This window comes from Acinetobacter towneri DSM 14962 = CIP 107472 (assembly GCF_000368785.1).
GTDB classification, from domain to species: Bacteria; Pseudomonadota; Gammaproteobacteria; order Pseudomonadales; family Moraxellaceae; genus Acinetobacter; species Acinetobacter towneri.
In genome coordinates this window covers 1-57,671 of sequence record NZ_KB849689.1, presented here as the reverse complement: position 1 = coordinate 57,671, position 57,671 = coordinate 1, and the positions used below count along the sequence as shown (strand labels likewise).

Annotated in this window: 42 protein-coding genes, 7 tRNA genes and 5 pseudogenes (1 of these 54 running past the window's edge); 25 read left to right on the top strand and 29 right to left on the bottom strand. The window is 41.1% G+C overall.

All coding sequences use genetic code 11. From position 1 onward, the window contains the following. From purL to F947_RS14590, 4 genes are all read right to left on the bottom strand, one after another. Nucleotides 1–1,658 carry the 5' end (the start) of a phosphoribosylformylglycinamidine synthase gene (gene purL, locus F947_RS04590; protein ID WP_004972737.1) on the bottom strand. The gene continues 2,179 nt to the left of window position 1, outside the view, so only the first 1,658 of its 3,837 coding nucleotides appear in the window; its start codon is at nt 1,656–1,658; its stop codon lies off the left edge, out of view. Between the two features lie 331 nt (nt 1,659–1,989). Beyond that, entirely contained in the window at nt 1,990–2,757 is a 768-nt protein-coding gene (locus tag F947_RS04585) for an OmpA family protein (RefSeq protein WP_004972736.1), read from the bottom strand. 2 nt (nt 2,758–2,759) lie between these two features. After that, on the bottom strand, nt 2,760–3,719 hold the full coding sequence (tagF, locus tag F947_RS04580; RefSeq protein WP_004972733.1) for a type VI secretion system-associated protein TagF: 960 nt from the start codon (nt 3,717–3,719) through the stop codon (nt 2,760–2,762). 37 nt (nt 3,720–3,756) lie between these two features. Then, the gene (locus F947_RS14590; protein WP_154648275.1) at nt 3,757–3,903 is read right to left on the bottom strand and encodes a hypothetical protein; all 147 of its coding nucleotides are present in this window, start codon (nt 3,901–3,903) and stop codon (nt 3,757–3,759) included. Between the two features lie 129 nt (nt 3,904–4,032). On the opposite strand from F947_RS14590, the gene F947_RS14465 reads away from it, so the two are divergent. Continuing rightward, nucleotides 4,033–5,123, top strand: a protein-coding gene (locus F947_RS14465; protein ID WP_099046178.1) for an IS4-like element ISAba33 family transposase whose coding sequence is annotated in 2 segments (ribosomal slippage) — nt 4,033–4,573 and nt 4,573–5,123 — 1,092 coding nt in all. Because the reading frame shifts where the segments join, the coding sequence is not laid out codon by codon here. Here the strand turns inward: F947_RS14465 and tssM are convergent. From tssM to F947_RS04530, 9 genes and pseudogenes are all read right to left on the bottom strand, one after another. Continuing rightward, nucleotides 5,018–8,770: a type VI secretion system membrane subunit TssM gene (gene tssM, locus F947_RS04570; protein WP_004972727.1), complete on the bottom strand. Its 3,753-nt coding sequence runs from the start codon at nt 8,768–8,770 to the stop codon at nt 5,018–5,020. The genes F947_RS14465 and tssM overlap by 106 nt on opposite strands. Nucleotides 8,771–8,795: 25 nt before the next feature. Next, nucleotides 8,796–10,223 (bottom strand): hypothetical protein, encoded by a 1,428-nt coding sequence (locus F947_RS04565; RefSeq protein WP_004972725.1) that lies wholly within the window; start codon nt 10,221–10,223, stop codon nt 8,796–8,798. Next, nucleotides 10,217–11,218 carry a type VI secretion system baseplate subunit TssG gene (tssG, locus tag F947_RS04560; protein ID WP_004972723.1) on the bottom strand — a complete coding sequence of 334 codons (1,002 nt, stop codon included), beginning with the start codon at nt 11,216–11,218 and terminating at the stop codon, nt 10,217–10,219. Before tssG ends, F947_RS04565 begins: the two co-directional genes overlap by 7 nt. After that, on the bottom strand, nt 11,182–12,990 hold the full coding sequence (gene tssF / locus F947_RS04555) for a type VI secretion system baseplate subunit TssF (RefSeq protein WP_004972719.1): 1,809 nt from the start codon (nt 12,988–12,990) through the stop codon (nt 11,182–11,184). The genes tssG and tssF overlap by 37 nt, the downstream gene beginning before the upstream one ends. A 12-nt stretch (nt 12,991–13,002) precedes the next feature. After that, nucleotides 13,003–13,479, bottom strand: coding sequence for a type VI secretion system baseplate subunit TssE (gene tssE / locus F947_RS04550; RefSeq protein ID WP_004972715.1), 477 nt, complete (start codon nt 13,477–13,479; stop codon nt 13,003–13,005). Between the two features lie 81 nt (nt 13,480–13,560). Next, nucleotides 13,561–14,064 (bottom strand): Hcp family type VI secretion system effector, encoded by a 504-nt coding sequence (locus F947_RS04545; protein WP_004972712.1) that lies wholly within the window; start codon nt 14,062–14,064, stop codon nt 13,561–13,563. 45 nt (nt 14,065–14,109) lie between these two features. Continuing rightward, nucleotides 14,110–15,590: pseudogene (tssC, locus tag F947_RS04540) on the bottom strand (type VI secretion system contractile sheath large subunit). After that, on the bottom strand, nt 15,583–16,086 hold the full coding sequence (tssB, locus tag F947_RS04535; protein ID WP_004972705.1) for a type VI secretion system contractile sheath small subunit: 504 nt from the start codon (nt 16,084–16,086) through the stop codon (nt 15,583–15,585). Before tssB ends, tssC begins: the two are co-directional and overlap by 8 nt. A gap of 15 nt (nt 16,087–16,101) precedes the next feature. Beyond that, complete coding sequence (locus F947_RS04530; RefSeq protein ID WP_004972704.1) at nt 16,102–16,767, bottom strand: hypothetical protein; 666 nt, start codon at nt 16,765–16,767, stop codon at nt 16,102–16,104. Between the two features lie 439 nt (nt 16,768–17,206). On the opposite strand from F947_RS04530, the pseudogene F947_RS14965 reads away from it, so the two are divergent. Next, a pseudogene (locus tag F947_RS14965) lies at nt 17,207–17,672 on the top strand (type VI secretion system ATPase TssH); the annotation flags it as partial. Nucleotides 17,673–17,737: 65 nt separating this feature from the next. After that, a pseudogene (locus F947_RS14960) lies at nt 17,738–18,370 on the top strand (AAA family ATPase); the annotation flags it as partial. Nucleotides 18,371–18,377: 7 nt separating this feature from the next. Here F947_RS14960 and F947_RS04520 read toward each other — a convergent pair. Then, nucleotides 18,378–19,256, bottom strand: coding sequence for an IS982-like element ISAba4 family transposase (locus F947_RS04520; RefSeq protein ID WP_004972700.1), 879 nt, complete (start codon nt 19,254–19,256; stop codon nt 18,378–18,380). Nucleotides 19,257–19,349: 93 nt separating this feature from the next. Between F947_RS04520 and F947_RS04515 the strand changes: the two are divergent. The 6 genes and pseudogenes from F947_RS04515 to F947_RS04490 form a co-directional block, all read left to right on the top strand. Further along, nucleotides 19,350–20,855: pseudogene (locus F947_RS04515) on the top strand (AAA family ATPase); the annotation flags it as partial. A 28-nt stretch (nt 20,856–20,883) separates the two neighbouring features. Then, nucleotides 20,884–21,975: a type VI secretion system protein TssA gene (gene tssA / locus F947_RS04510; protein WP_004972696.1), complete on the top strand. Its 1,092-nt coding sequence runs from the start codon at nt 20,884–20,886 to the stop codon at nt 21,973–21,975. A gap of 10 nt (nt 21,976–21,985) precedes the next feature. Next, nucleotides 21,986–23,350, top strand: a complete 1,365-nt coding sequence (gene tssK / locus F947_RS04505; protein WP_004972694.1) for a type VI secretion system baseplate subunit TssK — start codon at nt 21,986–21,988, stop codon at nt 23,348–23,350. Nucleotides 23,351–23,360: 10 nt separating this feature from the next. Beyond that, on the top strand, nt 23,361–24,161 hold the full coding sequence (gene icmH / locus F947_RS04500) for a type IVB secretion system protein IcmH/DotU (RefSeq protein ID WP_004972692.1): 801 nt from the start codon (nt 23,361–23,363) through the stop codon (nt 24,159–24,161). A gap of 10 nt (nt 24,162–24,171) precedes the next feature. Then, a complete protein-coding gene (locus F947_RS04495; protein WP_004972690.1) occupies nt 24,172–24,738 on the top strand; it encodes a hypothetical protein in 567 nt (188 codons plus the stop codon). 3 nt (nt 24,739–24,741) lie between these two features. Continuing rightward, a complete protein-coding gene (locus F947_RS04490) occupies nt 24,742–25,692 on the top strand; it encodes a M15 family metallopeptidase (RefSeq protein WP_004972687.1) in 951 nt (316 codons plus the stop codon). A gap of 142 nt (nt 25,693–25,834) precedes the next feature. On the opposite strand, the gene F947_RS04485 is transcribed toward F947_RS04490, so the two are convergent. Continuing rightward, a tRNA-Ser gene (locus F947_RS04485) sits at nt 25,835–25,924 on the bottom strand. A 129-nt stretch (nt 25,925–26,053) separates the two neighbouring features. Next, complete coding sequence (locus tag F947_RS04480; protein WP_004972684.1) at nt 26,054–28,087, bottom strand: NADPH-dependent 2,4-dienoyl-CoA reductase; 2,034 nt, start codon at nt 28,085–28,087, stop codon at nt 26,054–26,056. A 611-nt stretch (nt 28,088–28,698) separates the two neighbouring features. Between F947_RS04480 and argG the strand changes: the two genes are divergently transcribed. Next, nucleotides 28,699–30,042, top strand: coding sequence for an argininosuccinate synthase (gene argG, locus F947_RS04475; RefSeq protein ID WP_004972682.1), 1,344 nt, complete (start codon nt 28,699–28,701; stop codon nt 30,040–30,042). A 116-nt stretch (nt 30,043–30,158) separates the two neighbouring features. Here argG and F947_RS04470 read toward each other — a convergent pair whose 3' ends face one another. Further along, nucleotides 30,159–31,418, bottom strand: coding sequence for a GGDEF domain-containing protein (locus tag F947_RS04470; protein WP_004972680.1), 1,260 nt, complete (start codon nt 31,416–31,418; stop codon nt 30,159–30,161). A gap of 197 nt (nt 31,419–31,615) precedes the next feature. On the opposite strand from F947_RS04470, the gene pyrC reads away from it, so the two are divergent. From pyrC to F947_RS04425, 10 genes are all read left to right on the top strand, one after another. Next, nucleotides 31,616–32,650, top strand: coding sequence for a dihydroorotase (gene pyrC, locus F947_RS04465; protein WP_004972678.1), 1,035 nt, complete (start codon nt 31,616–31,618; stop codon nt 32,648–32,650). Next, nucleotides 32,635–33,297 carry a ribonuclease T gene (gene rnt, locus F947_RS04460; protein ID WP_096902181.1) on the top strand — a complete coding sequence of 221 codons (663 nt, stop codon included), beginning with the start codon at nt 32,635–32,637 and terminating at the stop codon, nt 33,295–33,297. Before pyrC ends, rnt begins: the two co-directional genes overlap by 16 nt. Nucleotides 33,298–33,512: 215 nt before the next feature. Beyond that, the gene (locus tag F947_RS14690) at nt 33,513–33,671 is read left to right on the top strand and encodes a hypothetical protein (RefSeq protein WP_004972674.1); all 159 of its coding nucleotides are present in this window, start codon (nt 33,513–33,515) and stop codon (nt 33,669–33,671) included. A gap of 149 nt (nt 33,672–33,820) precedes the next feature. Further along, nucleotides 33,821–33,896 (top strand) — tRNA-Glu (locus tag F947_RS04455). Between the two features lie 110 nt (nt 33,897–34,006). Next, a complete protein-coding gene (locus F947_RS04450) occupies nt 34,007–35,425 on the top strand; it encodes an amino acid permease (protein WP_026438458.1) in 1,419 nt (472 codons plus the stop codon). A gap of 288 nt (nt 35,426–35,713) precedes the next feature. After that, nucleotides 35,714–35,789 (top strand) — tRNA-Glu (locus F947_RS04445). A gap of 25 nt (nt 35,790–35,814) precedes the next feature. Next, nucleotides 35,815–35,890 (top strand) — tRNA-Glu (locus tag F947_RS04440). 25 nt (nt 35,891–35,915) lie between these two features. Then, a tRNA-Glu gene (locus tag F947_RS04435) sits at nt 35,916–35,991 on the top strand. A gap of 25 nt (nt 35,992–36,016) precedes the next feature. Then, nucleotides 36,017–36,092, top strand: a tRNA-Glu gene (locus F947_RS04430). A gap of 55 nt (nt 36,093–36,147) precedes the next feature. Continuing rightward, nucleotides 36,148–36,223, top strand: a tRNA-Glu gene (locus F947_RS04425). A 156-nt stretch (nt 36,224–36,379) separates the two neighbouring features. Here the strand turns inward: F947_RS04425 and F947_RS04420 are convergent. The 6 genes from F947_RS04420 to F947_RS04395 form a co-directional block, all read right to left on the bottom strand. Continuing rightward, on the bottom strand, nt 36,380–37,624 hold the full coding sequence (locus F947_RS04420) for an NADH:flavin oxidoreductase/NADH oxidase family protein (protein WP_004972669.1): 1,245 nt from the start codon (nt 37,622–37,624) through the stop codon (nt 36,380–36,382). A 142-nt stretch (nt 37,625–37,766) separates the two neighbouring features. Continuing rightward, nucleotides 37,767–39,365, bottom strand: coding sequence for an ABC transporter ATP-binding protein (locus tag F947_RS04415; protein ID WP_004972667.1), 1,599 nt, complete (start codon nt 39,363–39,365; stop codon nt 37,767–37,769). Beyond that, nucleotides 39,343–40,353: an ABC transporter permease gene (locus F947_RS04410; RefSeq protein ID WP_004972664.1), complete on the bottom strand. Its 1,011-nt coding sequence runs from the start codon at nt 40,351–40,353 to the stop codon at nt 39,343–39,345. Before F947_RS04410 ends, F947_RS04415 begins: the two co-directional genes overlap by 23 nt. Then, a complete protein-coding gene (locus F947_RS04405; protein ID WP_004972662.1) occupies nt 40,353–41,423 on the bottom strand; it encodes a microcin C ABC transporter permease YejB in 1,071 nt (356 codons plus the stop codon). The genes F947_RS04410 and F947_RS04405 overlap by 1 nt, the downstream gene beginning before the upstream one ends. Nucleotides 41,424–41,487: 64 nt before the next feature. Then, nucleotides 41,488–43,335: an extracellular solute-binding protein gene (locus tag F947_RS04400; RefSeq protein ID WP_004972660.1), complete on the bottom strand. Its 1,848-nt coding sequence runs from the start codon at nt 43,333–43,335 to the stop codon at nt 41,488–41,490. A gap of 66 nt (nt 43,336–43,401) precedes the next feature. Then, nucleotides 43,402–46,671, bottom strand: a complete 3,270-nt coding sequence (locus F947_RS04395) for a lytic transglycosylase (RefSeq protein ID WP_004972658.1) — start codon at nt 46,669–46,671, stop codon at nt 43,402–43,404. A 212-nt stretch (nt 46,672–46,883) separates the two neighbouring features. Between F947_RS04395 and dnaQ the strand changes: the two genes are divergently transcribed. The 3 genes from dnaQ to nudC all read left to right on the top strand — a co-directional run bounded on the left by dnaQ (nt 46,884) and on the right by nudC (nt 50,934). After that, nucleotides 46,884–48,389 carry a DNA polymerase III subunit epsilon gene (gene dnaQ, locus F947_RS04390; RefSeq protein WP_004972656.1) on the top strand — a complete coding sequence of 502 codons (1,506 nt, stop codon included), beginning with the start codon at nt 46,884–46,886 and terminating at the stop codon, nt 48,387–48,389. 128 nt (nt 48,390–48,517) lie between these two features. After that, a complete protein-coding gene (locus tag F947_RS04385) occupies nt 48,518–50,161 on the top strand; it encodes a hypothetical protein (protein ID WP_004972653.1) in 1,644 nt (547 codons plus the stop codon). Then, a complete protein-coding gene (gene nudC, locus F947_RS04380; protein ID WP_004972652.1) occupies nt 50,161–50,934 on the top strand; it encodes an NAD(+) diphosphatase in 774 nt (257 codons plus the stop codon). The genes F947_RS04385 and nudC overlap by 1 nt, the downstream gene beginning before the upstream one ends. A 99-nt stretch (nt 50,935–51,033) precedes the next feature. On the opposite strand, the gene F947_RS04375 is transcribed toward nudC, so the two are convergent. The 3 genes from F947_RS04375 to F947_RS04365 all read right to left on the bottom strand — a co-directional run bounded on the left by F947_RS04375 (nt 51,034) and on the right by F947_RS04365 (nt 53,127). Next, the gene (locus F947_RS04375) at nt 51,034–51,921 is read right to left on the bottom strand and encodes an alpha/beta hydrolase (RefSeq protein ID WP_004972651.1); all 888 of its coding nucleotides are present in this window, start codon (nt 51,919–51,921) and stop codon (nt 51,034–51,036) included. Next, a complete protein-coding gene (locus F947_RS04370; RefSeq protein ID WP_004972649.1) occupies nt 51,911–52,588 on the bottom strand; it encodes a BON domain-containing protein in 678 nt (225 codons plus the stop codon). The genes F947_RS04375 and F947_RS04370 overlap by 11 nt, the downstream gene beginning before the upstream one ends. A 110-nt stretch (nt 52,589–52,698) precedes the next feature. Then, nucleotides 52,699–53,127 (bottom strand): YraN family protein, encoded by a 429-nt coding sequence (locus tag F947_RS04365; protein WP_004972647.1) that lies wholly within the window; start codon nt 53,125–53,127, stop codon nt 52,699–52,701. Between the two features lie 205 nt (nt 53,128–53,332). Between F947_RS04365 and rsmI the strand changes: the two genes are divergently transcribed. Further along, a complete protein-coding gene (gene rsmI, locus F947_RS04360; RefSeq protein WP_004972646.1) occupies nt 53,333–54,175 on the top strand; it encodes a 16S rRNA (cytidine(1402)-2'-O)-methyltransferase in 843 nt (280 codons plus the stop codon). A 191-nt stretch (nt 54,176–54,366) separates the two neighbouring features. Here rsmI and F947_RS04355 read toward each other — a convergent pair whose 3' ends face one another. The 3 genes from F947_RS04355 to ubiH all read right to left on the bottom strand — a co-directional run bounded on the left by F947_RS04355 (nt 54,367) and on the right by ubiH (nt 57,247). Next, the gene (locus F947_RS04355; RefSeq protein WP_004972644.1) at nt 54,367–54,615 is read right to left on the bottom strand and encodes a hypothetical protein; all 249 of its coding nucleotides are present in this window, start codon (nt 54,613–54,615) and stop codon (nt 54,367–54,369) included. 176 nt (nt 54,616–54,791) lie between these two features. Beyond that, nucleotides 54,792–56,042 carry an FAD-dependent monooxygenase gene (locus F947_RS04350; RefSeq protein ID WP_004972641.1) on the bottom strand — a complete coding sequence of 417 codons (1,251 nt, stop codon included), beginning with the start codon at nt 56,040–56,042 and terminating at the stop codon, nt 54,792–54,794. Then, nucleotides 56,039–57,247, bottom strand: a complete 1,209-nt coding sequence (gene ubiH, locus F947_RS04345; RefSeq protein WP_004972639.1) for a 2-octaprenyl-6-methoxyphenyl hydroxylase — start codon at nt 57,245–57,247, stop codon at nt 56,039–56,041. Before ubiH ends, F947_RS04350 begins: the two co-directional genes overlap by 4 nt. Nucleotides 57,248–57,569: 322 nt before the next feature. Between ubiH and F947_RS14460 the strand changes: the two are divergent. Then, a pseudogene (locus F947_RS14460) lies at nt 57,570–57,671 on the top strand (IS982 family transposase); the annotation flags it as partial.

Genomic DNA, 57,671 nt, shown 5'->3' with positions numbered 1-57,671 from the left:
GAACTTGGACGGATGGCCAATACATAACGCTCTTGCGCTTCGTTTGACCAAATTTCCATTGGTGACATGCCTGGTTCTAAAGATGGAATCTTACGCAAATCAAGTACAGCACCTAGTTCGTGATCATTCACCAACTCAGGCATTGCGTTCGAAATACCACCTGCACCCACGTCATGCACTGATACGATTGGGTTAGCATCTTCCAAACGCCAGCATGTATCAATCACTTCTTGGCAACGGCGTTCCATTTCTGGGTTTTCACGTTGTACTGAAGCGAAGTCAAGATTTTCACCCATGGTTCCGCTATCTACAGAAGATGCAGCGCCACCGCCTAAACCGATCAACATCGCAGGGCCGCCTAAAACGATTAATAAATCGCCTGGCTGAATTGGGTCTTTTTCGACATGGTCTGGACGAATGTTGCCGTAACCACCTGCAATCATGATTGGTTTATGGAAGCCTTTTACTTCACCATTCACGTTTTGCTCGAAAGTACGGAAGTAACCATTTAACGCAGGACGACCAAATTCGTTGTTAAACGCTGCACCGCCCAATGGGCCTTCAATCATAATTTGTAATGGCGATGCCATACGTGAAGGCTTGCCATAGTTTTCTTCCCAAGGCTGTTCAAAACCAGGAATATTTAAATTCGATACTGTAAAGCCTGTTAAACCTGCTTTTGGTTTACCACCACGACCTGTCGCGCCTTCATCACGGATTTCACCACCCGAACCTGTCGCAGCACCTGCAAATGGTGCAATTGCAGTTGGGTGGTTGTGCGTTTCCACTTTCATTAGAATGTGGGCAGCTTGGCTCTTATATTTATAAACGTAGTGACCTGTTGCAGCATCTTTTTTCGGATAGAAACGCTGCGTGTCAAAACCAACAATCACCGAAGCGTTGTCTTTATAAGCCGACAATACATCTGTTGGTGATTCTTTATAAGTATTTTTGATCATTTGGAACAATGACAATGGCTGTACTTCGCCATCAATTGTCCATTCAGAACCAAAGATTTTGTGACGGCAGTGCTCAGAGTTGGCTTGTGCAAACATCATCAATTCGATGTCATGCGGATTACGGCCTAACTTGATAAATGCTTCGGTTAAATAATCAATTTCTTCATCAGACAAGGCAAAACCAAACTCACTGTTGGCTTTTACCAATGCCGCTTTGCCATCACCCAAAATATCAATGCTATTTAAAGGTTTTGGTTCAGTTTCAACAAATAACGCTGCAGCATCGTTAATGTGGTTAAACACACTTTCGGTCATGCGGTCATGCAATACTTGTTTTACTTCGTTTGAAACGTCTGTAATACCTTTTAAGGTAAACAAAACACCGCGTTCTAGGCGGTGTACAGGCGTATTACAGTTGGCAAAAATATCGGTTGCTTTTGATGACCAAGGAGAAATTGTGCCCACACGTGGTGTCACTAAAATTTGAACTTCATCACTTGCAGCTTGGCGTAATTCAAAAGATGCACCATCGTTTAAAAGCTGTAAAGCAGATTGCTGTTGTTGCTCGTCGAGCGCTTGGTCAAATAAATAAACCCATTGGCTATCGAAAGATTGAACAGAACTCATTGACGCTAAACGGTTTAAGAGTTGAGTTTTCTTAAAAGATGAATGTGCAGGTGCACCGGCAACGATAAACATGCTGATTTTGGCTCCACGGGCTGATCTTTTGGACCATGCCACAATGTGACTTGAAGAGAGCGCATATTCTACTGTGAAATGCCATAATCAGCTAGATGGAAAATGGTTTTCTTGGCGCGTTTCGGCAGTAAAACTTCCGAATGTTGATTTAAAGCCTCTATTTCAGATCAATGTATTCAAGATTCGTGCTTTAAATTGCACAAAGCACTATCACTGTGGAAATTACTGAATGATTGATGCTGTTTTTATTTTCTATGCCATCTGTTTACACACAGATGCTCTCAAAATCAGGACATGACGCTCAACTTCCGCCTTGCTCAATATCAACTAATCAAAGCACCTCAAATTCAATACGTCGATTTTTCTTACGTCCTTCTAGCGTTGTATTGTCTGCGACAGGCTGATTAGAACCTTGACCTTCGGTGCTTAAATGCGTTGCCGTAATACCTTTATCGACCAAGTAATTTTTGACCACTTCTGCACGTGATTGGCTTAACACTATATTTTTATGCGCGTCGCCCGAACTGTCTGTATGTCCAACAATTTTCACTTTTTTGGTGCCAACTTGCTTCAATGCCACAACCATTTCATCCAGAATTTTTTGACCTGCATCAGTTAAAATCGCACTACCCGATTCAAACTCAATAATCCTGTTTTTGAGCGTAGCATCCAGCATCTTTTGTTCATACTGATTCCCTGAAAGCTGCGTGTTTAAACGATAAGGCTGCTGTACCAAAGCCTGAAAGTTTGCTGTCGTAGCTTGAATTTGATGAGCAGCACTCACCTTTCCTATCAAATCAATTTGAGTCCCTTTCACACGTAACTGCCCTTGCGAAATCTTTTTTAAATCCGCTGTAATCATACGCGAGACTGAGTCATCCCAACCATTCGGTGCAACAACTGCACGGACTTGAATTTTATCTAGTACCTGCGTTTCACCATACACAGCTTGCATTTTCGCCAAAATAGCTTGTTTACTTGCTTCGTTTGGCACTACACCTTCTACCACAATGAGCGCTGCATAAGTCAAATGACTTTGGACTAAAAAACACAAGCCAATAAGTAGATTTACGCGAATACGTTTTTGATTATTTTTCATATTTATTCATCTAAAAAAGTTTGTCTAAACAGCTTTAATGCTTGGTTAAGATTCAACTGTCGCTGACAAAGTAATTGTTCTAATGTTGCAAGACCTGCATTTTGTTCTAAATAGGCATCAATCCAAGTGGCTTGAATTAAAGAAACCCAATGTTCACCCTGCATATTTTGAATAAATAGATCGCGCAGCGTCATGACATCAACCCCCTGAAAATCAATGATCAAAATGGGTGCCTCAGAATGTAGTATCCCCAGCAAAATTTCAGCATGATGCGCGCCTAAAAAGCGTCCGATCATGCCCATCCAAAATGCTGCGATTTCAAAGCAATATCGCGGATGATTCAGCGGTAAAATCATCACTTTGTTTAAACGACGAGTGCCATTTTTGAGGACGGGTTGCAGTAAAAGTCCCAACCCAATCATACTCTGAGCCAAGTCATTGACACTGATTTTCATTAATTGTGCCAATGAATGCGTGCTGTGTTTTTCATAAAAGTCTTGGTATTCTTCTGCACTCAAAAGTTGAACCCTATTCGGCAATTGATTCAACAGTTCAAATGACATATTGGGATCACGGATATTGCTTAAGACCTGATTGCGTTGCAATAAATCAGTCCAAATAGCTTTGTAAAAAAACGGCACAAATAATAACTTTTGACTCGGCTGTTCGACCTCAAACAACTGCCCCAGTAGCATTGGAAATGCCCGCCCCGAGCTATCTTGGCTCGCCTTTAAATTAACAGCTAAAAACATTGGTTCTGCTGGATGGGCAATCAAAAAATCTAAAGCAGGCAAAGTTGCATAACGCTGTTTAAAATCTGCGCTCTGCATGGCATGTTCCAGTGCATTACTAATCCACTGATCGAGCTGCTGAATGAGTTCCGATTGCCCTTTAGACTTTATAAAATCACCACGGGCAGGTATTTTTCCATAATATAAAGGTACGGTTTTTACTGCTTGCATACCCACCACGCCTTTTGCCAAGTGTTATTTCTCTTGATCATTGCGGAACGCCTCCCACTTGTGCAGACATTGTAGTTTTAGACTGCGTAGCCGCTGTTTGTGCGGGACTCATTGCTGTCGTTTGTGCAGCAACCACAAGAAGTGCTTTGGTCGTGGTGACTTGATCGACCAACTGCAACCCCACATAACCACGACTTGAACCAATATTGCCCGAGCTATGTCCGCTAATGAGTCGGAAATTCCTTTGTACACGACAAAAAAAGATAACTCACTGAAATAATGGCATAATACTTGTTTTCTGACGACGAATATGATGACACATTTCAATGAGTTATATCTCATCTTAAACAAATATCTAAAGTGGAACAAGTCACATGTAAAATGTTTTACACTGATTATGCTTGCATTAATTGTAAAACAGACATGTAATCTTTCTTCTGCATCTAAAGCCTTACCCATCAAGTGCTTACCACAATCATTTTATCGACGTATACAACGCTTCTTTGCAGATCAGTATTTCGATTATCGTCAAATTTCTCAGTTAATTTTCAATATATTTTCATTCGATAAAGTCCAATTAACTTTGGATAGAACTAATTGGAAATGGGGAAAACGAGATATCAATATCTTGATGTTGGCCATCGTCTATCGTGGAATAGCGATACCTATTGTTTGGACATTGCTCAATAAACGTGGAAATTCAGATACAAAAGAGCGTATTGCTTTGATTCAACGCTTTATCTCCATTTTTGGTAAAGATCGTATTGTGAATGTGTTTGCAGACAGAGAATTTATCGGTGAGAAATGGTTTACATGGTTAATTGAAAATGACATTAACTTCTGTATACGTGTTAAAAAAACTTTATTGTGACCAATCACTTAGCCAAGAATCATAAAATTAGTGATTTATTTCGTCATCTTCAAGTTGGTCAAACTGAATGTCGTAAACGACGTATTTGGGTTGGTCGAGTGAAACTGTATATTAGTGCGCTACGATTAGAAGATGGAGAACTTTTACTTGTTGTTTCTCCTATGTTTAATGCTTCTGCTATTCGTGATTATGCATTACGCTGGGAAATCGAAACGTTATTTAGTTGTCTCAAAGGACGTGGATTCAATCTTGAAAATACTCGTTTAACAGACCCTAGACGAGTCAAGAAATTGATAGCAGTGCTAGCTATCGGTTTCTGTTGGTGCTATTTAACAGGTGAATGGCAACATGATCAGAAAAAAACGATAAAAATAAAGAAGCATGGACGACTTTCAGTAAGTTTATTTCGCTACGGTTTGGACTATGTTCAAATGGCTATTCTACGTTTGATTGGTTTTGGAAAAAAAGAAGAATTTAAGAAAGTGCTAGCAATTTTAAGAAAGAAAAAGCCTGATAGGACAAGGGGCCTATGAAATTTGTCGTGTACAGAGCGGAAATTCACTTTTAAAGATAAAGATGGTTCCGTTTTACTGACCCAAGTCATTTCAAAGTGACCGTTTTGCTCTTTGCGCTGTGCAGCATCAATTAAACGGTTAATGCCATATTCGCCCGGTGCTTCAAAAATAGTATGCGACTGACCGTTTAAATCGACTGCACTAATACGCACGCCGGGAATTGCGCCTGGATTGGGCCACACAAAGTTGACCCATTGTTGAATTCCATTTTCAAACTGCATTCGCTGACCATCAATATCGATGCTATACGATAAAAATTGTGGGTGCTGTAATGGATAAAATTGGAAATTGGATTGATTTGAAACAGCAGATGTTGCAGGCTGATCTAAACGTCCTGTTGCCATACCATGAATTGGCGCAACATATTGCGGAAATGCCATCACAAACTGAGGATTTAAATTTAAGCCTAAATCTTTCCATGTTTTTGAAGTTAAGACATAACCACGACGAATCAACAACGGATCTAAAGTGTCTTTGACAAAGCCAGCAATACTTCCTGTTTCACCAAAAATTTGTCCCATTTCCTGACTGGTTGCCTGTAAAGTCCCCCCTGAATGAAATGGATATTTCTGACCTAAATGTGTTGCAAACGGTTGATAGGCTTGAATACGCCATAATTTATTAATTTCATCTTGTGTCGGTACAATTAAACTTGCAAAAGATTGAGTTAGCGGTGTCATCAACAGTTTTTGTAATAATTGTTGGTCAGCCTCTTTTAAACCCACCATCATTTTTTCATCGACATATTTTTGCGTTGTATTAAAGACCGAGTTTTGATCATGGATGGTTTTTTTGAACAATGCCATTGCACTTGGTCCAATTTCCCCTGCCGTTTGAAGATCATTTAACTTGCTGCGCACCTGTGCAAGGTTGTTCATATACACATCAAACAGAGATTGATCCTGTAAATCGTCACGTTTACGCAGCAGTTGATAAAACATTTGGTATTCTTGAGAAATCGCACCTTGCGCTTTTAGAGCTGCCTGCGCTGCAGCTTTGTCATTAGATTGACGCAGCACTTTGTCTTTAAACCACGCCATAAATCCTTGTTCAGGCACAGCAAGTTCAGCTTGCACAATTGGATTATCCCAATTGGTTTCCACTGCAATACGTTGCAATAACTTGCGAATTGGCGAGTTTTGCGGCTCTCCCAACAGATCAAGCTGTTTCACTTGCTGATTGAACTGATCTGTTTTTGCATAATGGATGCCATTTAGAAATTTCTTCCATTCACTCACATATTCTTGCTGATACAAGCTCAGCAATTGTTTACGGATTTGTTCAGGACTTCCTGAAAAAGTTAGATCATCCGACTGATGACTATTGAGCACCCAATCTTTGCTGTCCGTTGGCTGATTGGCTACCTGATCAATGGCTTGTTCGACATATTCATTCCACGCCTGCTGCGTAAAAATACCAGGCAAAGCATGACTGCCTAAAACAATGCGACTGTGTTGCTCCCCCACAATTTGACTGACCGTAAGTGCAGGAAAACGTACTGCTGCACGCATTTTTATTTCGTTATATACCCGATCTCGTGCAGGCATTCCCTGAATGACCGACAACAGCACTTGACGAGTTTGATCGACCATTTGTGCATCGCTTTCCAGTACAGGAAAATCGTCCTGATGAGCGAGTGTCATGGCATAAGACAGGATTTTTTCTGCCTGCTGAATCATGTCCGTACGTGGCATTTCTCCACGATGAGCATCCAACCAAGTGCGCCAAAAACGTGAAATCTGATCACTTAAATGACTGCTCTCCCGATATTCAGGATTCGTCAGCATTAAATAAGCCTTTAACGCATTATAAGCATCTTGCGGATTTTGCACGGAAGGCTCTAAATATGGTTGAGTTTTCGCAACTTGCTGCGTTTTTGCATGTATATGATGCGCTTTGAGTGTTGCCGCATCTTGTTGGACACGCTGTAAGTATTGCGCGATATTTTGCTGGGTTGGCAACAATACAATCTGCTGAACGCCTTTTAGATATTCAACTTTGAGCTGTTCGCGTAACTTCTTGCCCTGATATAAGCCAAAACTGAACTTAAGTGGACGTTGTTCGGAAAATCCATCCAACTGTTGCAGTCGCGCTTGTAAAATTAATAAGCTTTCCAATTGCGTGGATAAAACCTGCCCAGAAGTTTTTTCCAAACGTACAACTTGATCTAAATCTGCCTGAACATCGGCAATGAGTTGTTGATTATGGCGATATGACCATACCCAAACACTGAGCAACAATCCAACACCAAGCAATGCAGCAGTAAATGCCATATAACGCTGACGTTTTTTCGCAGGATTAATATGTTGTTTCACCAAATGCTGATCTCGCAAAATCACATTGGAAAACAGACCTTGTAAAAAATAGCCATGATTTGGGGCAATCGAACTTTTTTCTTCGTCCTGAAAAGGACTTGCAATCTGCTGCAGTTGAAATTCTTGTGCGATACTTTCTGTCATCGGGCTTTCGATGCTGCCTTCCTGTAACGCACTGGTAAAGTAAAAACCTCGAAAAACAGGTTGGAATTGATACGGATTATCTTCAAATAAAGTCCCAATAAAACTTTTTAATGCTGGCTTTAAAGTTTTAAATTCCAATGGAAATGTCATGACACTCGGCGAAATATTTTGAGCATGACGGCGACTTAAATGTGTGGTGCTCACGCTTTTTAAGCCATCATATAAAATGTTGTAATGTTTCTCGAACAATGTCACGGCATGCTGCGATGAGTTTTGCTCATAAGGCAAAGTCGCGCCCCAAGCCTGATTATATTCTTGCGCTGCATAACAATTGAAAAACTCGGTAAACCCTGCAATTAAATCCATTTTGGAAAATACCAAATACACAGGAACCACAACTTCCAGTCTTTCGGTTAAATCCTGAATTCGGGCACGTAAATTTTTAGCAAGTTTCAACGAATGTTCGGGGCTTTGACTGATTAATTCAGCAATACTCACGATCACAATCAAGCCATTTACAGGGGCTTTGGCTCGGCTTTTTTTAAGAATATTTAAGAAGCCAAGCCATTCTGCATGATCTTCTGCATACACCGAATAACGTCCTGCTGTATCTAGCAAAACGCCTTGGGTAGAAAAAAACCAGTCACAACTTCGGGTGCCGCTTAAACCAGCTGACACCATTTTTTGATGAGTTTCTTCAAATGGAAACTTCAAGCCTGAGTTATAAATTGCAGAACTTTTACCTGCAGCAGGATTACCAATCACCATATACCAGGGCAATTCATATAAGGCAGCATTGCCCTTTTTATCGCCAAGTTTAGATTTACGAATCAACTGGATTGATTCTTTCACTTGTTGTTGAATTGATTGTAATTCTGCCTTGTCTTTATATTGGGTAGAAACAGCCTGATGGTTTTGTTCAATAGCATGGGCAAGTTTTTCACCTTGTTCCGCGTGCTGTTTGCGCTGGATGAGCCAATAAATAACATAGGCAATGACACTCAGCGCATAACTGACTACCAATATCCAAAATATTTTGCGGGGTAGCACTGAATATGTGGATAGCAAGGCAATGAATAAAGATAAAGCAATCATCGCTTTAGGATTACTCATGTACTGCCACAAATAAGCTAAAATAATATGCATGGAATTCTCTTATTATTGTTGTTCATTAATCAGCAAATGCTGCACATGCTCGCTCTGCGGGAATCTCAGAAAAAGTTTGGATGCATGCCTGTAAATTTTGTGTATAAACCAAAGCGGCTTGATGACTTGGGAGCAATGCTCCCAACATCAACCCAAATGGTTTGGCTAAGTTCAGGGTATTTCCGACAGCGGGTTTACAATATAAATAGTGATACGGCTCGACAGGACTTTCTGCGAAAAACTGTTCACATTTTTTCATTGCTTTACGATCCGTAGCATCTTCAAGCATGAATACAAAAGGCGCTTCGGCTTGGTCTAGTGCCAACTCACGCAGTTTTAATATTTCAAATATTTGTTGCACATGAGCTTGATCGGCAAATAGATTAAAAGCCTTGATAGGTCGTTGCTGTTCTAGTTGCACAGCAGTATTTGCAACACACCAACTACTAATAAATTCGGCAGGGAGATAGCTGCTATTGATCCAACATTTTTCATCAATCAATACTTGATCAATTTCAGAATCCACCACAATGATCAAAGCAATTTCATGTGCTTGATGCTGAATACGCTCAAATAATTCCTGTAGTTCCTGTTCGGCAGATAATGCTCTTAGATAATGATATTCAAGGTGAATTTTTTCTAAAATGATGCCCATTTCATCTAAAATACGCTGAATAGCCGTATTACTGTGTGAATCATCCCAAACATCTACAAGCTCTGCAGACAATAAAATATGTAGATTCAGACGATCTAAACGATAGACCTGTTCAAGCTGAGCAAGCTCACCCTGTTCAGTATCTGCCAAACTTAAATCTGTCCATGAAGGATGCATACGATATTCATGTAAATGCTGGCTTTCATAAAATAAACTTGAGCATTTTAGCTGCGCTGAGATCAGACTCAAAAGCGTAATGTGCTGTTCAATTTGCTGTTGAATTAATGCCATGATGCGCTGCTGTCGAAGTGACAAGCATGATTCATCTTGCTCATGCGCACTTCCATCACCGTGCTGTTGATCTAAATCTTCAATGCGATACGAAAGCATCGGCAGCCCATGTAAATTCAGTAAATTTCGATCTAACTTTGGACTGGTAAAATGCTGAATACCTTCCAGAATTGCCTCATTTTCACCTAAAGCACTATATGCAGCTGCTGCATACACATGCAATTTCAAATATTGAGGGTCAACATGAGGCATGGCTGTTGTGAAAAACTGCGCTGAATCAAATTCAGTCTGTGAAGCTTGTTGCCGCTGCATTTTGTAGTGCTGATAAACCTGATAAATAAACCAAGGTGCAAACAAAGCTGCACTGATCAGCATCGGTACAACCAAAAAATATGCAATCAAATCTGTCAATTCAGGTTGATATTGAATATCACGCCAATAATCAATCGCGCCCCATCCAAACAAAATAAAACAGGCAATCCATGTTGCTAAAAACTTCTTCAACATGGCGCACGTCCTATTAAGGCATAGCAAGTTTCAGCATGATGGTCTAATGTCTTAGTAGGCATTAAAAATGCACCTTGCCCCAACCCCATCTCATGTTTTGAATCTAAACACATCGGCTGAATTTCTGTTCGACCTAAAATCAAACGCAAATCAATATGCAAACTTGGATCACACCATGTTTCAATCAGACGTTTTAATTTGTGGCTTAAAGGTTGATCTGGCAAAAAAGCGAGATATTGCGCTCGGCATAAAGGCCCAATTTGAATCTCAATTTTGCCATCCATTTGCTGCATAGTACTTCCACAAAACGTATTCAGCCCGAGCAAACTTGGATTCTTGCCACCTAAGCAGGATTTTTGTTCATCCTGTAACTGAAACTTTTCTTTTACAAATTCCCGAATATGTATTTGCTGCGCAAAAATGCAGGACAAGACCGTTTTTAAGGCATGTGCAGTGTTATTCTGCCCCTGCATGAATCCAGAAAACTCGGCAAAATATTCATCTAAATCAGGCTGTTCATGATGAGTTCTCGAATAACCACTTAACGCATGCAAAATATCGAGATAATCATTTTTGTGTTCTATCTCATAGCGGATGGGCAAGTGATATGCCAAAGTCGCATCGACATATTTTGCGGTCAGTTGATGATTAAATAAGCCTAAAAATGCTTGCGCTTCCAAACGCTGTTGACGCAAATGCTGTTTTAACTGATGCGTATAACTATAAGGCAAAGCCCCTTGTATACCAGTCAGTCCGATCACTAAATTGCTTAGATGAATACGTTGATCCTGATAATGCAACGATTCAATTTCCGCTAATGGAAAACTCAAGCGAAATGAAGGTTCAAAATAAAACGCTGCTGACCAATGGTATTGACCTTGCACTACAGTCGAATGACGTAATAAGCGCGTCGATTGAACAAATTCAAATGTGCCTGGCTGTTTAAAGACTTGATCAATTATAGAAGTGTCTTGCCACCAACGTTCTGCACGCATGGGTAGATCTCCTGTTGATTCAGACTGTCTTTAATGACGACATCCACAAAACTATTGATTTGAACTTTCAGATTAAAAAGATGACTTAATAATTGGCTAAAAATATAAAGACTGTGTCCATGAAAAACACGTGGATCTATACAAAGCTCAGCTTTCACACCCCGAACAAACATAGGAAATGGCTGTGTATTCACTAACTTATGTGTTGTGGAAAAACTGAGTTGTTTGATTGTATCAATCAATACAATATTGTCTTTCGACTGCGGCAAATTGTATAAAGTTAAAAGCTCTTTCACGTGACTCAAAGCATCACCTTTCATTAAAGCCAAAGTATTGAGTGAAAGATGCGAAATAATGCGCCATTGTTGCTGACTATTTTGATCAAATGAAACCGCCAAGGTAGGTCGTTTTAGAATATTGGCACGCCTTGCCAGACGACTGTCATTTAAATGTAGAACATGATTGCTCTGACTTAGCGCTTCATGCGCCAAATCACCGTTGGAACACAGCAAACGTGTACTGATAAAATCCGATTTAACTTCATCTGGCTGCAACTGTTTGGAAATAATCGAATAGCTGATTGGCATCATTTTATTTTGCACAAGCTGATAATGCAGCGTATAAAAAAATTGAGTTTGATCTGGATGATAATGACTCATGGCAAAAAATGGCAAAACAGGCAAATGAGTTGCAGCCTGCCGAGTCTTTTCGCGCAGCATATTCATTTCGATCACTGCATAAACTTGATATAACTCAGGGTGATGCGCATCTGTAATCAAGGGATAGTGTAATTGTGTATGTAAAATCTTTTGCGGTTCTGCCTGCTTTTCAAACAGGTTAATTGCAGGTGTACTAAACAATTTAAAATTTGCGACATTCAATGCGGAATAATTGCGTAGAAGTGCCTGATTATTCAAATTCAGTTTGAGATGAATCAATATTTCAAAACTATTTTGCTGCTGCAAGTGTTCATTTAAAACACTCAAATCAAAGTTTAAATAATGAAACTTTTCAGGAAAACAAAAATACTCCATCAATAAACGATAAGCATGATGCGTGTATTGATCAATCGGCAATAAACTCTCTTGTTCGCTAAATCCCATCACGGTAAATGGGTTGCGAATATCAGTTACGCTTTGTCCAACACGAAGGGAAAAAGCTGTTTCCTGACGAAAAATACCATCTAAAACTTGTAGGGGAAAATTAGAAAGAGCATCCAAATAGATCGGTAGTTTTTCATCTAAAATCCAGCTGTGTGCATCATTAAAAATTTCAAATTTCAGACTTAAAGTTGCATTCTGATTCAAATTCAGATGTACACTTGGTGAGGTCTGAAATGCCAAATCCGTTATTGCAATCGGCAATAAACGCACATCTTGACTGGTGTTAAATTCACATTGTACGCCTTTAAAACTACGTGACTTTAATGTAGTTTTTGCTGGAATTAACTGTGCTGCAGTCAATTGTTTCAATTTATCGCGCTCATCAAAACTCACCACCGTACACGCGGGAAAATGACGTAGATACTGCGGAAACATCACCTCAAACAAAGAATAAGTAAAAACCTCATAACTGTCTGCTAATTTTTTATCAATACGTGCAGCAATAAAGGAAAATGCCTGAATGAGACGCTCGATATGCGGATCATCAATTTGCTCTTGATTTAACGCGAGTCGCTGTGCAATCTTCGGATATTTCTCTGCAAATGCTCTAGATTGTTGACCGAATTCTTGTAATTGTTTTTCATAATACGGTAAAAGTTGCTCTATCACAGTGGACTCCCACTAAGCTCGGGCAGAAATAACATATTGTTGTGTTGTGGGTTTGAGTAAGGCATCAAAAAAAACAGGCTCATACAATGGGTGAATATTTAAATAAGCTTGAATACTTAAACAAAGCGCGCCCATGTTGTGTCCATCAAATAGCATGTCAACTTTAATCTGCTTCAATCTTGGTTCGTGCGCTGTAATGGACTGCTCAATCGATTGACAAATTTTATCGCGATCTAAAGGGTTCGCTGTCGACAATCCAATAAAGTCAATAATGCCAAACTGCAAAATCGATTTTTTAACGAGTGGGAACTCATCCATATTTCGATCAAACTTTGCAATTCGACTATTCAGCAAATCTTCTAAATCACGTGCAACTGACTCGCGCAATTGCTGAATCGACATCCCGCTTAATCCGTTTTCTTGTTCAGCGAACAAACGATCAAATAAAGTTGATCTAAAACCATAAGGATATAAATGATCTAAATTCATGATGATCACGATAATCTTTGAGAGATTTTGAGAAATTAGAGCTGAGGTGCTATGACCTCAGTCTAATCACCCCATGCTTGATTAAGCAGCGTATGAAGCTGTGTTATTGGACAACGACCACTTTTTCGTCACTGCACCTTTTGCAGTGCCATTAATGTCTTGTTGGTTATACGTCCACTCAACTGCTGCATATTTCAAACCAAATGTTTCAGCCGGAACGCCCTCTTCATTTACAGTAGGCGTCACACTTGAAACCAAAACATGCTTCAATTTGATTTGTAAGTACTTGATTCGCTTATCGCCATTGGCACGATAATAATCAATTTGCACTTCATCGAAGGTATAACCCGCAGAACACGCTTCCCATAATTTAGGACTGGTTGCATCTAAGTCTTTCACAAAAATCATATCTGAATGTTCAACTCGTTCAGCGGTATGACCACCAACGCTACTTGAGGTCGCAGATTTAGGTTGACGAATGTGATGTGACCAAGAGTTCACTTCAAGCCAACCTTTGTGTTCAGCATCTCGTGATTCTCCATCGACTTTGTACTTGCCGCGAAACTCAACATATATATCTTTCATTTATAATTGACCTCTATTTTTATATTTAAAGTTATGATTAGGCTCTTAATGTGAGGACTGAGGTAATTCAGTCACGAGTCGCAAAGAAACAGACAACTCGTCTAGCTGGAAATGTGGTCTTAAAAACACCACAGACTTGTAATGACCCGGTTGAGCTGGATCTTCTACAACTTTTACAGATGCCTCTCGAAGCGGATATTGCGCTTTTGCTTCTTGAGATGCACCATCATCAAGCAAGACATACTGCGAAAGCCATTCATTTAAAAAGGCCTCCACATTGCCTGCAGATGCAAAACTTCCGACTTTGTCGCGCATCATGGCTTTTAAATAATGTGCGATACGTGACACCGCCATGATGTATTGAATTTGACTCGACAATGCAGAGTTCGCATTGGCTGTATCATTGTCATATTTTTTAGGTTTCTGTGCAGATTGCGCACCAAAAATGCTGCATAATCGGTATTTTTACAATGAACCAAAGGAATAAAACCTAGATCGCTGAGTTCTTTTTCACGGCGATCTGTAATGGCAATTTCAGTCGGGCATTTAAATACCACTTCACCATCTGAGGTTTTAAAGGTGTGTACAGGTAAGCCTTCTACCAAACCACCACCTTCAACCCCACGAATCGCAGCACACCAACCATGCATATCAAAAGCATTGGTTAAGCGCGTGCCAAAAGCATAAGCAGCATTCATCCATAAATAATCATCATGCTTTTCGCCAGACACATGTTCTATAAAATTAAAGCCTTCTGTGGCTGTGCCATCTTTGGGATGGTAAGGCAGGCGACCCAACACATGCGGCATAATTAATGCAACATAGCGTGAATCTTCACTCTCTCGAAATGAACGCCATTGCACATATTCAGCCGTTTCAAAGATTTTTGAAACATCACGCGGGCGGTCAATATCCGTGAATGATTCAAGTCCTAACATGCTCGGACTTGCAGCCGATACAAAAGGTGCGTGTGCCGCTGCAGCCACATGCGAAATTTGTTCCAATAAATACATATCTGACGGGGTACGATCAAACTCAAAATCGCCAATCAGTGCCGCATAAGGCGCTCCACCAAACGAGCCATATTCTTCTTCATAAATCTTTTTAAACAAAGTGCTTTGGTCAAAATCAGTTGCCCCCTGAAAATCTTTGACCAATTCTTTTTTTGTCGTATTTAACATACGAATTTTGATCATGCTATTCGAGGGTGTTTCTTGGCAAAAATAGTAAAGCCCCCGCCAAGTTGATTCAATTTTTTGAAACTGCGCATGCTGCATAATCTGGCTGAGCTGACTGGAAATTAATGCATCAATTTCGGCAATACGCTGATCAATAGACAGCGTCATATTCTCAGAAACAGTAATTGTTCCCGCCATGACTTCTTTTGCCAACTCACCAATCAAACTTTTGGCACGAATCTGCTCATCCGCATTACGCGCAATACGGCTTTGCTCAATAATTGAATCCAATAAACCTACCGATTCTACTTGCTGATTTGATGCAACTGCTGTTTGTAAATTATTCACGTTCAGCCTCTGCACTCAATTGACGAATTTGATCGGTATTGTTCAGCACTTCATCCAGTAAATCTTCTAAACGTTCGCTATTAGAAATTTTATTACGCAAATCCGTTAAACGCTCACGCGCTTCTAGCAACTTACGCAGCGGATCCACTTGTTGTACGACCTGTTCTGGACGAAAGTCTTCCATCGAGTTAAAAATGAGATCAACGGATAGTTTTCCACCTTCCGCAGTCAAGGTATTTTCCACTTGAAAAGCCGCACGCGGTGCTAAAGATTGCATCACTTCATCAATATTATCTAAATCGACATTAATGAATTTTTTGTCTTTTAATTTGGTCTTTTCTACTTCGGATGCCGCTGAAAAATCCCCCATTACTCCAACCACAAACGGTAATTCTTTAGATGCAATACCATCACCAACCTCAACATCATAAGTCAGCTGAACACGCGGTGGACGTATGCGTTGCAGTTTCTTCTGCACGCTTTCTTTTTTAGCCATGAGTGATTCCTTTGGTTATTTTTTTAAAGTCGCAAATGGATTTGTACTACTTGGTGCAACAGCAAGTTGAACCATTTTTACAGGTTGAGTTGTTACGGTTTTTTCTTTTTTTGGTGATTTTGCAGTCACTTTAGATATTTGCTTTTTAGGTTTAGGTTTAGGTTTAGGTTGCAGTGATTTTTTTGACGATTTCTTGACGTAACTAGAAGCCTCTTTTACCGCTAAAACAGGTGCAGGCTTTGCTTGTTCAATTGCATCGACCAAGTTTTTTGCTGCTGGATAAGTCTGTTCTTCACTTAAATAGCGAACTTCATTACGACGCATTTGCTCAATCGCTGAAGATGCCATTTGCGTACTTGCCATAAATTGCACATCCGTCAATGCAGTACTTTGAATATCTTGCTCGTGCAAATGACTGATCAACTGCAATGCTTTAAAATTCTGTCCAAGCTGCTGATGTTGCTGTGCGGCTTGAATGAGTAAATTATTTTTATTTTGACGATTTTTCTTGTCACAAATCTGCGCATAAATACCACGCAAAGCAAGGTCTGACTCCCCTTCCATCCACGGATATTGTTGGATACATTTCTTTTTAAGCTTCACTTCTGATGTATTTGCAACCACATGCTGATTGAAAGTAAAACCAGACAAAATTGTGATAAAAATAACGATTCTTTTCAAGACAACCTCTTATTTATTTGTTATTTGAACTAATTTCTAATCATTTTTATTAAAATGAGTTTCTCTTAATTTTTGTAATTCAACTGGAGTCAAAATTAACTTTTATTTTGATTATTTCCAGTTCAAATATAGTTATAAAATAATTTAGCGAGCGCATTTAACTAGAACATGAATAGATAAGTCAAGTCATACGTGAAAATTCAGTTAAGTATTCCAATATATTTTGTTGTGAGTGAATTACAACATTTAAAAATATTAAAATTTAGTTTGATTTTATTTTTTGATTTAAATATGATGCGGTTTCCCAAGACAGGAAAGCAATCGTTTTTGTCGCAAAAATAAAAGTAAAATATATTATTTTCAATAATTTAAATAAAAATAGAACGATTAGATTCATTTAAAACTAAAAATTTTCTTACGATAAAGTTAGAGCCAGATAATGAACAACCTAAAAATACTCATTACAAAACTTTCGCAACCGACTAAAACAGCATTAGAAAAATCTGTAAACTTTTGCATAAGTCAAAGTCATTATGAAGTCGAGATTGAACATCTTTTATGTGAATTATTAAAGGAACAATCCAAAACTGATCTTTCTATATTATTTGCTAAATATAAAATATCAAAATCCAAATTTATTGATGATTTAAATAACAGCCTTACAACACTGTCTAAAGGAAATACACGTACACCTATTTTCACAAAATCAATTATTCTTTTATTAGAACAAGCTTGGTTACTCGCTGCTGCAGATCAACAGCCGATTATTCGCAGTGGTCATTTAATCATTGCCTTATTAACTTCTGCCGATTTATATCAAGTGGCAATCCGTGCCTCAACTTTATTTGAAGCATTTCCCATTGATACCATGAAACATAAGTTTCTAGAAATTTGTGCTGAAAGCTGTGAAAATTTTAGCCAAACAAATCAAACATCATGTGCAGAAAACACGAATCAACTTCAAGCAAAAACATTAGCACCCAAAACCCCTGCATTGGATCAATACACCATCGACCTGACCCAAAAGGCACAAAATGGTGAGATTGATCCTGTCATTGGGCGTGAGTTTGAAATCCGTTTGCTGCTTGACATCTTAATGCGACGTCGTCAAAACAACCCAATTTTGACAGGTGAGCCAGGTGTTGGAAAAACAGCTGTTGTAGAAGGTTTGGCATTAAAAATTGCCCAAGGTTTGGTACCTGATGCCTTAAAAAATGTGCATCTGCATGCCTTAGATTTAGGTCTGTTACAGGCTGGTGCCAGTGTCAAAGGTGAGTTTGAAAGTCGCCTAAAGCAAGTGATTCAAGAAGTTCAATCTTCCTCTCATCCGATTATTTTATTTATTGACGAAGCACATACTTTAATTGGGGCAGGTGGTCAAGCAGGACAAAATGATGCCGCAAATTTACTGAAACCTGCCTTAGCACGCGGAGAATTAAGAACGATTGCCGCAACAACTTGGAGCGAATATAAGCAATATTTTGAAAAAGATGCTGCGCTTAGCCGTCGGTTTCAAGTTCTCAAAGTTGCTGAACCTACAGAAGCTGTCGCAATTGACATGCTACGTGCCATGATTCCAGTCATGCAAACACATTTTAATTTAACCCCAGTTACGGATAAGCTAAAGATTTAATCACATGAATTTTAGGCTTATTCTTTTGGCAAAGTTGATACGCACATAGTGAAGAAAATACGCCTGCTAAAAAACCAGCAATCGAACGATGTTTACTCGTAACTAAGTGATATTTTTCTTTCAATAATCCTATCAATGTTTCAATTCTTTTACGTTGTCGTAGATGAAATTCATCAGAAAATGGCAATAAGGTCACTCTCATATTTTTTCTTGGATAAGTAATTAAATCAATGCCTTGCTCTTTAAGTGTTTCTTTCAATGGTTGGCTAATGTAGCCTCTATCACCATAGACCGTTGCTGATAAGCCATTCACTAAATCCTCAACTTTTTTAAGATCAGCAATATGTCCGTTTGATAAATCTGAATTTACAATTTCACCCTCTTGATTCATCAGCAAGTGTAATTTGCAACCATAAAACCAGCCCATCGTACTTTTACCACGAGAACCAATCTCATCTAAAGCATGATGACCTTTAGGGATTCTTTTATTTTTACAAACAGGTAAAGGTGTTGAATCAATCCATAAATATGAACTTTCATCTTTTTGGCTCAACGCATAAAGCAAAGCATGAATAGCAAGTTGGTGCTGATTGATGAGGGTAATCAGGTTTTTATAACAAGGCAAGTCTTTAAAGAGTTTGCTTTCAAACTGACAAAGCAAGTTAAAAAACATCTTAAAATTATGTACTTGAGATGTTTTATAGTAGATGGAGATAGCCACAATTTCTGATAAAGATAGCGTTGCTTGTCTGATACGTTGACGTTTGTTTTCTTGCTTGAGAAATTGCCAATAGATGGGTTCAAATTTTTTGAAAAAATCATCAACAATACAAAAAATTTCTGTAAAATCGTACATGGTAGTTAGAGCCTTTGGGTTGTGTCGTAACTTTCTAAATGGCTCTAACTACCTTTTTTTCAAGGGCTTTTCTTATCCGTAATTCGGGTTAATTTACAAATTGATGATCAAGCCATTATCAGCGCAGTACAAGCATCTAATCGCTACATCAGTGGTCGTCAACTTCCAGACAAAGCCATTAGTGTTTTAGATACTGCTGCGGCACGAGTGGCTTTAACCCAAAATGCACAACCTGTTGTTTTGGATCACCTCAAAGCACAGTTACACAATCTACAATTAGAACAGCAGCTTATCACGCAAGAACATCAACAACTCCCGATTTATCAGGAACGATTATCACAACTCAAACAACAGCTCGTTCAGCTAGAACAAGAAATTGCCGATACTGAAAAACGGTGGCAACAAGAGTTGAATTTGGTTCAGCAGATTCAGCAGCTCAATACGCAAAACGCCTCAGATGTTCTGGATAAAGTTACGCAATTAAGAATCCATTTAGCTGAATTACAAGGTCAAAATCCTCTAGTTTTTGAACGTGTTAATGCACAGATCATCCATGAAATTATTTCTGATTGGACGGGTATTCCTGTTGGCGAAATGCTCAATGATGAAATCCAGAAAATTCTAAAGTTAAAGGTCAAACTGAGCCAACGTGTGATGGGACAGGAGTATGCCTTAACTCAATTGGTGCATGGGATTCAAACTGCCAAAGCAAAATTAGAAGACCCACAAAAGCCTCAAGGTGTTTTCTTATTAATTGGTCCAAGCGGTGTCGGTAAAACTGAAACAGCGCTCGCCCTCGCCCATGAACTCTATGGCGGTGAGCAACATCTCATCACTATTAATATGTCTGAATATCAGGAAGCACATACCGTTTCTACCTTAAAAGGCGCGCCACCAGGTTATGTCGGTTATGGGCAAGGCGGTGTCTTAACCGAAGCCGTGCGCCGCAACCCTTATAGTGTCGTGTTATTGGATGAAATTGAAAAAGCGCATCCCGATGTTCAAGAATTATTTTATCAAGTCTTTGATAAAGGCATGCTGGAAGATGGTGAAGGTCGCAGCATTGACTTTAAAAACACCACGATTTTTCTGACCTCAAATACAGGTTCGAGTGCAATAATGCAAGCCTGTTTAAATCAACCTGTAGAAAATTGGCCTACTGCAGAAAAGTTAATTGAGCATTTAAAAACAAGTCTATCTCAACAATTTAAACCTGCATTTATTGGGCGAATGCGCATCGTACCTTATTTTCCGCTGCACGATGATCTTTTGGTTCGTATTATTCAGCACAAACTCGAAAAAATTATTACGCGTATCGAACAACAGTATGCAATACAGGTTCAATATTCTGATGATGTGATTGAATTAATTTTGCAGCGTTGTACTGAAGTAGATAGTGGCGCACGCAATGTCGACCACATCTTGAACACTACCATTCTACCTACTTTAGCCACGCATATTTTAGTTGCTTTGGCAGAACAGCGCCTACCGAAGTTGATTTTGATGCATGTCGTCAATGATGAAATTCACTATCAACTAGATCCAGCAGAACCAACAACCAAACAAGCCTCCAATCCAGAACCTCAAGCTGCGGTTTAAAACTTTAAAATTGAGTTAATTTAGCTATATGGATATTTTATCTTTACTTGCACCTATTCAAGCACAATTGCCTTGTGGCGAAGATTATTGTTTTTCAAATGAATTTCATGCAATCAAACTCGCTAGAACTCAAGATGATAGTTTACTGGAACAAGGGGATTGGGTCACTGCCCCCAAACAGGCAGATTGGGACTTTGTTGCAAATACAGTAATACATTTACTGCAAACGAAGACTAAAGATATTCGTTTGCTGACTTGGCTTGCTGAAGCATGGGCGAACTTATCTGGTTTTGAAGGGATCAGTAAAAGTCTGGAACTCAGCCATCGCCTCATCGCGCAATATTGGATAACGCTCCATCCTGAAATTGAAGATGAAGATTTAGACCAACGAATTGGACTATTACAAGGACAGATCAATCAATTGCCCGTCTTGATTAAAAAAGTTCCCTTGGTCAATCAGGCGCCTTTTTATTGCCTACTCGACTATGACAATTTTCTTTATCAGGAAAACATGCTTCGTAAGCAAGGCGATGATAGCAGCGTGGATCATTCCGCGGAATTGGCTCATTTAGAACAAGCCGTATTGGAGCTAAATCCAGACATTCAGCGCCAAAACTATCAATATTTTACAGAGATTTTACAGCACTGGACGACCTTAAAGCAGGTGCTAGATCATGTGCTGGGTTTAGATGCGCCAAGTTTTGCTGCAATTGATTCAAGCTTCAATAGCATTCATCTTAGTCTGAAGAAAATTTATAAAGTAGCATCACTTGAACAAAGCCCAGTCACTGCACTTACAGAAGTGACAGCTTTATCGCCCTCTATTTCACCTCCAGTCAGCATTCAATCGTCTACTGCACAACAACTGTCATTTCAACCACAGCAACAGTCACACCTAGAAAATCGTGAACACGCCATGCAAATTCTGCAGGAAATTTCAGCATATTTTCAAAAAAATGAACCGCATAGTCCTGTCAGCTATTTACTGGAAAAAACCATTAAGTGGAGCCAAATGCCCTTGCATGAATGGCTAGCGCAGGTGATTAAGGATGAACATCCATTGAACATGCTACAAGACACGCTTGGCGTTCAATCCAACAATCAATACCAATCAGAATAAGTGAATCACCATGTTTAAAGCAGAAAAAATCCTTTGGGGTGAAGGCTTATTTTTACGTCCTCAGCATTTTCAAGTTCAAGATCGCTACCATGAACAGCGTTTGAATCACACCATCCGTGCCATGATTCCTCATGCCTATGGCATACAAAAATTAAAATTTGATGAAGCACAACTTGCAACACATATTCTTGCACTGCAAGAGGTACAAATGATTTGGCAAGATGGTGAAATTTACCATGCACCTGCACAAGACTTGCTACCTGCACCGTTGTTATTGGATGACCTGAATTTAAACACAGAGATGATGCTGTATCTAACTCTTCCGATTTTGCAGGCCAAGCAAAAAAATATAGCAGATGAAACACAGGCAATACCGAGTCGCTATCATAATTTTTTGCAGGAAACCCATGATTTATTTACCGATGCCAGCCCTGCTGAACTCAATTTTTTACATCGCCGCGCAGCATTTAAGTTATTAGAGTTGCATGTTCAGCCCAGTCAAAATCTGGATGGTTTTCTATACCTACCGATTGCGAAACTCAAACGCCATAGTTCAGGCAGTTTTGAGCTAGATTACCAATTTATTCCACCACTTTTGCATATTTCAGCTTCAGAAGTCTTAATCAATCACTTAAAACGTAGCCTAAACATCATTAAGGCGAAGATAAAAACCATTCAGGGCAATAATCGTGAAAATGAACAAAAACTGATTGAGTTCCGTTCAGGAGATATTGTTTCCTTTTGGCTAATCAATGTCTTAAATACAGCCTATGCCGAATTAAACCACCTATTACACTATCCACAGATTCATCCAGAACGCTTATTTTCAGAATTATTACGTCTAACTGGCTCATTACTGACGTTTTCAACTGCTTATAGTGTGGAGCATCTTCCACAATACCGACATTGCCAATTACAAGAGAGTTTTCAGCAGCTTGATCTCATCTTAAGAGATTTACTCGACACAATTATTTCCAATCGTTACTTCAGCATTGCACTGAAAGAAACCCGCCCATCATATTGGGTCGGTAGCCTTGAATCTGACAAGATTGACCGTGATACGCGACTGTATCTTGCAGTTTCTAGCAGCTCAATGCAAACCCATGAATTAATTCAAGTCGTGCCTTTACGTTTTAAAGTGGGCAGTACCTTTGATGTAGAGCAACGTGTCATTGCCGCACTACCCGCAGTTCAATTGCAGCATTTAGTCCAAGTGCCAAGTGCAATTCCAGTACGTTCTGGGGTCAGTTATTTTGAAATTGAATCACATCATGAGCTTTATCAACCAATGCTGGAATCCACAACAATTTGTGTGTATATGCCCGCAGGCTTCCAAGATATCAGCATCGAACTGATTGCAGTACTTAATCATTAAGAGAAAAATTATGACTCAACCCATCGGCATGCCCTCTTTATTTGATGATGAAGAAATTGGTTCAGACTTATCTCACCTGTCCTTACCAACAGCTCAAACCACCAGTTTAATTGACCTCTTACATGATGGCTTTTATTTAGTTTTTCTGCTGCGTAATCATTATATCCCTACCCATTCGAGTGAGTTTCGTGAAAAGATTCTGGATGTACTCAGTCATTTTGAGCAACAGGCAAAACGCTTACAATTTTCTGCCGATGATATTCACAACGCCAAATATGCCTTTTGCGCTCTGATGGATGAAACCATTGCCACACAACAAGATAATGCCTATTTTGACTTGCAAAATACATGGCTCATCAGTCCTTTACAATTGAGTCTGTTTGGTTCGCAATTGGCAGGCTATCGTTTTTTTGAAATTTTGGAACAGTTGCGTAGTCGCGGTAAAGAACATTTAGCAGCATTAGAAGTATTGCATTACTGCCTGTTACTGGGTTTTCAAGGGAAATATCGACTGGAATCGGTGGAAAATTTAAATCATCTTGTTGCCCGTGTTGGCGATGAAATTGATTATCTCAAAGGGAAAAAAGCGGCATTTTCTCCATTTGCTGCCATTCCAGATCAAATTAAGCATCTGATTCATCATGAATTACCTTTTTTCTGGATTTTAATTTGCCTCTGCATGTTTACGGTACTGACTTTCGCTGGCTTAACATTCATGCTTTCTCAACAGAGCCAGAATGCCTTAAGTCCCTATCAAAATGTGATTTCGATACCTGTAGAAGAAGCACATATCACAATTCATTTACCCTAGTGGATGATGTATGGCACAGGAAAAAAAGACTTCTTTACGCATCTTACAACATAAGAAAAAGACCTTAGCTTCTCGCTTTTATGTACTGATCGGTTTTATTGCAGGTTTGATTGTTTCTACCCTGATTTTCTTATTATGGGTGAACAACTTTAATGGCTCTAATCTACAGACCTCGCCAATATTAGATGAATCAGAAAAGAAACAAATGCATCCATCAATCACGGTTCATGCTCCATGGGTTGATGAGGTTGTAACAGATGATCATGAAACTTCTTTATTAAGTGAAGATCATCATTTCATTCAGCCGAAGGACAAGGATTTAAATAAATTCTTTGAGCGCCCGACATCCAACAACACACCATCAAACGGCGCTCCAACGCCGCCTGCACAGCAAGTTGCTCCCTTTGAAAATACCGCACAGCATCCAGTAAAGCGCATCACGAAAGTTGAAAAAATTAATCCAGCAACAACGAAATCCACAACATCGACACAATCAGAAGCTGAAACAGCAACGCCTGAAGCAACACTAAAAATTACGGTGACACAAAGACCATTGGCTATAGATGAAGATCAATAACCTATGATTTTTGTGATTTTTTTCTGCTTTGTTGCTATTGCACTCGGATTAATGCTGCTCATGTCTTATGAGATACAGCATACATGCAGGCAGCGTTTACGGTCTTTATTGCCACAAAGTAAAACTAAAATAATCAATTTTTTGCACGTTATTCATCATTTATATCAGGCTGCTTCACCCAACAAACTACAATCACATTGGTATGTGCAGCAATGGTGGATTTTAATTGCGGGGCTAATTTTATTGACCAGTGTTCTGACTTTTGCTTTTACCCAACCCATTCATTCCACACGAATTGAAGCTGAATATTTAAAAGAAACTGACCCACAAATTTATGCTTTACTTCAGGGAGAAATGCTCAGTCCTCCCCCAGAAGAAGATGCTATTTTGATTCAAGATGCAATCATAGAAACGACTCAGCTTGAACAAAGCTATCAAGCACAACATTCCGCCGAGGGCAGCGTGGATGCTGCTCGTATTGAAACGCCCGTTTTTCATAGCCATGCACATTTAGATTCTGCTTTACTGGATCGTAAATGGGACAAAATCAACCCACGCTATAAGCAACGTCTGCTGATGGTATTTAAAATTATGCGAGAACAACACGGTTATGAACTGGTCTTACTTGAAGGTTATCGTAGTCCAAGTCGTCAGAATATGTTGTCGACTAATCCAAATACTACACGCGCCAAAGGCTATCAGAGTTATCATCAGTTTGGTTTAGCTGCCGATATTGCTTTTAAACGTAATGGTAAAATTGTTATTTCGGAACGTGATCCTTGGGCAATGCGTGGCTATCAACTGTATGGTGAGGTGGCTGAATCGGTAGGTTTGACTTGGGGTGGTCGCTGGAAATCAATCCAAGATTATGGTCATACTGAATACCGTATGCCTGGTTTAAAAAAGACCAAAGAAATGGCTGAACAGTTAATTGCAGAGGGTCAATTGCGATAGTTGAGGGGTTGTAAAAACAAAAGCAACTCAATTTTCAGCCTCTATACCAAGTTAATCATATTTAACTTTTTCAGATATAGGTCATAAGTGAAATAACAAGACATAAAAAAGACCCTTGAAAATCAAGGGTCTTTTAAAAATTTGGCGGAAGCGGTGAGATTCGAACTCACGGAGGACTCGCGCCCTCGTCGGTTTTCAAGACCGGTGCATTAAACCGCTCTGCCACGCTTCCATGTGGGCCATGATACGAAGCTTTTGATTTGATGACAAGTAAAAAATACCACTCAAGCACTCAAGTGAATATTGTTTCACCAAATCAGCGCTAAAGTTCATCAAAACAACAGCATAGCCACCTCACTTTTTAAAGTTTAGCAGCCAATTCAGCCCCTTCACGAATCGCACGTTTTGCATCTAACTCTGCAGCAAGCTTTGCACCACCAATAATATGATAGTTAGCCAAAGTATTTTCATCTGCCGCAGGCATTAAATCTTTAACCGACTCCTGCCCTGCACAGACTACAATGCTATCTACACGTAACAATTGGTCTTGACCTGCCATTTCAATCCACAAGCCTTCATTGCTGATGGCTTTATATTGCACACCACGTAGCATACGCACCGCATGTTTTTTCAACTGTGCACGATGTACCCATCCTGAAGTTTTACCCAAACCTGCACCTAAAGCTGTCGTCTTACGTTGCAATAAATAAATTTCACGGACTGGGGGATGAACTTCTGGAGCAAGCATACCACCTTCAGTCACATAGTTAGGATTCGGATCGACTCCCCACTCACGCTGCCAATCTGCCAAAGGCTGCGGTTGTGGCTGATGTTCAGGTTTCAGTAAAAACTCCGACACATCAAAACCGATACCGCCTGCACCAATCACAGCGACTTTTTGTCCAACAGGTGCACCACGTAATACTTCTGCATAAGACAATACTTGCGGTGCATCGCTGCCTTCAATTTTTAAAGCACGTGGTACTACACCTGTTGCAATGACCACTTCATCAAAACCTTCACGTTCGAGTTGCTCGCGGTTGACTTTGGTATTTAAACGCAAATCGACCCCAGTTTTTTCAATTTGCACTTTAAAGTAGCGAATGGTTTCGTGAAATTCTTCTTTGCCCGGCACGACTTTTGCCAAGTTGAATTGACCGCCCACTTCGTTGCTGGCTTCAAATAAAGTCACATGGTGCCCACGACTAGCAGCAACTGTAGCAGCAGACATTCCCGCAACACCACCACCGACAACTGCAATACGCTTCGGTTGCTTGGTTTTTTCATAGACCAATTCAGTTTCATAGGCTGCACGCGGATTGACCAAACAAGTCGCACGCTGATTTTTAAAGGTATGATCTAAACACGCTTGGTTACAGGCAATACAGGTGTTAATTTCATTGACACGATTGGTCGCAGTTTTATTGACCCAAAACGCATCTGCCAACAATGGTCGTGCCATTTGAATCATATCAGCTTTACCCGCTGCCAATATTTCTTCTGCAGTATCAGGCATATTAATACGGTTGGATGCAATTACAGGAATCTCAACGTGTTTTTTCACTTCTGCGGTGTAATCAACAAAAGCTGCGCGTGGCACAGAAGTCACGATGGTTGGAATGCGCGCTTCATGCCAGCCAATCCCTGTATTGAGCAAGTTCACACCCGCATGCTCTAAGGCTTTGGCAACGGTAATCACTTCGTGCATGGTATTGCCATCGTGGACTAAATCCAGCATCGACAAGCGGAAGCAGATAATAAATTTTTCACCCACTTCGGCGCGAATGGCTTTGACTACTTCTAAAGCAAAACGCATACGGTTTTCAATCGTACCGCCCCATTGGTCTTCACGCTGATTCACATGACGGCTTAAAAACTGATTCAGTAAATAGCCTTCCGAACCCATAATTTCGACACCATCGTAGCCTGCCATTTTGGCTAAACTAGCTGTTTTCGCATAATCTTCAATGGTATTTAAAATTTGTCTTTCACTCATTTTACGTGGTTTAAATGGTGAAATTGGAGATTTAATCGGACTTGCAGACACCACAAATGGTTGATAACCATAGCGTCCTGAATGCAGAATTTGCATTAAAATTTTCGCACCATGCTTATGTACGGCATGTGTCACTAATCGATGTGGTGCAACATCGCCCAATGTATTCATAGTACCGCCCGCAGGCAATAACCAGCCTTGACGGTTAGGTGAAATACCACCTGTAATAATTAAACCCACGCCACCTTTGGCACGTTCGCCAAAATAAGCAGCCAGTTTTGGATAATTATAAAAACGATCTTCCAAACCCGTGTGCATTGAACCCATCACGACACGGTTTTTAATGGTGGTAAATCCTAAATGTAATGGTTTTAGAATATTTGCATAGCGAGTTGTCATGATGAGTCCTTATATAATGAGCTTTGCAACTTATTGCATGAATACTTTAACCGATTTTTATAAACTGTTTATGACTCTAAAGTTCGACTGTGTGGCGCAAACGTCAATTTATAGGGTCTGTTGACACTTCTTCTATGTTTGCGACGTGAGAGATATATCTCGCAAGGTTTTTTAGCTGATATAAGGCATGAGGCAGGAAATTTAGTCATTCTAAATGACTGACTCATAACGCAATAGCAGCAAAAAATATGCTTGTCCCCTTGCGCAGCAAACAAAGCAGTGCTTTGTTCTTGCTCATGTGGCTAAAACTTTCTCAGATTGCGTTATGAAACTTGGCAATAGACCCTAACTATTCTTGATATAAACTTGATATAAAACCGCCCAAAAGTAAAAGTGATTTTATTCTGCACCATCCCAATTGCAGGTTTTGATCTTCAACATCTATACCAAGTTTGCCATTTCTAAATGAAAATTTAAGCCTGAACCTGATTTTTTTATCAAATGCGCTTTTTTAACGAAAACAAGCATTTTAAAGAGTGCTATAATTTGCAGTTTAGAATTCTCCTTGGCCACCAAATGTGGTGCCTATTTTAAAAAAGTTAGGACTAGCAATGACTGATAATGCAACTATCTTGCAGAATGTACCAGTAGGCAAAAAAGTCGGTATCGCCTTTTCTGGTGGTCTAGATACTTCAGCTGCTTTATTGTGGATGAAGCAAAAAGGCGCTGAACCATATGCGTATACCGCAAACTTGGGTCAGCCAGATGAAGATGACTATGATGCCATTCCAAAGAAAGCCGAAGAATACGGTGCGGTAAAAGCAGTCTTGGTTGACTGCCGTATGCAGTTGGCTTTGGAAGGTATTGCTGCCATCCAATGTGGTGCATTCCATATCAGCACAGGCGGTATACCTTACTTTAACACCACCCCGCTTGGTCGTGCAGTAACAGGTACAATGCTAGTGACTGCCATGAAAGAAGATGACGTAAACATCTGGGGTGATGGTTCAACCTATAAAGGTAACGATATTGAGCGTTTCTATCGTTATGGTTTATTGACTAATCCTGCGCTTAAAATTTATAAGCCGTGGTTAGACCAAACCTTTATTGATGAATTAGGCGGTCGTGCGGAAATGTCACAATTCCTTATCGACAATGGTTTTGACTATAAAATGTCAAAAGAAAAAGCTTATTCAACTGACTCAAACATGCTAGGTGCAACACACGAAGCGAAAGACCTTGAGTACCTAGATGCTGGCATCAAAATCGTTGATCCAATCATGGGCGTGGCGTTCTGGAAAGATGACGTTGAAGTTAAAGCCGAAGAAGTGTCGGTTACCTTTGAAGAAGGTATGCCAGTTGCATTAAACGGTCAGCGTTTTGAAAACCCTGTTGAGTTGATTCTTGAAGCGAACCGTATTGGTGGTCGTCATGGTTTGGGGATGTCTGACCAAATCGAAAACCGTATTATTGAAGCAAAATCTCGCGGTATTTATGAAGCACCAGGCATGGCGTTATTGCACATTGCTTATGAGCGTTTGGTTACGGGTATTCACAACGAAGATACGATTGAACAATACCGCATTAACGGTTTACGTTTAGGTCGTTTATTGTATCAAGGTCGTTGGTTCGATTCTCAAGCGTTAATGTTACGTGAAACTGCGCAGCGTTGGGTGGCTAAAGCAATTACTGGTACAGTGACTTTAGAATTACGTCGTGGTAATGACTATACCATTATGAACACTGAATCTCCGAACCTCACTTATGAAGCTGAGCGTTTAACTATGGAGAAAGGTGATTCAATGTTTACGCCAATGGATCGTATTGGTCAGTTAACTATGCGTAACCTAGACATTACCGATACACGCGCTAAATTGGGTCTTTATACCAATTCTGGCTTATTGTCGATTGGTTCAGGTTCTGCAGTGCCACAATTGAAAGACAAAAACAAATAATCACTTGGTGATGATTTTGTGAAATCGAAAGCCGCTCAAATTGAGCGGCTTTTTTATGTTTGTTTAAACATGAGGACTAAACAATTCATACTAAATGAAAGCTGCAATAGAAAAATTTACAGCACTTCTTCCACCTGCAAAGTGTGGTAATAAATTTGATTACGCCCCAACTGTTTCGCACGGTACAAGGCTTGGTCTGCACGTTGTAAGAAATCGCTTTTAAAAATGTCCGCCTCACCTTTATAGACGGTAAAGCCCAAACTGATGGTGACATTACTGTCAACCAAAGATTGACTATGTGGAATCGCTAAACGCTCAACCGCTTTAAAAATATTGGAAGCCACAGCATACGCACCATGCGCATCGGTTTCTGGCAATAACACCACAAATTCTTCACCACCATAACGCGCAACAAAATCCATGTGACGAATTGAGTCTTTAATGGATTTGGCAATCGCTGAAATGACTTCATCTCCCTTTTGATGCCCATAATGATCGTTATATTTTTTAAAAAAATCGACATCGATAAAGAGTAAAGACAATGGCACTTCATCATGCCGTGCCTGTTCGAAATAGCTGTCCAGCATTTCATCAAAAGTACGTCTGTTGGATACTTTAGTCAGCGCGTCATGCTGACTTAAATGCAACAATTCTTCAGCATGAATACGGTTAATTTTTTCACTAAGTCGGGCTTGGTGCATGACCAAAAAAATCATCCGCTCACGGGTACACAGCATTTTACTGATTAAAAAACCCACTACCGTACTGCCAACCAACACCCGCCCCATCACCATCACATCAATTGGAATATACAAGGTTAATAGCATAATCATGGCAACCACAGCCGCCATTAATCCAGTCAGCAGCATGTGAAACGGCTTCACCCCCGTCAGTACAAAACCCATAATATAAATCATGCTGATGATCATCATGGCTTGGTGTCTAAACACTTCGGTATTCACCGTCATGGTCAGCCAGGTCATCGACACAATGGCCCAAAAAATCATAGCCATGGCGGCATAGGCATAATACGGGCGCAAAATTTTATAATGGGCAAAAAAGAACAGGGTCAGTAAGCAAAACGCGCCATTGACCAAGCCTAGTAAAGAGTGGATAAAATCGTGTTTAAAAAAATTACGATCAATAATCCAATAATCCCCAGTAATCATCAGCACGGTGATAATAAAGTAGATGAGTACGCCCGACCAAAAATATTGGTTAATGTTGTGCCGAGCTTGTTCAAGATGCTGTTGCCAAAACTCAACTTCCAGTTGTTTCGGAAAAACCTGCCCCGCACGTTTACGTTGACGTTTAATCAACTCTTCATTTTTTTCTTTGTCGTACTGTAGCTTGGCTAACTTATATTTGTATTCCATGGATGCTTTAAATTCCATTTAATCACGATTGTTGCACAGCAAAACTGTAACAACCTGAATATAATTTTTTTAGTGGTTTAAAAATAACACAATGTCGAAACAATTAATTCAGGCATTTCTATTTTTTATGGCTTTCGACGTTACCATTTTAACATTTATAGATTATCATCTGTTTTATTTTTCAGACTGGCAGCGCCTTGAATACGATTACTCTTATCCAGCCAGATGACTGGCATGCTCATTTACGTGATGGTTTAGCACTACAACGTACTGTTCCCGATCTTGCCAAGCAATTTTCACGCGCAATTTGTATGCCTAACCTTGTTCCACCAGTAAAAACGGTAGAAGAAGCGGAAGCGTATCGTGAACGCATCATGGCACACGTCCCTGAAGGTGTAAATTTTGATCCGCGTATGGTGTTGTATTTTACCGATCAAACCTCTCCCGAAGAAGTCAAGAAAATTAAAGCCTCTGCGCATGTGAATGCCATTAAACTTTACCCTGCTGGCGCGACCACCAATTCAGACAATGGGGTGAGCGACATTCGTAAAGTATATGCGGTGATTGAGCAACTTGAAGAACAACAAGTGCCATTATTACTGCACGGCGAAGTCACGCACAATCATGTCGATATTTTTGACCGTGAAAAACGTTTCTTAGATGAAGTGCTTTCACCATTATTACAACAATTTCCAAACTTAAAATTGGTGCTTGAACACATTACGACCTCTGAAGCAGCGCAATTTGTTTTAGAACAAGGCCGTAATGTCGCAGCAACCATTACCCCACAACATTTATTATTTAACCGTAATGATATGTTAGTAGGTGGCGTAAAACCGCATTTCTATTGTTTGCCTATTTTAAAGCGTCAAACCCATCAACAAACCTTATTAGAAGTCGCGACTAGCGGAAATCCTAAATTTTTCTTAGGGACAGATAGCGCACCGCACTCAAAAAATGCCAAAGAAAATGCATGTGGCTGTGCAGGCTGCTATAGTGCGCCTACGGCAATTGAGCTTTATGCACAAGCTTTTGATCAAGTTGGACGTATTGACCGCTTAGAAGGCTTTGCAAGCTTCTTTGGTGCAGATTTTTATGGTTTGCCGCGTAATACCAACACCATTACTTTGGTGAAAGAAGAGCAAATCATTCCAACCAGTTTAGACTACTTGGATGGTGAACAAATTATTCCGTTATATGCGGGTAAAACCATTCAATGGAGAAAAGTGTGACAGATACAACTTTGCCCGTGATGGGGCAACGTTTTCGTGGTTTTTTGCCTGTGGTGGTTGATGTGGAAACCGCAGGCTTTAATGCCCAAACCGATGCTTTGTTGGAAATTGCTGCCATTCCAATTATTTATGATGCGGATGGCAAATTTGTACCAGGTGAAGCGTATCATGCGCATATCAACCCGTTTGAAGGGGCAAATTTAGACCGTCGTTCGTTGGACTTTATTGGGATTGATCCTTTCAACCCTATGCGTATGGCTATGGCTGAAGATGAAAAAACCGCATTAAAACGGATTTTCAAATCAGTCAATGAAGTGCGTCGCCAACAGAATTGTACCCATGCCATTTTGGTCGGTCACAATGCGCATTTCGATTTAGGCTTTGTACAAGCAGCCATTGCCCGCACAGGCACGAAAAACCAAAACCCATTCCACAGCTTTTCAGTGTTTGATACAGTGACTTTAAGTGCGGTGATGTTTGGTCAAACGGTGCTGGCAAAATCATGCATTCAGGCAGGTATTGAGTTTGATGGCAAAGAAGCTCATTCAGCTTTATACGATACGCAAAAAACTGCAGAGCTGTTTTGTTTTATTCTAAATAAACTTGCGCCGCACATGGTAGAGAACTTACTCAACACAGATCAATAATACGATTTGTACTCGAACATTGAGATGTTTACAGGATGACAGACTGCATTTGTCGTCCTGTTTTCTTTTTAGTGTTGTGGTTTTGATTCGTGCTTTTCAACCACAAGACTGAGCATCAAAATGATTTTTACTGCGAATCAGCTTTTATGCATGCAGTCTTTTGAGCTGGCTTTGGTTATAATGGCAATATTCCAATTTGTGTTATTGATTCTGCCATGTTGAAAAAAATTGTCTTGGTTTTGGTCATTCTCGCGCCTTCTGCGTTGTATCTTTATATTGTGAATCGTGAGCCTGCTCAACCTAAACCAAGCACTCAACCCGCAGCCACACAAACAACAACCACTGAAAAGCAATATCAAACCCCTGATCATTAAAATGATGCACCGTATTCAAATTTACATGCACTGATTTATTTTTAAAGATGTATTATTTTTTAAGCAAATAACAAATAGTGCGGCAGTTTTTTTAGATTCAGGTTTGACACTGTCGCTAAAAATTCATAATATACGCATCACCTCGCAACGTCCCTATCGTCTAGAGGCCTAGGACATCGCCCTTTCACGGCGGTAACCGGGGTTCGAATCCCCGTAGGGACGCCATTTATCGTGCTATACGATCATTTCTAATCCAAATTTATTATTTCAAGATTGCAGATTTGTAGTTTTTCTCTACAATACTTCGCTTCATTTCATTTTTTCTCCTATCACTTATGCCGTCATCGAATCATCAAAATGATGCTGTGCATCAAGGCAATACTATGCCTTTAAAACGTGCGATGAGCACTCGACATTTGGTTATGATTTCACTGGGCGGTGCTATTGGCACAGGTCTATTTTTAGGCTCAGGTGAAGTCATTGCACAAACAGGCCCCGTTGGCGCCATCATCGCTTATATTTTTGGTGGTTTAATTGCCTATATGGTGATGCTGTGTTTGGGCGAGCTTGCCGTACACATGCCTGTTTCAGGTTCATTTGGGGCATACGCCAAACAATATATTGGACCTGGCACGGGCTATACCATCACTTGGTTATATTGGCTCACGTGGTCGGTCACTTTAGGCACAGAATTTACCGCCGCTGCGTTGCTAATGCAGGAATGGTTCCCGCATATTTCCATGTGGATTTGGACACTGATTTTTGGTGGCGTTGTATTTGGTTTGAATATGATTTCCACGCGCTTGTTTGCAGAATCTGAGTTTTGGCTATCTTTGGTCAAAGTCGTGACTGTCATTGCCTTTATCGTTTTGGGTTTAATGGCAATTTTAGGTGCTGTGTCTTATCAAGGTTATACCTCTGCACCTTTATTTAGCAATTTAACCGCACAAGGTTGGTTTCCTGAAGGGCTATTCCCTATTTTTGCCACCATGTTAATTGTTAATTTCGCCTTTTCAGGTACAGAGTTGATTGGTGTTGCCGCAGGTGAAACCAAAGACCCTGCCAAAAACGTGCCTAAAGCAATCAATACCGCAATTTTCCGTCTGTTGATTTTCTTTGTAGGTACCATTGTGGTGATTAGTGCCTTGCTACCACATCAGGCTGCAGGTTTGGCTGCAGAAGGTGTAAGCAGCAGTCCTTTTGTAACGGTGTTTAATCAGATTGGTATTCCTTATGCGGAAGATATTATTCGTTTTGTGATTATCACAGCGTTACTCTCTGCAGCGAACTCAGGTTTATTTGCAGCTTCACGAATGATGTGGTCGCTCTCACACCAAAAGCAATTACCACAGATTTTTTCTAAGGTGAATGCGCGTGGTATTCCTTATATTGCAGTCATGGTCACCATGCTCGGTGCAATGCCAGGTTTATTGTCTGAACAATTTGCGCCTGAAACCATCTTTAAAAACCTCTTGGGTGTGGCTGCATTTACCATGGTCGTGGTCTGGATGAGCATTTGTTTAAGCCAGTTTAACTTCCGTCGCCAATGGTATAAACAAGGTAAAACCGTGCAGGACTTAGGTTTTGCTGCACCGCTATTTCCAATAGTGCCTATTTTAGGTTTTGTGTTCTGTTTTATTACTTGCTTAAGTATGGTGTTTGACCCTGAAATGCTGGCAGGTTTTATTGGCTGTATGATTTTTATTGTGTTGTGCTATCTCAGTTATTACATGATTTATCACAAAAAATCATAATGCTTTTTTAGCGATGATGTAAAACAATAGGGGCGATCTTCGGATTGCCTTGTTTTTTGAGTTGTGTTGATTAGCAATGAATACTGCAAAATACAAAGAAAATCATGCTGCTCTAATAAATGTGTCCATTTAAAAATAACTTGAAAAGCATGATTTTTACCGCTTCAAACGTATCACGACAGCAGAATAGTTTTAATTTTATTCAGTTGAACATTTTTTTCAGAATTATTGCAGAAAAGCGTTTGACACCCCCCCTTATACGCCCTATTATACGCCCACCTCTGAAACGTCCCTATCGTCTAGAGGCCTAGGACATCGCCCTTTCACGGCGGTAACCGGGGTTCGAATCCCCGTAGGGACGCCAATTTCAGAAGTAGATATTTTTTTAAGTCCCTATCGTCTAGAGGCCTAGGACATCGCCCTTTCACGGCGGTAACCGGGGTTCGAATCCCCGTAGGGACGCCAATTTCAGAAGTAGATATTTTTTTAAGTCCCTATCGTCTAGAGGCCTAGGACATCGCCCTTTCACGGCGGTAACCGGGGTTCGAATCCCCGTAGGGACGCCAATTTTCAGATCCTGCCTTTTTTTAAGTCCCTATCGTCTAGAGGCCTAGGACATCGCCCTTTCACGGCGGTAACCGGGGTTCGAATCCCCGTAGGGACGCCATATTCTCAACAACTGCATTGGTTGTTACATGGTTTAAAAATATAAACTTCTATTTGTCCCTATCGTCTAGAGGCCTAGGACATCGCCCTTTCACGGCGGTAACCGGGGTTCGAATCCCCGTAGGGACGCCATATTCGAGATGTTTACATCTCAACAAAAAGCCCAATCAATATGACTTGGGCTTTTTGCTATCTAACGCATTAGTTTTATATTTCAATCTGTGCGGACTGATTCAAAAACCATAGTTTAAGCTTTGAATCCGTCCACTGAGGTTTGAAAAATACGAATCAAGCTGATTTACGTGAGTTGACCTGTCCTTTAATCACCGCAGTTAAATTGCCTTTTAAATATTTGAAAAAGACTTTTAAAGGCGAGAGTTTCGGGTTTGGACGCTTGCCTTGTGCAATTGCTTTGAACTGCGCGGCATACCAAATAATTTCCATAATTGCCATTTTATCAATCATCGGGATACCAGTTTTAATTTTATCGACCCCGTAACGTACATCTTGACCCGCCAACAAACGGTTGGCTAAATCGGTTTCTACCGCAAATGGTCGGGCGATCCCAATAAAGTCACATGCACCACTGTCCAAAGCAGCATTCATGGCAACTACCGTTCTAAAACCACCTGTCACCATTAAGTGGCATTTCACCTGACTGCGAATCAATTCCGCAAAAGATAAAAAATAGGCTTCACGGGCAATGGTACTTGGTTTACGTTTATCAGCTTTAGAGCCTGCCATCGCGGGTGCTTCATAAGTACCACCTGAAATTTCAATCATATCTATACCTGCTTCATCCATGGCTTTAAACACGCTAATCACTTCTTCTTCAGTGATGCCGCCACGTTGAAAATCTGCAGAGTTTAGTTTGACTGATACAATAAAATTGTCTGAGGTCGCTGCACGTACCGCTTGATAAATTTGCATCAAAAAGCGCATACGGTTTTCAATATTGCCGCCCCATTGGTCTTGGCGTTTATTGGTCAGTGGCGATAAAAACTGGCTGATCAAATAGCCATGCGCACCATGCAGTTGAATCCCTTCAAAGCCCGCTTGCTCACAAATCTGTGCAGCTTTGGCAAAACGCTGAATAATATCGAGGATTTCATCTTCATGTAGTTCACGTGGTGTACCAAAACTCAAAGCTAAACTTGGACTAAAAGGCACAGCCGAAGGTGCAACCGTTTCTTTATTCAAACCTTTCGGACATTGCCGCCCAGGATGTGACAACTGTACCAATTGCACCATGCCATAACGTTTACCAACTTCTGCCCACTGTTTGAGCTTTTCTATATCTCGGTCTGATTCAATTCCCACAACACCCGGTTCATTTTTGGCACGTAAATCGACCATTACGTTGCCAGTGATGGCACAGCCCAAACCACCTTTTGCCCATGCTTCATATAGACCTAAATGCAGGCTATTCGGCTGCCCTGCCGTGTTGGCAAGCGCCTCACTCATCGCGCCTTTAATGATGCGATTTTTAAACATGGTATTACGAATCTGAATTGTTTCGGCAAGATGGCTCATACACTGTTCCGTATTGTGTTTTATTGGTCTTTTTTACTCTAAAGATTTTTCGGAACAGGTCAATGCCATTTTGACAAATCTTATTGTCAAAATGGTAAAACAAGTCAGCCAGCCGAAATAGCTGTTTAAAAATATTGAAGGTTTAATACTCACTGGCAGCAATCAATTGACGGGTATATTCTGTTTGCGGATGGCTAAATAACTGTACAGTATCTTGAAATTCCATGACTTTCGCTTGATGCAGCACCAACACTTTTTGACACAGTGCTTTCACCACTTGCAAATCGTGGCTAATAAACAAATAGCTCATCTGTTCTTGCTGCTGCAAACGGCGTAACAGCTGCACGACAGCACGTTGCGTGGTACGGTCTAAGGCAGAAGTCGGCTCATCCATAATTAACAGTTTAGGACGCAGCACCAACGCGCGTGCTAATGCAATCCGTTGACGTTGCCCACCCGACAATTCATGCGGATAGCGTTGTTTAAAACTCACAGGCAATTCCACTTTGCTTAGAGCTTCATCAATGCGCTGGATGATTTCAGGCTTGGACAATTGTTGCAATGCCAAACCCTCACCAATGGTTTGCTCCACATTTAAACGTGGATTTAAGCTGCTAAACGGGTCTTGAAATACAATTTGAAACTGCTGACGTAAGGGACGCAATTGGCGTTCATTCAGTTGATTCAGATCTTGCCCAAGTAGTTCAATTTTTCCCTCACTTTCAATCAATCGTGCAATTGCAAGTGCCAATGAACTTTTACCCGAACCACTTTCACCGACAATACCAATAGATTGACCTTGCGGAAGTTGCAAGCTTAACGGCTCAACCGCAACCACATAATCTTTAACCCGATTCAGCAAGCCTTGTTTAATCGGGAATTTCACAGCAACCTGCTCCAACTCCAAAATGGTCGGCAACTCATCAACCTGCAAAGCTTCACCAAAATCATGATTCAACAAGTTTTGGGTATAGGCTTGCTGCGGTCTATTAAAAATATCTGCCACACTGCCCTGTTCTTCGACCCGCCCCTGATTCATTACAATTACCCGATCTGCATAGTGTTTGACTAAATTCAAATCGTGGCTGATCAAAATCATGGCCATATTACGACGCACTTGCAGGCTTTTTAATAAATCCAAAATCTGCGCCTGCAAAGTCACATCTAAAGCCGTAGTTGGTTCATCAGCAATTAAAATATCGGGATCGAGTGCCAACGCCATTGCGATCATCACTCGCTGACGTTGCCCCCCAGATAATTCATGTGGATAACGCTTTAGTTTTTCTTCAGGCTGTGGAATGCCGACATCTTCAAGTAATTGCAGCACCCGGGCACGCGTTTTTTCTTTGCTCCAACCTTGGAGTAATAAACTTTCACCAATAATTTTTTCCACTCGATGCAACGGATTTAAAGCCGTCATTGGTTCCTGAAAAATCATGGCAATTTTTTGACCACGAACTTGTCGCAATTGTTGCGGTTTAAGGCGAAGTAAATCTTGTTCTGCAAAGACTGCCTGACCTTGCACCTGTAAATGTTCGGGCAATAAACCCAGCAATGCCAAACTACTAATAGATTTTCCAGAACCACTTTCACCAACCAAAGCAATGGTTTCGCCTGCATGCAGCTCAAAGTTTAAATCGTGCAATAAAACCTGTTGCTGCTGAATACGCAGATGACTGACTGTTAGCAATACTGCAGGCTGTGATGCAGTTGAAGAATTAACGTCTTGGATCGAATGCATCACGGGTCGCCTCCCCAATATAAATTAACAAGGACAGCACAATTGCTAAGGTAAAAAAGCCTGACAATGCCAACCACGGTGCATTTAAATTATTTTTACCTTGTAACAACAACTCCCCTAAAGATGCTGCATCGGGCGATAAGCCGTAACCTAAAAAATCCAGTGCGGTTAAAGCTGTAATATTGGCGGTTAGCATAAATGGCAACTGCGACAAACTCGAACTCATGGCATTGGGTAAAATATGCCGAAACATAATGGTACGATCGGTTACGCCTAAACTTCGCGCTGCACGGACATAGTCAAAATTTCGGGCGCGTAAAAATTCTGCTCGAACCAAGCCGACCAGTGTCGTCCAGCCAAATAACAGCATAATCACAAATAGCCAATACACACTTGGGGTAAACATGCTGACCAAAATCATCACCATGAACAGCATCGGTAAACCGCCCCACACCTCTAAAACGCGCTGACCAATTAAATCGACCCAGCCGCCATAGTAGCCCTGAATTGCCCCGACCAAAATGCCCAAAGCTGCCGATGCAAAAGTCAATGCAAAGCCAAATAACAGCGATACACGCAAGCCATATAAAATTCGCGCCAACACATCGCGCCCTTGGTCATCTGTACCTAGCCAATTTTGTGCAGTTGGTGCAGAAGGTACAGGAACGGCCAAATCTAAATTCGGGGTCTGGTAAGAAAACTCAATGAGCGGCCAAACTGCCCATCCTCGGTCTGCAATCAGTTGTTGCACCACTGGGTCTTTATAATCTGCTTCGGTTTCAAATACACCGCCAAAGGTCGTTTCAGGATAAGCCTTGAACACTGGCAGATATAAAGATTGCTCATATTTGACCAATAACGGTTTATCATTGGCAATCAGTTCTGCCGCCAAAGACAACACAAAAATAATGATAAAGACAATGAAACAACCAAAACCCAATTTATTCTGTTTAAAACGCTGCACACGCGCCTGCATGATCGGTGACATTATTTTGCCCCTCGCGATTCAAAACTAATACGTGGGTCAATCACCTGATATAACACATCGCTGATTAAGCGTAGAATTAAGCCCAATAAGGTAAAAATAAACAAAGTGCCAAAAATTACAGGATAATCACGCTGTACAATCGCCTCAAAACCAAGCAGGCCTAATCCATCTAAATTAAAAATAATTTCGATGAATAAATTTCCAACAAAGAAAATACTCACCAACGCTTCGGGTAAACCTGCAATCACAATCAGCATGGCATTACGAAACACATGCCCATATAACACACGCGATTCAGTAAGACCTTTAGAACGTGCCGCCAACACATATTGTTTGTTTAATTCTTCCATAAATGAATATTTGGTCAGATAGGTCAGCCCTGCAAAACCACCAATCACCATCGCCAATAAAGGCAAAGTCATGTGCCAAAAATAATCGGTGATTTTTCCCCACAGACTCAATTGAGCAAAGTTTTCAGACACCAAACCCTGTAAAGGAAACCACTGAAAATATGAACCGCCTGCAAAAAATACAATCAGTAAAATAGCAAAGGCAAACGCAGGAATGGCATAGCCAATCGCCAACAAAATAGAAGTGGCTTTATCAAACAACAAGCCATGCTGACGGGCTTTTTTAATGCCTAAAGGAATAGAAATTAAATAAATCAGCAAGGTGCTCCATAAACCTAAAGATAGCGATACAGGTAATTTTTCCCATAACAATTGGGTCACAGGTTTATCTTTAAAAAAGCTGGTGCCAAAATCGAACTGCACATAGCTGGTGAGCATTTGCCAAAAGCGTTCATGTGCAGGTTTATCGAATCCATATTGCGCTTCGATTTTTGCGACCATTTCATCACTTAAACCTTTAGCACCTTGATAATTGCTGCTATTGGAGGTTGCAGCAGTTTCACCGCCTGTCGCCCCCATGCCCTGAAAGGCTTCGGCTTGCTGAATCGCCTGTTCGACTGGACCGCCCGGTGCAATTTGAATCACCACAAAGTTAATCAATAAAATGAAAAACAAGGTTGGAATAATCAGGAGCAATCTTTTGAGTATGTATGTGCCCATGTACTTACCTTTTGGCAATGTTTTGGTTTATCGCAAACACTGTCATGCTTGAGTTTTAAAATCGTTATTGTTGACGTAAATAATGTGCAACTTTCTTGGCTTGGGCAGCATCACTCCACCAATAATCAATTCCTGCCGATAGTTTAGGTTTGATGGCGGGCTGACGATACATATTCCAATAGGCATACCAGTTTTCACCTTTGCCATAGGTTGGAATTTGATAATACCCCGCACGCAATAAACGATCCAAAACTTTGGTACGCACAATCAATTGTTCACGATTAGGCGCACGAATCAACTGTTGTACCACTTCATCAATTACTGGGTTTTTAATGCCTGCGTAATTATAGTTTCCTGGTTGATCTGCGGCAGCACTACTCCAAAGCTGTGCTTGCTCATTGCCTGGACTTAAAGATTGCGGCATGACACTGGTGGTCATATCAAAATCGGCACGGCGCATGCGTTCAATATATTGCGGCACATCGACATGCCGAATATTTACCGTAACGCCCAGACGTTTCATATTGCGCACAAAAGGCACTAATGTGCGTTGCAAACCATCCTGATGAATTAAAAATTCAATTTGAATGGCTTTGCCTTTGGCATCGACCAATTTACCTTGCTGAAAACGATAACCCGCTTTCAAAAGCAATTCACGGGCTTTAAGCAAGCCGTTACGGTTAAAGCCACTGGCATCAGTCACAGGATACTGCCAATTTTGCAATACGCCTTGGCGTTGAATAGGATGCAGCTTGGCCAAATAGGGTTTTAAAACAGACAATTCTGCGGCTGAAGGTGTGCCTTTGGCTTCTAATTCACTGTTAGAAAAATAACTTTGCAAACGGCGATATTGCCCATAAAACAAGGCTTTGTTTTGCCATTCAAAATCATAAGCGTAGGTTAAAGCCTGCCTAAAACGAATATCCTGAAACGCATGTCTACGGGTATTAAAAACAAAACTTTGGGTCGGAATTGGGTTTTGGTGCTGAAATTTATGCTTGACCACCATGCCCGCATTCACAGCAGGAAAACGATATTCAGTGACCCATTTTCGTGCGGTATATTCTTCATGCAACGTGTATTGCCCCGACTTAAACCCTTCGAAGGCAATATCCAGATTGCGATAATAAACATACTTCAGGCGGTCAAAATTATAGCGCCCTTTATTTACGGGTAAATCTTTGCCCCAATAATTTGGATTACGCTTATAAGTAATGCTGCGCCCTGCATCAATCCGCTCAATAAGATACGGCCCTGAACCTAAAATCGGTTCTAGTGTGATGCGGGTAAAGTCACGCTTTTGCCAGTCTTTTTTAGAATAGATTGGCATTTGCGACAAAATCAGCGGCATTTCTGCATTGTTAGTGGATTTAAAACTGACTTTAACCTGATGCTTAGACAAGACCGTGGTTTTATCTAAATCGGATAAATACATTTGCAAACCTGGATTAGACTTGGTCTGAAAAGCATCAAAACTGAATTTCACATCATCTGCTGTAACTGGGCTGCCATCACTAAATTTAGCTTTAGGATTTAAATGAAAAATGACAAATGCAGTTTGCTTGGGGTCATAGCTGACTTTTTCTGCCAATAAGGGATACATCACCCCCGGCTCATCTAAAGAACTGCTCATGAGTGAATCGAATATAAAACTCACCCCATCGGTTGAGCTGCCCTTGCCATTCATGTCATTTAAATTATCAAAAGTGCCATTACTGGCACGAATTAAATCGCCACCTTTGGGCGCTTGCGGGTTGGCATAAGGCATAGCCGAGCGCCCCACATACTGAGGCTGGCTATGTACGGCAATATAGGGCGTGGTTTGTAACGCAGCCCATCCAAACTGCGGCAAGACCACACAACCTAAAATACAGCCCAGATATTGATGTGTCTTTTTTATGGCAAATGACATGCACACAGCTCCTTGTGCAGTATTCCTGAGGATGCCGTCAAAACATGACATCCTCAGGATTAAACTTTACAGATTCGGGACTTTAATCACATCGCCAATACGCAATTGAGTATTTGGCTGCATATCATTTAAATCTGCCAATGCTTTGGTGTCGATGCCATAACGACTGGATAAGCCAATCAGCGTATCCCCACGTTTCACTTTATATTCAGTTACGGTTTTGGGAACTTGAATATTTTGTCCAATGCGTAAACCTGAACGTGGCGTTAAGTTATTTAAACTCGCCAATTCTGCAACCGACACACCCACACGGCTGGCAATCGAATTTAAAGACTCACCACTTTTAACGGTATAAGTTTCGGTGGCTTTACTACTGCTGCTTTTCGCAGCACTTACGACCTCTGTTTTTACTTCATTTTTTGCAGCGCTGGCATCGACTTTTAAGCGTTGTCCAATGCGGACATTGGCAGTACGTGAAAGGTCATTCAGCTCTGCCAAATAATTCAATTGCAATTTATATTGGCGCGCAATACTGCTTAAAGTTTCCCCTGCTTTGACCACGTGAATATCATTGGTGGTTTCAGCCACCGCTTCAACTTGGGCTTTTTTCTCAGGAACATCACCCGTGAGTTTAAGAATTTGTCCTGCTCTTAAACCACTGTTACGGCTTAGATTGTTTAAGTCTGCAATATAGTCTTGGCTGAGATTATATTTTGTCGAAATCGCCGATAAGGTATCGCCACGTTGTACCGTATAACGCTCAGGCACATTGACACCTGCAGGCACTTTGAGGGTTTGACCAATGCGCACACCGCTTTGCGTGCTTATATTATTTAAACTGGCGAGCTCTGCCAAAGAAATTTTGGCTTGGTTGGCAATGCTCGATAAAGTATCACCACGCTGTACTTGGTAGTTTTCAGTCGGATAGTTTGGCTCTGCTGCTTTTGTTTCTGACTTACTGGCTTCAGCTTTGCTCGCTTCCGTTTTTTGTGCAGTCACTTCATTTACAGGCACATTAATGCGTTGCCCAACCAATAAGCTACTGTTCGCGTTTAAACCTGGAGTTAAATCAGCCAATTCCTGATTTGACAAGGCATAACGGTCTGCAATCAGTTTTAAGTATTCGCCACGCTTCACTACGTAAGTTTTGGTTGCGATTTTTGCAGCCTGTTCTGCGGCTTTTTTGTCGGCTTCTGCTTTGGCTTTAGATGCAGCCGTTTCTTTTAAACTTAGACGCTGCCCTACAAATAAGCCACTGGTGGTGCTTAAGTTATTAAAATCTGCCAATTGTTTTACAGTTAAACCAAACTGACTGGCGACACCTGTTAAGGTATCATTGGCTTGCACCACGTATTGCTCAGGCATGGTTTTTGGCTTAGCAGGCTCTGCCTGTACTTGTGGCTTGGCGTCGTATAAATAAATACTGGTGCCCACATACAAAGTTGCATCTGGAGCAATTTGGTTCCACTTGGCAATATCACGCCAGTTCAAGCCATTTTTCATGGCAATACTGGCCAAGGTGTCCCCCGCTAACACGGTGTACGTGGTACGTTTGCCTTTTGGTGGTACGACCACCACTTCAGACTCCGTACGCACATAATTCTTACCTTGGTTACGCTTTGCTTCTTCTGAATCTAGGCGCGTATTTTCTGCCACACTTTTCGGGTAAGCAAAACCTTTGGTTAATTCTTTACCTTGCTGCTCTGCAACAGACAGACTGGTCTGAATAGCGGTCAGCTTAATTTTTCCATCGTATGGATCAACAATTTCAGTGCCTTGAGGCGCAATTTGTTTTAACTCAGCCACAAGTTGTTCTTGTTCTGCTTTAGAAGCCACAGGCTGCAACACTTCTTCTACAGTTTTATTGCTACCTTCTGCCTGCACTGCTGCAAGAATTTGCTCACGCTCAGTATTGGAAATTGGTGGTTCAATCCGCACAGGCTGAATATTGGCAGCAGGTGTAACAGCAACAGGAATACGCGGCGCACTTGGAATATCGCTACCCGCAGCAAATGCTGCCAAAGCGTCCGAACCTTGTGGCGTACGTGACAAACGTGTAGGCGTAGTCGTTGCTGGTTTTGAAACACTGGCTGTAGTCGATGCTGTGCTTGGTGTAGTGGTAGTTGTGACTGCCGTAGAGGCAGCAGGCTTGCCTGTAGTCGTTCTGGTTGTTGTACTGGTCGTTAACGCAGGTGGCTCAGATTTAGATGGTGTAATGGTCACACCAGAAGATGAAAACGATGGTGTGTTGCTGCTATTGCTTGCCCATAAACCGCCACCACCTTGTAGTTTTTTCAATCGTGCATCGACTGTTGGGCTTAAATCTGCAGGAATCAAAATACGCATTGGACTTTGGGTGTCAATCCGATCCCCACGATGTCCAGGGTTAAGCGAATACAGTTCGGCACGGCTGAGACCGGTAATATTGGCCACATCATTTAAATTCACCGCGCCCACATTAATTTCACGGAAGTGTGGACGGTTGGCAATTGGGGGTAAAGACACGCCATAAGCATGCGGGCTTTTAATAATTTGTGCTACCGCCAAGAAACGCGGCACATAGTTCATGGTTTCTTGCGGCAGTTTTAAAGACCAATAATCGGTTGGTAAACCTGCAGCTTTATTGCGGTTAATGGCTTGTTGAATACGACCCGGGCCTGCGTTATAAGCCGCCAATGCCAATTCCCAAGAACCAAACTGATTATACAAACTGCCCAAAAACTCATAGGCAGCACGAGTCGACTCCACGACATCTCGGCGACCATCGTACATCGAAGTTTGTTTTAAGCCGTAAATACGCCCTGTACTTGGAATGAACTGCCATAAACCTGCGGCAGCTGCGCTACTGGTTGCTGCAGGGTCATAGGAACTTTCAATCACAGGTAACAACGCCAATTCAGTTGGCATACCACGACGTTCAGCTTCTTTAACCGTGTGATACAAATAACGTGACGCACGCGCACTTAAACGATCCAAATACGGTTGACGTGAAATAAACCAGCCTCGCTGCGCTTCAATACGTGGGTTCCAATGGTTTAAATCCATTTTGAAACCAACGGTCATACGCTTCCAGACATCACCGTGTTTTAAAATTAATAAACGGTCACCTTCTACCGCGCGCATATCGGTTGCAGAGAGTAAATCTTCCAGACCATCTAAAGTACTGGCATCTAAATAACCCGAACCGACCTGACTTGAAGTGAGTGGCTTGCTCGCACCCTGCGTCGAGCTACAGCCCGTCATCAAGCCAAGGGCAGCCAATGCTGAACCTAAAACTGTAATTTTTAAAAATGAAGGTAAAGTCGGCTGCCACATGCGCGTGGTTGGTTTATACATAAAAAAATCCAAACAACTCGTATATAAATTATTTTTTAGACTTGCCATTGTAGTAGAGCTAGACAACGACACAAGGCATTAATTTAGCGCGTTTCGTCTATAAATGTTACAAGAAATTAAAAAATAGACAGGATTTACACGTCTAAACCGAATTTGCGATATACAATAGCTTTTCATTTTGATTTATTTTGCACAACCTGCGGATCTGATTTATGTCTCAAACAATCACTTTATATGTTGATGGTGCTTGTCGTGGTAATCCTGGCTTGGGTGGCTGGGGTGCGTATATTGTTACCGAACAAGAAGAACATAAATTATATGGTGGCGAAGCTCAAACCACCAATAACCGTATGGAATTGACTGCAGCGATTGAAGGCATTTTATTTTGCCCAATGGATGCCAAGCTGATTATTTGGACTGACTCCAATTACGTCAAACAAGGCATTACCGAGTGGATTCACGGTTGGAAAAAGAAAAACTGGAAAGATGTCAAAAACCCTGACCTTTGGCAAAAATTAGATGCGGTCTGTCAAGGTCGTGAAATTGAATGGCACTGGATTAAAGGTCACGCAGGACATGCAGGTAATGAAATGGCAGATCAACTCGCCAATGTGGGTGCAGATCAAGTCAGCAAAATGTTAAAAACCGCAGACTCAAACCCAACCCTCAATGCAACCTTAATCACATCGGCAGTAGACATAGCAGAACATGATAAAAAAAAAGCGGAATCTGACTGGTTGCTCGATGACCCGTTTGGTTTTGATTTAATGGGCGATGATGCCGAGGTTGAAACAGAAGATATGCAAAATACGCTTCAGGAAGCTCATCAGGCAACCGACACGGAACTCGAAATCAGCGCATCTGTTCATGTCATTGAAGCAGAAACCAACGTGCCTGCAACTGAATCAACCATTACAGATGAAACTGAAACAGAAAAAACCAATCCATCAGCTCGCGTTGACGCAGTGAACACAACTCAATTGCATCCGCATATTGTGGTCACCCCTGCCACAATGGAGCTACACGGCCCGCGCCAACTGATTCTGGATACCGAAACCACAGGTTTTTACTATCAAGATGGTGACCGAATTATTGAAGTCGGTGCGCTGGAAATGATTAACCGTAAACTCACGGGCAGTTCCATCCACATTTATATTCAGCCTGAAAAACTGGTCGGTGAATCAGAAAACATTCACGGTATTTCAGATGAGTTCTTAAAAGACAAACCCAAGTTTGCCGAAATTGCCGATGTGCTGTATCAATATCTTAAAGGTGCAGAAATTATTGCGCACAACGCCACCTTCGATATGAACTTCTTAGATATGGAGTTCAGTCGTGCGGGGTTGGGCAATTTGTCCGAAGTATGCGAAGTGACCGACTCACTGCTCATGGCAAAAAGTAAGCATCCTGGGCAAAAAAACTCACTCGATGCGCTCGTCAGACGCTATGAAATTCCTGCGCGTGACCGTACGTTCCACGGCGCATTACTAGATGCTGAAATTCTAGCCGATGTTTACTTGGCAATGACTGGCGGACAAGTCGCCTTTGATATGGATGCTCTGTCTGCAAGCGAAGAACAGCAACGTCAAAGTGATCGTTTAAGCATTGATATTGATCTTGCTGTGATTCTGCCATCAGAAGAAGAATTGGCTGCACATGAGAATTGGGTCAAACAATTTGAAGAAAAACACGGTAAACCTTGCTTTTTTGCCAAATAAAATCTACGAGTTTTGTAATTTTATGTATTTAAAGATTTGCCAGTTCAGTTATAGTTAAAGCAAATAGGACTTTGTGTATTTTGCAAAGAACCAACAAACAGATAAAACACTAGGAAAGGTGCAGATCCATGTCTTACCAAACCTCTATACATTTTGATCCAACTGCCTTACTGATAATAAAAAATGAGGTTGATAATTCTATCAAACTGGTTGAATCCGCAGTAAGCACCTTAGCAGAAGATCAAACTTTGCCTTTTGGGATTGATGATGCACTGAATCAGTTTGAACAGTGTGCTCAGGTTTTAGCCTTAATTGATATGGAAAGCTTGGCAAAAATTGCGCAATACTCAGCAGAGCTGATGCGTAAAATTATGGGGAATCCAAGCAATATCAACACGCTGGAAGTCATTGCACTTAGCGAAGGCACCACCATGCTCAAGCGTTATATTGAGTTTATTTGCCTACGTGAAGTTAAAATTCCACAATTCCTACTCGACACTTTAAACCGTTTAGAATTGGCATTGGGTAAACCATTGACTCAGGAAGGTCAGCATATTGAAACTTTATTGGACTGCATCACTCCAAGTTTCCAATTGCCGCAAGTGCCTTCTTTAGAAAAGTCGGCTTATGTGCATCGCTTATATAAACTGTCATTACATAAGCTGCTCAAGCAAGAAGAATCTGCCATTGATCTTCAAGCGATTAAACTGGTAGGAACGTATTTGGCAGGTTTGGCAGAACAACATCCGAGTCAGCAATATTGGGGCTTAGTACACGTTGCCTTTAACCATATTGATAACTTGTTGTTGAATGAGCCACGTTTGCGTACTTTTATTAGTATTGAGCACAATATGCGTCAATACTTTGCTACGCCAGAAAGCTTTACCGCCAGCTTGTCTGATCTTGCGAATGTGTTGAGCCTGTGTATTAGTCAAGAAGATGAAATTTCTCAACATATTCGCAGTCAAATGAATATTGGTGAAGACTTACTCACCGACATGCAGCTCCAAGTATTCAGCCGTCATTTATATGGTCCAGATTTTGACACCATGCATACCATTAGCGATTTGGTCACCACAGAAATGACACAAATTCGCAATGATATTGAATACAACTATCAAAACATGAGTCCTGAAAAAACGCTGGAATTACAAGGCAAATTAACAGAGTTAGCAAACTTGTTTAAAGTCTTGAACTTAAATGAAGCGCATTTGGACTTACAACGCCAAGCTGAATCATTAAGCCGTCCTGAATTACTCAAAGATGAAAACTTTGCCCAGCAATTAATGAACGTGATTTTATCGGCCATGAACTCAATCGGTGTGCTTGAACGTCACCACACCTCTAGCCGTTTGCAGTTACGTGTGAATAACATGAACATTTCGCTAGATCGTTTAGATGAAGCACACGAAGCCTTGCTGACTGAAACCAAGTTACTGATTGACTTAATCACGCAAACACTGACACAGCACCTACAAACTCAAAGTGTTGCAGATTTAGAGCATACTTCAGCGCAAATTCGTGAAGTTGCAGGGGCAATGTTGTTCTTGAATGCTGAAAGTGGTCAAAAAGCACTAAAAGTATCTGCAGATTTTGTACATGCACAAGTCGAAGCAGGACAAAACTTAACTGCTGAACAAGTCAACAATATCTTAGATACGCTTGCCAGTGCAGACATGCTGATTGACAATTTAAAGAACAAACAACCTGTTCTACAAAGCATGTTTAAGGTAGCATTGGACAGTAGTGAAAAATTGAAAACTGTAGCCTAATGACTGAACTCTCACTTGCATATATTTTTCAGCAACAACAACTTTTGGTCGATGAAAACTTCCAATTACCACGTGTGGAAAAGTTGGCAAGTGATTTAAGTTTTAGCTCGGGTGATCAAGTGATTGCCCGAGATCTGCTTGAAGATGAATCCATTCCTGAAGGCTTTCAACTGGTGCCTATCCGACAACTTTTACAAGTCTGGAACACCCAACAGTTTGAACAAGCCAGCCGTGCTATTCAGTTACTCGAATGGCGTCGCAACCACAAATTCTGCAGCCATTGCGGTCATAAAACCGAAGTCCATGCGACTCAATATGCCATGGTCTGCCCGGCTTGTGGCTATCACCAATATCCGCGCGTAAATCCATGTGTCATTACGGTCATTACCCGTGGTGAAGATGAAGTCTTATTGGCGCGTAATGCACGCAATAAACTGCCGATTTACGGTTTAATTGCAGGCTTTGTTGAAGTGGGTGAAACGCTGGAAGAAGCAGTGCGTCGTGAAACTTTTGAAGAAGTGGGTGTGCAGCTTAAAAATATTCAGTATCTTGCCAGCCAGCCGTGGCCTTTTCCAAGTAACTTAATGATCGCCTTTAAAGCTGAATATGCAGACGGTGAAATTCAGTTACAGGAAGAAGAAATTCGTGATGCGCAGTTCTTTAAATTTGATCAACTACCTGATATTCCATTTAAAGGCAGTATCGCCCATGCCATGATTATGCATGTGACTCAAGGCACGCCTGTGGCTGATGATACCAAAGCGTGGTTATAAATCTAATTTGCAGTCTTGCATTAAAAAAACCGTTGCACTCTATAAGCTGCAACGGTTTTTTTATGACCATTTCAATTCAATGCGGAGGATCAATCAACATCACGCATCTTTAAGTGCCTGATCTAAAGCACGCATAATTTGGCGTTTGGTCGCAAAGAAACGACTAAACAAACTCGACACCGATGCCATAACACTGACATGCCCTGTTTTTGGAATGACAATAATTTCACTATGATTGCCATATTTCTTTAATACGTGGTCGAAGTCTGTGGCATTACTTGCCCCCACAATTTGATCTTTTTCTGCCACCAATAAATAGTGTTTGACTGAATTCGACTCCACAAAATAATACGGCATCACATCCTGATACGGCACCTCTTGATCAAAGGCATCGGCACATAGCGGATCATCCTTATAATCAAAATGATAAGGCCCTGCCAAACCAATAATCGCACGAATGTGATCTTTACAGCTTAAAGCATAGGGCTGGGGATGGTACAACAAGGACATCACATTAAATGCCCCAGCCGAATGTCCCATCAATACCACCTGTGCCGTAGAAATACCCAGTTTGTGTTGCTGCTGAGTCAAGTAATTCAGTGCAAGAGTTAAATCATCAATATAGGTGGGAAAAATATGCTGTGGCGCGAGTTGATAGTTCATCACCGCAACATCAAAGCCTTCTTTTGCAAAAGCTTCGCCCACAAAACGATAATCCTGCTTATCGCCACGTGACCATGCCCCACCATGCACAAACACCATGAGTGGACACTGCGGGCGTGGTGTTGTAGTGCGGTACAAATCCAGACGATGTCGCGCACGTAAACCATAAGCAATATTGCTTTGAACGGTATAACCCTGACGTGGGGTTAAACGGTTCAGCGCATAGCTGCCCAAACTATACAGGCGAAATTCTTCATAAATACGTTTCGCCTGTTCTAAAGTTTTATTCAGTTGTTTAAACCAGTGTTCCACATTATTGAACATGTGTCGGTTCAACCTGATCTGGGTCAATCGCGACTGGCGTTTGTGTTTCTGGAGCAACCATTGGGCTGACAAAGTTCGCATTGTTGCTCGGTTGTAGCTCAATATTATCAATCAGGGTAATAATTTTAGTGACATTGCCCACTTGTTGTAGCACTTGGTTTAAATCCTGCAATTCTGCATTGTTTAAACGTCCCATCACATACAACACACCATCTTCGGTATGAATACGCACTTTGCTGTCTGACACCACAGGTGCTTTCATAATCAAACCACGGGTATTTGCAGTAACCGTGGTGTCCTGCATAATGGTGCTATAGCTGATTTGATTACCCACTGTAATATAATTGTGGATGGTTTTTACATCACTCATGGCACGCACATTGTCTTCTGCCAACTGTTTTAAATGCGCGTCAGGCACTTGCCCTGTCAACAACACATTGCCATGAAAACTTTCTATATTGACACGTGATTGTTTAAAACGTGAATCCAGTTTATATAAATTAATTTTTGCAGTACGTTCAATAGAGTTATCTATAAACACTTGCCCAAGTGAGCGTGCACCACTTTCTGTACCCACTGGCGCAGTGCCTGTGCCACTTGAAATAAAACTTGCACAACCCGATAAACTTGCTACACACAGCAAGGTCACTGCAATACGCTTGAACACTCAGCAAGACTCCTATTATTTTCTTTCAATTCTGGCTTGTGCTGTGCATTTCATCCTTAGATTTGCACGATCAACAATACACCGACTGATGCTTTTGCTTTAAATTTCACTCAAAGATTAATCAAGTCTGCATCAAAAGTAAAAGCATTTTCAATCCATTGCAAATCATACGGGAATTTGGAAAAGTCTTGCTGTACTGTTTTTGCAAATTGCTGAGAAAAATCAAAGCAAATCACATCAAAACGACAATAATATTCTGAATAGTGTGGATATTCTGTTAAAAACTGCATGGCGGTTTTCATAATTTTACGCTGCTTAGATGCAGACACCACTTCGTAGGCTTTGCCATAGCCAGTTTGCGAACGCGCTTTAACTTCTACAAAAATCAGTTGTTCTGCTTGAATAAAAATACCATCTATTTCACCAAAAACACTGTGATAATTCTGCTCCAGCATACGCCAACCGTGTTGATGTAAATATTGCCAAGCCGTCTGCTCTGCCCATGTGCCAATGCTTTGCTGCAGCGTTTTTTGATTCATGCTATATCCGATTTTTTTTATTTTGTTATGGTGCGCAATCGTAGTATTCGCTGAAGTGCGATGACGCGAGTTTCACACGCCAGACTGCAATTCAGGTAGAATAAGCGCTTGGTCTGTAACTTGTATCAGACGCAAGCCAATACTGCTGTTGTTTCGTGTTCCATCATTTTTATTTTAGTTTGCTATTTCCCACGGAGAAAACTCAATGAGTGCCCAGTTATTTGTTGTTGCTACCCCAATTGGTCACTTAGATGATATGAGCTACCGTGCAATTGATGTGCTCAAATCGGTCAGCCTAATTGCCGCTGAAGATACCCGCACCTCTGCACAATTAATGAAACATTTTAATATTTCAACTCCGCTTACAGCCTGCCATGAACACAACGAAAGCAACAAGATTGATATTTTAGTCCAAAAATTACTCAATGGCGAAGATATTGCGCTCATTAGCGATGCAGGTACACCACTGATTAGCGACCCAGGTTTTAAACTGGTTCGTGCAGCACAAGCCAATGGTATTCGTGTGATTCCTGTGCCGGGTGCATGTGCAGCCATTGCAGCGCTCAGTGCGGTTGGCTTACCAAGTGATCGCTTTAGTTTTCAGGGATTTCTCGCTTCTAAACAGTCACAGCGATTACAACAACTTGAAAAGCTAAAAGATGAAACCCAAACCCTGATTTTTTATGAAGCACCACATCGAATTTTAGATTCAGTCAAAGATATGGCTGCCGTGTTTGGTGCAGATCGCCCTGTTGGCTTTGCCCGTGAAATTACCAAAACCTTTGAAACCATTAAAAAAATGACTTTGGGCGAATTGCTTGAATTTATCGCAGCAGATCATCATCAACAAAAAGGTGAAATTGTATTGGTGGTCGGTGGAGCGAGCGAAGAAAAAGACCTGGAACAAGAAAAATTAGATCAGCTATTGCAGCGTTTATTGCAAGATTTATCGGTAAAAGCAGCATCACAATTGGCGGCTGATCTAACAGGGATTAAAAAGAAAATTGCCTATCAACGTGCATTGGAATTAAGCCAAGCAGCCGAATAAGCCGATTGAACAATAACAGTGATGACGATCATCGCGCATAAAAAAAGCATCACCCTTTATACAAGGTGATGCTTTTTTATCTTGAAGTGATAAACATTAGAGCAGCCTGCATAGTAAGCATCCCGCCCTAACTCACTCAACAGTTCAACGAATAAATTCAATCAACAAGTTCAGCAAGCACGTTCAACAGATTAGTCGCGCGCAGACTCATCTGGTGGCACTTCGGTAATTTTTCCGCCACGTGCCAAAAATGCAGCCACTTCATCTTCCAATGCCTGACGCTGTTTCAGTTTGGCAGTTACAGTGAGAGTTTCTGCTTCTGCAAGATCACCATCTACAGCACCTTCTTCTGATTCTGCTGCACCTTTTTCAGCCGCTTTCGCTTCATCTTCGTCTACAGTTGAATCTTCTACATCATCGTAATCGTTCATGTCCGTCATCTTAATCTCCCCACAAATGACTTCAATTTAGTCCAAGTGAAAACTGGTTATGAATTACGATGAAATTTAGCAATCTCTTGGCCTTTCGCATAGAGTCTAGATTAAAAAAAACGTATCTTTTTTAACCAAATTCGTAATCAGGTATGTATGACCGTACAAAAAACGACTGTTTTGCTTTAAACCGCGTAGCGTGTGTCTTTAAGCAGGCTTAATCCACTGGCTTGTGACATAAAGGCATCTTTTAACGCAGGCAGCTGCTCCACCTGTTTTAAACCAAAGTTACGTGCCCACACCACAGGGAATAAAGTGGTGGTTTCCATCCAGCCAATCGCAGACATACTATGCATCATGGCATCATTTTGTCCTTTACGACGATGCTCGTAACGCTTTAAAGTTTGCTCATGCGCCCAAACACCACGTTTGAAATCATGCAACAACACATCGCACAGTACGGCTGCATCCAGACAACCAATATTCACGCCCTGCCCTGCAAGCGGATGAATTACATGCGCGGCATCACCAATAAGTGCCAAACCATCTTGCACATAACGCTGCGCTGCACGTGCTTTCAGTGGGAAAATAGCACGTGGGGTTGCCTCTAAGACTTCCCCAAGCATGTGATGACTTTCACGAGTCAAAAGTTGGGTAAAGTCGTCATCATTCAGTTTGGCATATTCTTCGGCATAGTCATCAGGCAAAGTCCAAACAATCGACTGCCAATGCCTTTCCTGCTCGGCGTGTAAACTTGCCATCGGTAAATAGGCCAAAGGACCAGTTTCTAAGAAAATTTGACGTGCAACATGCTGATGCGGCTGCGCAGTACGAATTGCACAGGTTAGACCTGCCTGACGATAATCCAACACATCAAAATCAATAAAGGCTTGTTCGCGCACAAAGGAGTTAGCACCATCTGCGCCAATGACTAGCTTAGTCTGTAATTGTGTACCATCGGCCAAATAAATGTGCCAAACGCCAACACCATGCTCTAAACGGGTCACTTTGACTTGTGTTCGATAATCTTGCACTTGTTGCAACATTTGCTGCTGAATCGCTAGATTTAAAATGCTTGGCTCGACCATTGAACCCAGAGCCTGCTCAATAGCGGGTGTACGTTCGTTACTTGCCCCAAAGTTAATTTCGCCATAGCCATTTTTATTCCAAACCTGCATGCCGCTATACGGCATATGTCGCGCCAGTTTAGACCAGACATTGACTGTTTTTAACAGGTGGATGGTGGCCTGACTTAAAGCCAATACACGCGGATTGGCAACTGCAAGGGTTTTCTCTGCATCTAAAATAGGTGCGGCATCTAAAACTGTAGCCTGCACACCCCCTTGTGCCAATAAAAGTGCAGTTAAGCCTCCCACCAAGCCGCCACCAATAATGACGACATCTAACACTTGCGTTTGTTGATTTGCTGTGATCATGCTTTTAACCCCATGGCATAATTGGCGACCAAAGGTTTAATGCCTGGAATGGTATCAAACGCGACTAAGCCTGTATTACGCATAAATTTCAGGATTGGGTTTTGATTGCTAAATCCACGTACCACGCTGTCACAGAATTTAATGACTCGCTGTTGATCTTTCAAACGCGATTGTTCATAGTCACGCAGCATTGCAGCATCGCCTAAATCTGCTGACTGTGCCGCCTGTTCGGTGAGATAACGCAATAATACGTAAGCATCTCGCATACACAAGTTAAAGCCCTGCCCTGCGACTGGGTGAATGGTATGCGCTGCATTACCCATCAGTACAACGCGACCAACCGCCTGTTTTTCTGCCAGAACTTGTGACAATGGAAAACTAAAACGACGTCCTGTTTTTTCAAACTTCCCTGCACGGTCACCATAGGCTTGTTGCAAGGCATTTAAAAAGTGTTGATCATTTTCATCGCCAATCCATTCATGTTCTGTACCTTTTGGCACAGGCCACACCACAGAACGGCGATATTCACCTGGCAGGGGCAGCAACGCCAAAGGCCCTAAATGACTAAAACGCTCAAAACCCACATGCGCATGCGGCTTGGAGGTTTGCACTGTGGTCACAATCGCTACTTGGTCATAATCATGTTCCGATGCACCAATGCCCAAGGCTTTACGGCAGAAAGAATCACGACCATCGGCAGCAATCAGTAGTTTGGCAGCAAGCTGTAATTGTTCCTGACCACGTACCGCTTCAATATAGGCAAAATCTGCATCTTGTTTAAGACTGGTGACCTGCACACCATCAATCAATTCAATCAAAGGTTGTTTACGTACTTCGGTCAACAACACTCGACCTAACCATGCATTTTCAATCACCTGACCAAAGCTTTCGACTTTTTCTTGTTCGGCCAATAAACGTGCCTTGCCAAAACTACCTTGTTCGGTAATTTGAACTTCTAAAATAGGCGTAGCATGTTCTTGCAAGGCATCCCATAAACCTAGCTCTTGGTAAATTTGCACGCTGCGACGCGACAAGGCACTGTTACGTGCATCAAAACTGGAATGATACGGCGCAAGGTTAGCATCGTCATAATTGGGGTATTGAATCGCTTCTAGCAACTTCACTGCAATGTTTGACTTAGCCAACATCAAGGCTAAGCTTAGCCCGACCATACCACCGCCTACAATGATCACTTTTTGTTGCATGCCTTGATCCTTTTTATGAGGTATTCGACTTCAAAAGATTCAATCGAAATACGTATAATCTGTAATGGATTTTATCTTACCGCAAAGTCATTTATTTTTATAATGAATTAGTGTTGAAGCTATGGAAGATGATTAGACTTCTTGCAAATGTCCAATTCAAACTATAATTATTAGTCCCTCATCTTCTTGCTCCGAGCCATGTATGACACAAGAGAAGATAAATTCAATACTTAACCCGAATTACGGATAAGAAAAGCCCTTGAAAAAAAGGTAGTTAGAGCCATTTAGAAAGTTACGACACAACCCAAAGGCTCTAACTACCATGTACGATTTTACAGAAATTTTTTGTATTGTTGATGATTTTTTCAAAAAATTTGAACCCATCTATTGGCAATTTCTCAAGCAAGAAAACAAACGTCAACGT

Bases quoted from the DNA above. Each gene is read 5' to 3' on its own strand.
- F947_RS04585 (WP_004972736.1), bottom strand. From the start codon at position 2,757: ATGAAAAATAATCAAAAACGTATTCGCGTAAATCTACTTATTGGCTTG.
- tagF (WP_004972733.1), bottom strand. From the start codon at position 3,719: ATGCAAGCAGTAAAAACCGTACCTTTATATTATGGAAAAATACCTGCC.
- tssM (WP_004972727.1), bottom strand. From the start codon at position 8,770: ATGCATATTATTTTAGCTTATTTGTGGCAGTACATGAGTAATCCTAAA.
- F947_RS04565 (WP_004972725.1), bottom strand. From the start codon at position 10,223: ATGTTGAAGAAGTTTTTAGCAACATGGATTGCCTGTTTTATTTTGTTT.
- tssG (WP_004972723.1), bottom strand. From the start codon at position 11,218: ATGCGTGCAGAACGTTGGTGGCAAGACACTTCTATAATTGATCAAGTC.
- tssE (WP_004972715.1), bottom strand. From the start codon at position 13,479: ATGAATTTAGATCATTTATATCCTTATGGTTTTAGATCAACTTTATTT.
- F947_RS04545 (WP_004972712.1), bottom strand. From the start codon at position 14,064: ATGAAAGATATATATGTTGAGTTTCGCGGCAAGTACAAAGTCGATGGA.
- tssB (WP_004972705.1), bottom strand. From the start codon at position 16,086: ATGGCTAAAAAAGAAAGCGTGCAGAAGAAACTGCAACGCATACGTCCA.
- F947_RS04520 (WP_004972700.1), bottom strand. From the start codon at position 19,256: ATGTACGATTTTACAGAAATTTTTTGTATTGTTGATGATTTTTTCAAA.
- tssA (WP_004972696.1), top strand. From the start codon at position 20,884: ATGGATATTTTATCTTTACTTGCACCTATTCAAGCACAATTGCCTTGT.
- tssK (WP_004972694.1), top strand. From the start codon at position 21,986: ATGTTTAAAGCAGAAAAAATCCTTTGGGGTGAAGGCTTATTTTTACGT.
- icmH (WP_004972692.1), top strand. From the start codon at position 23,361: ATGACTCAACCCATCGGCATGCCCTCTTTATTTGATGATGAAGAAATT.
- F947_RS04495 (WP_004972690.1), top strand. From the start codon at position 24,172: ATGGCACAGGAAAAAAAGACTTCTTTACGCATCTTACAACATAAGAAA.
- F947_RS04490 (WP_004972687.1), top strand. From the start codon at position 24,742: ATGATTTTTGTGATTTTTTTCTGCTTTGTTGCTATTGCACTCGGATTA.
- F947_RS04480 (WP_004972684.1), bottom strand. From the start codon at position 28,087: ATGACAACTCGCTATGCAAATATTCTAAAACCATTACATTTAGGATTT.
- argG (WP_004972682.1), top strand. From the start codon at position 28,699: ATGACTGATAATGCAACTATCTTGCAGAATGTACCAGTAGGCAAAAAA.
- F947_RS04470 (WP_004972680.1), bottom strand. From the start codon at position 31,418: ATGGAATACAAATATAAGTTAGCCAAGCTACAGTACGACAAAGAAAAA.
- rnt (WP_096902181.1), top strand. From the start codon at position 32,635: ATGGAGAAAAGTGTGACAGATACAACTTTGCCCGTGATGGGGCAACGT.
- F947_RS14690 (WP_004972674.1), top strand. From the start codon at position 33,513: ATGTTGAAAAAAATTGTCTTGGTTTTGGTCATTCTCGCGCCTTCTGCG.
- F947_RS04450 (WP_026438458.1), top strand. From the start codon at position 34,007: ATGCCGTCATCGAATCATCAAAATGATGCTGTGCATCAAGGCAATACT.
- F947_RS04420 (WP_004972669.1), bottom strand. From the start codon at position 37,624: ATGAGCCATCTTGCCGAAACAATTCAGATTCGTAATACCATGTTTAAA.
- F947_RS04415 (WP_004972667.1), bottom strand. From the start codon at position 39,365: ATGCATTCGATCCAAGACGTTAATTCTTCAACTGCATCACAGCCTGCA.
- F947_RS04410 (WP_004972664.1), bottom strand. From the start codon at position 40,353: ATGTCACCGATCATGCAGGCGCGTGTGCAGCGTTTTAAACAGAATAAA.
- F947_RS04405 (WP_004972662.1), bottom strand. From the start codon at position 41,423: ATGGGCACATACATACTCAAAAGATTGCTCCTGATTATTCCAACCTTG.
- F947_RS04400 (WP_004972660.1), bottom strand. From the start codon at position 43,335: ATGTCATTTGCCATAAAAAAGACACATCAATATCTGGGCTGTATTTTA.
- F947_RS04395 (WP_004972658.1), bottom strand. From the start codon at position 46,671: ATGTATAAACCAACCACGCGCATGTGGCAGCCGACTTTACCTTCATTT.
- dnaQ (WP_004972656.1), top strand. From the start codon at position 46,884: ATGTCTCAAACAATCACTTTATATGTTGATGGTGCTTGTCGTGGTAAT.
- F947_RS04385 (WP_004972653.1), top strand. From the start codon at position 48,518: ATGTCTTACCAAACCTCTATACATTTTGATCCAACTGCCTTACTGATA.
- nudC (WP_004972652.1), top strand. From the start codon at position 50,161: ATGACTGAACTCTCACTTGCATATATTTTTCAGCAACAACAACTTTTG.
- F947_RS04375 (WP_004972651.1), bottom strand. From the start codon at position 51,921: ATGTTCAATAATGTGGAACACTGGTTTAAACAACTGAATAAAACTTTA.
- F947_RS04365 (WP_004972647.1), bottom strand. From the start codon at position 53,127: ATGAATCAAAAAACGCTGCAGCAAAGCATTGGCACATGGGCAGAGCAG.
- rsmI (WP_004972646.1), top strand. From the start codon at position 53,333: ATGAGTGCCCAGTTATTTGTTGTTGCTACCCCAATTGGTCACTTAGAT.
- F947_RS04355 (WP_004972644.1), bottom strand. From the start codon at position 54,615: ATGACGGACATGAACGATTACGATGATGTAGAAGATTCAACTGTAGAC.
- F947_RS04350 (WP_004972641.1), bottom strand. From the start codon at position 56,042: ATGATCACAGCAAATCAACAAACGCAAGTGTTAGATGTCGTCATTATT.
- ubiH (WP_004972639.1), bottom strand. From the start codon at position 57,247: ATGCAACAAAAAGTGATCATTGTAGGCGGTGGTATGGTCGGGCTAAGC.